The organism is Nocardioides agri, from assembly GCF_013778305.1.
GTDB classification, from domain to species: domain Bacteria; phylum Actinomycetota; class Actinomycetes; order Propionibacteriales; family Nocardioidaceae; genus Nocardioides; species Nocardioides agri.
Map to the genome: position 1 here is coordinate 55,879 of NZ_JACEIC010000002.1, position 55,679 is coordinate 111,557.

The following is a 55,679-nucleotide window of genomic DNA, read 5'->3' on the forward strand; positions in this document are numbered from 1 at the left end:
GCTGCACCTCCGGGCCCTCCTTGTTGGAGGTGAGCGCGAGCACGAAGACACCCGCGTCGTGGCGCCGCGCGGTGTCGACGATCGGGTCGAGCGACCCGAACCCGAGGAACGGGCTGACCGTGATCGCGTCGGACGCCAGCGGGGAGGCCGGGTCGAGGTAGGCGTCGGCGTAGGCCTGGCTCGTGGAGCCGATGTCGCCGCGCTTCACGTCGAGCAGCACCAGGGCGCCGGCCGCGCGGGAGTCCGCGATCACCCGCTCCAGCACCGCGATGCCCCGACTGCCGAACCGCTCGTAGAACGCCGACTGCGGCTTGACGACCGACACGTGCGGGGCGACCGCCTCGACGGTCGTCAGCGCGAAGCGCTCCAGGCCGGCGACGTCGTCCGCGAGGCCCCAGTCCTGGAGCAGCGCCGCGTGCGGGTCGATGCCGACGCAGAACGACCCGCGCTCGGCGATCGCGGCGTGGAGGCGGGCTCCGAAGGTCATGCGGGTGCTCCTGTCCTGGCCCGGGCGGAGGTCACGACGACACTCCCCGGACGATCCGTCGCGGCCACAGCGGGCCCTCGTAGATGAACGCGGTGTAGCCCTGGAGCAGGGTGGCGCCCGCGTCGAGCCGCGCCCGGGCGTCCTCGACGGTGGTGATGCCACCGACGCCGATGAGCGTCAGGTCGGGCCCGACCCGGCCTCGGAGCAGCCGCATGACCTCGAGCGAGCGGTCCGTCAGCGGACGTCCGGAGAGGCCGCCGGCGCCGATCTCCTCCACCTCGGCGGCGGGGCTCCGCAGGCCGGCGCGCGAGATCGTGGTGTTGGTGGCGATGATCCCGTCGAGCCCGGTCGCGAGCGCCAGGTCGGCGACGCCGAGCACGTCGTCGTCGGCGAGGTCGGGTGCGATCTTGACCAGCAGCGGCACGCCGTCCGCGATCCTCTGCACGCTGGTGAGGATCGGCTCCAGCTTCTCGACCGCCTGCAGGTTGCGCAGGCCGGGCGTGTTCGGCGAGCTCACGTTGACCACCAGGTAGTCGGCGTACGGCGCGAGCAGCCGCGCGGACTTCTCGTAGTCGCGGACGGCCTCGTCCTCGGGGACGACCTTCGACTTCCCGATGTTGACGCCGAGCACCGGTCCGGGCCGGCGTCCCCGCGAGGCGAGCCGCGCGGCGACGACCTCGGCGCCGTCGTTGTTGAAGCCCATCCGGTTGACGACCGCGCGGTCGTCGGGCAGCCGGAAGAGGCGCGGCTGCGGGTTGCCGGGCTGCGCCTCGCCGGTCACCGTGCCGATCTCGACGTGCCCGAACCCGAGCGCGCCGAGGCCGTCGATGCCGACCGCGTTCTTGTCGAACCCGGCGGCCAGGCCCAGCACGTTGGGGAAGGTCAGCCCGAGCGCCCGCACCGGCTCCCCCGGCGTACGCCGGAGCCCGGTGACCGGCCGCGCCGCCCGGATCGCCCGGAACGCCGCGTGGTGGGCCCGCTCGGGGTCGGTCCGGGTCAGGACCTTGTCGAAGAACGCGTGGTACATCAGGTGCGGGCCGCCCAGTCCTGGAGCGACCGCACGCCGATGTCACCGCGCCGGATCGCCTCGATGCCCTGCACCGCGGCACCGAGGCCCTGCACGGTCGTGATGCACGGGATGTTGGCGACGACGGAGGCGGTGCGGATCTCGTAGCCGTCCGCGCGGGCCGAGGAGCCGCTGGCCGAGCCGTTGGGCGTGTTGATCACCAGGTCGATGTCGCCGGCCAGGATCATCTGCACGGTCGTCGGCTCGCCGTCCGGGCCGGCGCCCTCGGAGTGCTTGCGCACGACGGTGGCCGCGACGCCGTTGCGGCGCAGCACCTCCGCGGTGCCCTGGGTGGCGAGGATCTCGAAGCCGTGCTCGGCGAGCACCTTGATCGGGAAGATCATGTGCCGCTTGTCGCGGTTGGCCATGCTCACGAACACCCGACCGCTGGTGGGCAGCGGCCCGAAGGCCCCCGCCTGCGCCTTGGCGAACGCCGTGCCGAAGTCGGCGTCGAAGCCCATCACCTCGCCGGTCGACTTCATCTCCGGCCCGAGGACCGTGTCGACCTGCTTGCCGTCGGGGGTGCGGAACCGGTTGAACGGCATCACGGCCTCCTTGACCGCGATCGGCTGGTCGGCCGGCAGGTCGCCGCCGTCGCCCGTCGCCGGCAGCAGCCCGCTCTCGCGCAGCGAGGCGATCGACTCGCCGAGCATGACCCGGGCCGCCGCCTTCGCCAGCGGGGTCGCGGTCGCCTTCGAGACGAAGGGCACCGTCCGCGAAGCGCGCGGGTTGGCCTCGAGGACGTAGAGGACGTCGGAGCCCAGCGCGAACTGGATGTTGAGCAGCCCGCGCACCCCGACACCGCGCGCGATCGCCTCGGTGGCCGCCCGGATCCGGTCGATCTCCGCCCGGCCGAGCGTGATCGGCGGCAGCGCGCAGGAGGAGTCGCCGGAGTGGATGCCGGCCTCCTCGATGTGCTCCATCACGCCGCCGAGGAAGAGGTCCTCGCCGTCGTAGAGCGCATCGACGTCGATCTCGACCGCGTCGTCGATGAAGCGGTCGACCAGCACCGGGTGGGAGGGCCCGATCTCCGTCGAGCGGGCGATGTAGTCCTGCAGCGCGCCGTCGTCGTAGACGATCTGCATGCCGCGACCGCCCAGCACGTACGACGGGCGCACCATCACCGGGTAGCCGATCTGCGCCGCGATCCGCTGCGCGTCCGGGTAGCTGGTCGCCATGCCGTACTTCGGTGCCGGCAGCCCGGCGTCGGCGAGCACGGCTCCGAAGGCGCCGCGCTCCTCCGCCAGGTGGATCGCCTCCGGCGACGTGCCGACCACGGTGACGCCGTTGTCCTTGAGCCCCTGCGCGAGGCCGAGCGGGGTCTGCCCGCCGAGCTGGCAGATCACGCCGGCGACCGGCCCGGCCTGCTCCTCGGCGTGCACGATCTCGAGCACGTCCTCGAGCGTCAGCGGCTCGAAGTAGAGGCGGTCGGAGGTGTCGTAGTCGGTCGACACGGTCTCCGGGTTGCAGTTGACCATGATCGTCTCGTAGCCGGCCTCGGACAGCGTCAGCGACGCGTGCACGCACGAGTAGTCGAACTCGATGCCCTGGCCGATCCGGTTGGGCCCGGACCCGAGGATGATCACCGCGGTCTTCTCGCGCGGCGCGACCTCCGTCTCCTCGTCGTAGGACGAGTAGTGGTACGGCGTGGCCGCGGCGAACTCGGCGGCGCAGGTGTCGACGGTCTTGAAGACCGGCCGGATGCCGAGCGCGTGCCGGACGCCGCGGACGACGTCGGCCGTCATGCCGCGGATCTTGCCGATCTGGACGTCGGAGAAGCCGTGCCGCTTGGCCTTGCGCAGCAGCTCCGGGGTCAGCTCGGGGGCGGCCGTGACCTCGGCGGCGATCTCGTTGATCAGCATCAGCTGGTCGACGAACCACGGGTCGATGCCGGTCGCGTCGAAGATCTCCTCCGGCGTCGCACCCGCCCGGATCGCGTCCATCACCTTCTTGAGCCGCCCGTCGTGGGGCGTGCGGATCGCCTCGAGCAGCGCGGGCTTGTCGAGGTCGACCCACTCCTGGTGCCAGTCGAAGAGCGCGTCCTTGGACTCCAGCGAGCGCAGCGCCTTCTGCAGCGCCTCGGTGAAGTTGCGCCCGATGGCCATCGCCTCGCCGACCGACTTCATGTGCGTGGTCAGCGTCGGGTCGGCGCCGGGGAACTTCTCGAACGCGAACCGCGGGACCTTCACCACGACGTAGTCGAGCGTCGGCTCGAAGGCCGCCGGGGTGCTCGACCCGTCCTCGCGGACGGTGATGTCGTTGGGGATCTCGTCGAGCGTGTAGCCCACCGCGACCTTGGCGGCGATCTTCGCGATCGGGAAGCCGGTGGCCTTCGAGGCGAGCGCGCTCGACCGGGACACCCGGGGGTTCATCTCGATGACGATGACCCGGCCGTCGGCGGGGTTGACGGCGTACTGGATGTTGCAGCCGCCGGTGTCGACGCCGACCTCACGGATGATGCCGATGGCCAGGTCGCGGAGGTGCTGGTACTCGCGGTCGGTCAGCGTCATCGCCGGCGCGACGGTGATCGAGTCACCGGTGTGCACGCCCATCGGGTCGAGGTTCTCGATCGAGCAGACGATCACGACGTTGTCGGCCTTGTCGCGCATCACCTCCAGCTCGTACTCCTTCCACCCGATGATCGACTCCTCGATCAGCACCTCGGTGGTCGGGCTGGCGGCCAGGCCGGCGCCGGCGATCCGGGCCAGGTCGCCCTCGTCGTAGGCGATGCCGGAGCCGGTGCCCCCCATCGTGAACGACGGGCGCACGACGACCGGGTAGCCGAGCTCGACCACGGCCTTCTCGCAGTCCTCGAGCGTGTGGCACACGAAGCTGCGCGCGACCTCACCGCCGACCTTGGCGACGATCGCGTTGAAGAGCTCGCGGTTCTCGCCGCGGTGGATCGCCTCGAAGCTGGCGCCGATCATCTCGACGTCGTACTTCTCGAGGATGCCGCGCTCGTGCAGCCCGATCGCGGCGTTGAGCGCGGTCTGGCCGCCCAGCGTCGGCAGCAGCGCGTCGGGGCGCTCCTTGGCGATCACCTTCTCGAGGAAGTCGGGGGTGATCGGCTCGACGTAGGTCGCGTCCGCGAACTCCGGGTCGGTCATGATCGTGGCCGGGTTGGAGTTGACCAGGATGACCCGGATGCCCTCCTCCTTCAGGACCCGGCAGGCCTGGGTGCCCGAGTAGTCGAACTCGCAGGCCTGGCCGATGATGATCGGCCCGGAGCCGATCACCAGGACGGACTGGATGTCCTCGCGGCGGGGCATCAGGCGGTTCCTTCCATGACGTCGATGAACCGGTCGAAGAGGTACGCCGCGTCGTGGGGGCCGGCGGCGGCCTCGGGGTGGTACTGGACGGAGAAGCCCTTCAGCCTTCCCGCGGCGTCGCGCAGCTCGAGGCCCTCGACGACGTCGTCGTTGAGGCACACGTGGCTGACGCTCGCCTCGCCGTACGGCGTGGTCGTGGTGGCGTCGAGCGGCGCGTCGACGGCGAACCCGTGGTTGTGGGCGGTGACCTCGACCTTGCCGGTCGTGCGGTCCATCACGGGCTGGTTGATGCCGCGGTGGCCGTACTTGAGCTTGTAGGTGCCGAACCCGAGCGCGCGTCCGAAGAGCTGGTTGCCGAAGCAGATGCCGAAGTAGGGCACTCCCTCGGCGAGCGCGCCCTGGAGCACCTCGACCTGGTGGGTGGTCGCGGCCGGGTCGCCCGGGCCGTTGGAGTAGAAGAGCCCGTCAGGTGCGACGGCCCGGACGTCCGCGAGCGTCGCCGTCGCCGGCAGCACGTGCACCTCGACGCCGCGCTCGGCCATCCGGTGCGGGGTCATCGTCTTGATGCCGAGGTCGAGCGCGGCGACGGTGAAGCGCTTCTCGCCGATCGCGGGGACGACGTAGGCCTCCCCCGTCGACACCTCCGAGGCGAGCTCGGCGCCGGCCATCTCGCCGGAGACCCGCACCCGCTCCAGGAGCGCCGCCGGGTCGGTCTCGGTCGTGGAGATGCCGACCCGCATCGCGCCGCGGTCGCGCAGGTGACGGGTGAGCGCGCGGGTGTCGATGCCGGAGATGCCGACCACCCCCTGCTCGCGCAGCTCGTCGTCGAGTGAGCGCTGCGAGCGCCAGCTCGACGCCCGCCGGGCGGGGTCGCGCACGACGTACCCGGCCACCCAGATCCGCCGGCTCTCGGGGTCCTCGTCGTTGATGCCGGTGTTGCCGACGTGCGGCGCGGTCATCACGACGACCTGGCGGTGGTAGGACGGGTCGGTCAGCGTCTCCTGGTAGCCGGTCATGCCGGTGTTGAAGACCGCCTCGCCGAAGGTCTCCCCCTCGGCGCCGTAGGCCTCGCCGTGGAACGTGCGGCCGTCCTCGAGGACGAGGATGGCCGGGCTCGCGGCGCTCACTGGAGCTTCCCGTCGAGCACGGTCGCCCTGCCCCGGAGGAACGTGGCGACCACCCGCCCCGGCAGCTCCATGCCGCGGTACGGCGTGTTGCGGCTCAGGCTCGCCGACTCGGCCGGGTCGACGGTCCGGGTCGCGCCGGGGTCGTAGAGCACCACGTTGGCGGGCTCACCCACCTCGACCGGCCGGCCGTGCTGGTCGGAGACCCGGCCGATGCGCGCCGGGGCGTAGGACATCCGCTCGGCGACGCCGGCCCAGTCGAGCAGGCCGGTGTCGACCATCGTCTGCTGCACGATCGACAGCGCGGTCTCGAGGCCGAGCATGCCGAAGGCGGCGGCCGCCCACTCGCAGTCCTTGTCCTCGTGCGGGTGCGGCGCGTGGTCGGTGGCGACGATGTCAATGGTCCCGTCGGCCAGGCCCGCCTTGACCGCCTCGACGTCCGCGGCTGAGCGCAGCGGCGGGTTGACCTTGTAGATCGGGTCGTACGTCGCCGCCAGCTCGTCGGTGAGCAGCAGGTGGTGCGGGCAGGCCTCGGCGGTGACGTCGACCCCCTTGGCCTTCGCCCACCGCACGATGTCGACCGAGCCGGCGGTGGAGAGGTGGCAGACGTGCAGGCGGGAGCCGACGTGCTGGGCCAGCAGGACGTCGCGGGCGATGATCGCCTCCTCGGCGACCGCCGGCCAGCCGGCCAGCCCCAGGCGGCCGGAGAGCTCGCCCTCGTTCATCTGGGCGCCCTCGGTGAGCCGCGGCTCCTGGGCGTGCTGGGCGACGACGCCGTCGAACGCCTTGACGTACTCCAGCGCCCGGCGCATCAGCACCGCGTCGCTCACGCACTTGCCGTCGTCGGAGAAGACCCGCACCCGGGCGGCCGAGTCGGCCATCGCGCCGAGCTCGGCGAGCCGCTCGCCCTCGAGCCCGACGGTGACCGCACCGACCGGGTAGACGTCGCAGTAGCCCGCCTCGCGGCCGAGCCGCCAGACCTGCTCGACGACGCCGGCGGTGTCGGCGACCGGCTCGGTGTTGGCCATCGCGTGCACGGCGGTGAAGCCGCCCAGCGCCGCGGCCCGGGTGCCGGTCTCGACGGTCTCGGCGTCCTCGCGGCCCGGTTCGCGCAGGTGGGTGTGCAGGTCGACCAGGCCGGGCAGCGCGATCAGCCCGGTGGCGTCGATCGTCTCGGCGTCGGCCGGAGCGTCCGCGGCGTCGGCGACCACGCCGTCGCGGAGCAGCAGGTCGGTCGGCTCGCCGCCGAGGACCGAGACGTTCTTGATCAGGTAGGTGGTGCTCACTCTTCTCCTCCGACGGCCGGCTCGGACCCACCGAGCAGCAGGTACAGAACGGCCATCCGGACGGCGACGCCGTTGGTGACCTGCTCGACGATGACGGACCGCTCGCTGTCGGCGACGTCCGCGGTGATCTCCATGCCGCGGACCATCGGGCCCGGGTGCATGACGATGGTGTGGTCCTGGAGCGTCGCCATCCGCCGGCCGTCGAGGCCGTAGCGGCGCGAGTACTCGCGCGCGGTCGGGAAGAACCCGCCGTGCATCCGCTCGCGCTGGACCCGCAGCATCATCACGGCGTCGGCCTTCGGGATGACCGCGTCGAGGTCGTAGGACGTCTCGACGGGCCAGCTGTCCACGCCGACCGGCAGCAGCGTCGGCGGCGCGACGAGGGTGACCTCGGCGCCCAGCGTGTGGAGCAGCAGCGCGTTGGAGCGGGCCACCCGGCTGTGCAGCACGTCGCCGACGATCGCGATGCGACGCCCCTCCAGGGTCGGCTTGCCGCCGCTGAGATGGCGGGTCATCGTGAACGCGTCGAGCAGCGCCTGGGTGGGGTGCTCGTGGGTGCCGTCGCCGGCGTTGACCACGCTCGAGCGGACCCAGCCCGAGTTCGCGAGCCGGTGCGGCGCGCCGCTCGCGCCGTGGCGGACGACGACCGCGTCGGCGCCCATCGCCTCGAGCGTGAGCGCGGTGTCCTTGAGGCTCTCGCCCTTGGAGAGGCTCGATCCCTTGGCCGCGAAGTTGATGACATCGGCGGAGAGCCGCTTCGCGGCGGCCTCGAACGAGATCCGGGTGCGGGTGGAGTCCTCGAAGAAGAGGTTGACCACCGTGCGTCCGCGCAGCGCGGGCAGCTTCTTGATGGGCCGGTCGGCGAGCTCGCGGAGCTCGGCGGCGGTGGTGAGGATCAGCTCGGCGTCGTCGCGGCTGAGGTCGCCCGCGCTGAGGAGATGGCGCTTCATGCCGGAACCCCCTGGATCGTGACGGCGTCCAGGTCGTCGATGCCGTCGAGCGTCACCTTCACCCGCTCGACGAGCGAGGTCGGCAGGTTCTTGCCGACGAAGTCGGCGCGGATCGGCAGCTCGCGGTGGCCGCGGTCGACCAGCACCGCGAGCCGCACCGCCTGGGGGCGGCCGATGTCGTTGAGCGCGTCGAGCGCGGCGCGGATCGTGCGTCCGGAGAACAGCACGTCGTCGACCAGGACGACCACCTTGCCGTCGACGCCGCCGGGCGGGATCTCGGTGGGCAGCAGCGCCCGGGCCGGCTTGAGGCGCAGGTCGTCGCGGTACATCGTGACGTCGAGCGAGCCGACCGGCACGGCGTACCCCTCGACGGAGGCGATGCGCTCGGCGATCCGGTGCGCGAGCGGGACGCCGCGGCTCGGGATGCCGAGCAGGACGAGGTCGTCGGCGCCCTTGTTGCGCTCGAGGATCTCGTGCGAGATGCGGGTCAACGCCCGCTGGATGTCACCGGCGTCGAGGACGACGCGGGCGTCTGTGTCAGGGTGCGCAGGCAAGAGCCTCGGACCTCCTTCTCCGCCTCACGGGACGGCTCGTTAAAGGATGTCGATCGGGTGTCACCCTACCCCGGCTCCACCTCGTCGGCCCACGCGGCGTGCTCCCTGTTCGCCCAGTGGACGGCGACCCGCCCCGACCACATGCCGCGCAGCGCCTCGCCGTCGCGCAACGCGTAGGCGAGGTGGCCGAGCACCAGCAGCCCGAGCGCGAGCGCGGTCCAGTCGTGCACCAGGGTGGCGCCCGTGCGCCAGGAGAGCCGGACCAGCCCGGTGAACCACATGACGGTCCCGGTGCCGAGCAGCACCAGGGTCGCGCCGGCCGACAGGGAGGCGTTGAGCTTCTGTCCTGCGTTGAACTTCCCGACCCGGATCCGGCCGGAGCGGCGGTCCTTGCTGCGCAGCCACGCCCAGTCCGCGTCCGTGAAGCGGTTGAGCCGGCGCACGTCGAGCCGGTACGCCGCCGAGAGCGCGCCGAGCAGCATCGGCACCGGCAGCGCGAAGCCGCTCCAGACGTGGACGAGGGCGACGGTGTGCCGGTGGCCGACCAGCATCGCCAGCGAGCCGTTGTAGAGCACCAGTGCGGTGAGGATGCAGGCGGTCATCAGCAGGGCGACCGCCCAGTGGACGGCCCGCTCGGCGGCGCTGAAGCGCGCGACGCGGACGGTCATTCGCCGATGATCCCGTCGAGCGGGTAGCCCCGGTCCTCCCAGTAGCCCGGGATGGTGCGGTCGGTCAGCTCGATCTCGGAGAGCCACTTGGTGCTCTTGTAGCCGTACATCGGCGCCGCATAGATCCGCACCGGCCCACCGTGGTAGTGCGTGACGGGCTCGCCGTACATCGTCAGCGCGACCAGGACGTCGTCGCGCGCCTGCTCCAGCGTCATGTTCTCGGTGTAGACGCCGTCGAAGGACCGGAACCTGATCGCGACCGCCTCGGGCGACGGCGACGCCAGGTCCAGCAGGTGCGCGAGCCGCACGCCCGTCCACGGCACGTCCTCGACCCGCCAGCCGGTGACGCAGTGGAAGTCCTCGGTGATCGCGGCCTGCGGCAGCGACCGGAGGTCGGCGAGCGTGTACGTCGTGGGGGTGGCGACGAGCCCGGACACGGCGAGCGAGTACGACGCGGCGTCCACGCTGTCGATCGCGCCCGCGACGGAGTAGTAGCGGAACGTGTTGCCGATCGGGATGTACTGCGAGAGGCCCGTCGGGTCGCGCATCTGCACCGGCGCGAGGGCGCGGCTCAGCCCCTGCTGGACCGTGCTCCCGGTCACGACGCCGACGGCGCCGAGGCCGAGCAGACCCAGCACGACACGGCGCCCGACCGGGGTGCCGTCGAGCTCGGCACTCCGGGGACGCTCGGGCCGTCCGGGCACCGCCTCACGGCCTCCGGCCGCGGACGCCGACCACCGCCAGCGCGAGGCCGACGAGCACGGTGATCGGGCCGATGATCGACCAGGTGGTCGTGCCGCTCATCGAGCTGCCCTCGAGGACGTCGAAGCCCTGGAGCGTCCAGACGACCCCGGCCGCCACGAGCACCACCCCGACCACGACCCACAACGGCTTCGCCATGGCTCCACTCAACCACCTCGGTGGTCAGCGGCCCCGGACATCCGCCGGGCCGACTACTCCAGGTCGATCAGCACCTTGCCGACCGCGCCCTGCTCGACCGCGTCGTGGGCGGCCGCCGTCTGGTCGAGGGGGTAGTGGTGCAGCGGCAGCCCCGCGTCCTCGCCCACCCGGAGCGCGCCCGCGGCGACGGCGGCGGTCACGTCTTCGACGGCGGCCCGGACCAGCGCGTCGTCGAGCGTGTAGAGGATGAGGAACTGGAAGCGGAGGTTCTTCCCGAACGCCGCGCGCAGCGGCATCGTCATCTCGTCGCCACCGTTGTTGGCGTAGATGCTGACCAGCCCGTGCACCTTCACGACCTCGAGGTCGATGCCGATGTTCTGGGCCGGCGCGACCTCGACGGCGATGTCCACGCCCTCGGGGGCGATCGAGCGCACCGCCTCGACGACGTCCGCCGCTCGGTAGTCGACCGTGTGGTGCGCGCCGGCCGCGGTCGCGAGCGCCGCCTTCTCCTCGCTGCTGACGGTCGCGACCACCGTCGCGCCCGCCCACCGGGCGAGCTGGATGGCGGCGTTGCCCACCGCCCCCGCCCCGCCGGCGACCAGCACGGTGCGACCGTCGAGAGCGCCGGGCCCGAGGCGGTCCGGACCGGCCTCGCTCGCGGTCAGCGCGCGGTGCGCCGTGACCGCAGGGACACCGAGGCTCGCGCCGAGGTCGAAGTCGGCGTTGTCGGGCAGCGGGACGACGTGGCTCGCGGGCTGCACGGTGTGCTCGGCGGCGGTGCCGTGGGCCACGCCGTGCTGGCCGAGCACGAGCCAGACGCGGTCACCGACCCGCAGGCCGTCGACGCCCGGACCGACAGCGTCGACGTAGCCCGCGCCGTCGTGGCCGGGCGTCACCTCCTCGAAGCCGCGCATCATGCCGGCCCGGAACTTCCAGTCCGTGGGGTTCACGCCCGCGCGGACCAGCCGCACCCGCACCTCGCCGGGCCCGGGTTCGGGCAGGTCACGGTCGACGACCTGCAGGACGGACGACGGACCGGGCTCGCGGTAGACGACGGCGCGCATGTCGACCAGAAGTCCTACAGGCCCTCCGCCATTCCCGCGCACGCCCGGAGCCACTGCATCCGGGTGTGCTGGGACAGCTGGTTGTAGGGCACGACCGACCCCGCGACGAGCGCCGGGTCGTAGGGGACGCGGTAGACCCCGCGGGTGCGCTGCTCGTAGACGTCGACCAGGTCGGCGGCGAGCTTGGTGTCGACGGTGGCGGAGGGGTCGGAGAGCACGGTGACCGTCTTGTGCTTGAGGTCCTGGTAGCCGGCGTCCTGCAGCGCGTCGAGCATCCAGAGGCCGCTGTAGCCGGTGTCCTCGCGGATCGTGGAGGTGACGACCAGCAGGTCGGCGGCGCCCGCAGCGGCGAGCCAGTTCTCGGCCCGCATGTTGTTGCCGGTGTCGATGAGGATGATCCGGTAGAAGCGCTCGAGCAGCTTGTGGATCGCGTCGAAGTCCGACGCGCGGATGGTGCCGGTGACGTCCGGGCGCTCGTCGGAGGCGAGCACGTCGAAGTGGGCGTCGCCCTGGGAGCGCACGAACGCGCCGAGGTCGCCGATGCGGGACTGGTAGACGTCGGTGAAGCGCTCGAGGTCCTCGAGCAGCTCGCGGGTGGTGTTGCGGTGGCTGCCGCGGGTGCCGCGGATGCCGAGCGTGCCGCGGGTCTCGTTGTTGTCCCAGGCCACCACGCCGCCGCCCCGGACCGTGCCGAAGGTGTAGCCGGCGGCGAGCACGCCGGTCGTCTTGGCCGCGCCGCCCTTGGGGTTGATGAACGCGATCGTGCGGGGGCCGTCGAAGTCTCGCTGGATCGCGCGCCGGTCGTCCTCGTAGGCGCGCTCGTCGGGACCCATCTGCGGGGAGATCAGGCCACCGCTCCACCGGCGGACCTTGCCGCGCCAGCCCCAGGTCGCGGGTCCGTGCTGCTGGTCGGCGTCGCGCCGGTCGAGGAAGTCGGTGGCGCTCATGAAGCGCTTGAGGTCGGCCGGGTCGGCCGCGGGCTCGGCCGCCTGAGGAGGGGCGGCAGGCGGACCCGCCGGAGCCGCCGCCGGAGCCGCCGTCGGGGGCGCGGCGGGCGGCGCTGCCGGGGGCGGCGTGCTCGGGGTGAACGACGGGGGTGGCGAGGTGGGCATCGGCGCCGCGGGCGCGGGCGAGTCGGCGGCGACGGGCGCCGGCGGGTCGAACGGGCCGGTCAGCGGGCCGCTCAACGGGCCAGTCAACGGGCCAGTCAGCGGGTCGTTCAGGGGGTCGCCCAGGGGGTCGCCGTAGCTCGCCTGATCGCGGCCGCCTGCGGTGCCCGTGCGGGCCTCGCGACGCGCGGCGTACGCCGCGAAGTCCTCAGGCGTGTAGAGCCGGTCGCTGGTGTCCTCGTCAGGACGCGCGCCCCCGGAACCCCGAGCTTCCTGCGACATCGTGTGTCCCCCTTCGACAGCAGGACCGTCCTGCTAGGGAGGTACTTCCCCGATTCGGTCCTGTCACACACGCCCCAGACGCTGTTTTCGGCTGCCATCATGAGCCATGCCGCTCTCGACTCGCCGAGCGCTCCTCGGCGCCGGTCTCGCCGGTGGCGCCGCGCTCGTCGTCGGCTGCGACGACGACGCCGAGCCCCCGGGTCCGGCGGTCGCGACCGCTGCGCCGTCCGCCCCGCCGGCCGAGCTCACGGTCCCCGACTTCGACCCGGGCGACTGGGCGTCCGTGCGCGCCCAGTTCCCGCTCGACCCGGACGCGGCGCAGTTCGCGGCGTTCGTGCTCTCCCCGCACACCGCGCAGGTCGACGCCGCCGTCTCCTTCCACCGCGCGCAGCTGGGCTGGGACACCGAGCAGGCGCTGCTCGACGGCATCGAGCTCGAGGACGCCGTCCGCGCGGCCGCGGCGGCGTACGCCGGAGGCGCGGCGGGCGAGTACGCGCTCACCGACAGCACCACCATGGGGCTCGGCATCGTCTACGGCGGCCTCGCCCTGACCGCGCGCGACGAGGTGCTCTCGACCACCCACGACTTCTTCTCGACCGAGGACGCGCTGCGGCTGCTGACGCTGCGCACCGGCGCGCGGGTGCGTCGGGTCAGCCTCTACGACGACCCGGCCGCCGCCACCGTCGACGAGATGGTCGACCGGCTGGTGCGCGGGCTGACGCCGCGCACCCGGGTCGTCGCGATCACCTGGGTGCACTCCAGCACCGGCGTGCGCACCCCGGTGCGCGAGATCGCCGACGCGCTCCCGGACGGCGTGCTGCTGTGCGTCGACGGCGTGCACGGGTTCGCGGCCGTCGACGTCGACCTCCCGGACCTGGGCTGCGACTTCCTCTCCGCCGGCACCCACAAGTGGCTCTTCGGCCCGCGGGGCACCGGCATCGTCTGGGGCCGCAACTGGGGGCCGCTGACCGAGATCATCCCGTCGTTCACGCCGCAGGGCCCGGCCGGCCGGCTGACACCGGGTGGCTACCACTCCTTCGAGCACCGCTGGGCGCTGGCCGAGGGCTTCGCGTTCCAGCAGCGGATCGGCCGGGCGGCCGTGGTGGAGCGCACGGTCGAGCAGGCCACGCGGCTCAAGGAGGGGCTGGCCGGCAGCGGCGTCACCGTCGTCACTCCCCTGGACCCCGCGGTCTCGGCCGGGATCGTGTGCCTCGACGTCCCCGGCACGCCGCCCGGCAACGCGGTGCTGGAGCTGCGCGAGCACGGCGTCGTGGCGAGCGCGACGCCGTACGCCACGTCCTACCTGCGGCTCGGCCCGAGCATCGTGACCAGCCCCGACGAGGTCGACGCGGCGGTGGCGGCGGTCTCAGGACTCGTCTGACAGGTCCGCGAGGGCGGTCTCGATCGCGCGGTGGAAGGTCGGGTACGCGTAGATCATCGTGCGCAGGGTGGCGACCGGCACCGCGGCATGGACCGCGACGGCCAGGAAGCCGAGGATCTCGCCGCCCGCCGGACCCACCGCGGTGGCACCAACGAGGACACCGCGGTCGGCGTCCTCGACCACCTTGATCAGGCCGTGGGCGCCGGCCCCGTGGGTGAAGCCCCGCGAGGACTGCGCGAGGTCGGCCTGCCCGGTGCGCACGGTCAGCCCGGCGTCCCTGGCCTGCCGCTCGGTGAGGCCGACGCCGCCGACCTCGGGGTCGGTGAACGTCACGTGCGGGACGGCGTGGTAGGTCGCCGACTCGCCGCCCTGGTCGAGGATGTCGCGCAGCGCGACCGCCTGCTGGTACATCGAGACGTGCGTGAACGCGCCGTGCCCCGTCACGTCGCCGATCGCCCAGAGGCCGTCGCCGGCGCGCAGCCACTCGTCGACCTGGAGCGAGCGCGCCGTGGGGTCGAGGCCGACGGTCTCGAGGCCGAGGTCGTCCAAGTTGGGCGTCCGACCGGCGGCCACCAGCACCTTGTCGGCGCGCAGCTGCTCGCCGGAGTCGAGGTCGAGGGCGAACGCGCCGTCGGCGTACGCCGCACGCTCGAGCTCGACGCCGGTCAGGACGCGGATGCCCTCCTCGGCGAAGACCCGCGCGAGCAGCTCACCGGCCTCCGGCTCGTTGGCCGGAAGCAGTCGCGGACCGTGCTGCACGACGGTCACCCGCACCCCGAACCGCGCGAAGACCTGCGCCAGCTCGCAGCCGATCGGCCCGCCGCCGACCACGACCAGCGCCCCGGGCAGCTCGGTGAGCCGGACCGCGTCGCGGTTGGTCCAGTACGGCGTGTCCGCGAGGCCCTCCACCGGCGGCAGCGCGGGCCGGGTGCCGGGGTTGACCACGACGCCGCGGCGGGCGGCGTAGGTGACGACCTCGCCGTCGGCGGTCTCGACCGCCACCTGCCTGGGGCCGGAGAGCCGGCCGGTGCCGTGGTGCACGGTCGCCCCGGCATCGGTCAGCCGGTCGACGGCGATGGTGTCGTCCCAGTGGGTCGTGGCGTCCTCGTCGAGGCGGCGCGCGACCGTCGACCACGCGGGGCTGATCGTCGCCTCGCCAGCGACGGCCGCTGCGCGGCGCACCTCGGCCACCAGGTCGCTGCCGCGCACCATCATCTTGGTGGGGATGCAGCCGTAGTAGGGGCACTCGCCACCCACCAGGTGCTTGTCGACCGCGACGACCTCGAGCCCGGCCTTGGCCGCGCCCGTCGCGAGCGCCTCACCGCCCGGGCCGGTGCCGATGACGACCAGGTCCACCTCGTGCTGAGTCATGGACCCAGCCTAGGAGTCAGACCAGCGTCGCCTTGTTGCGCAGCACCGCGCCGAGCACGCCGTTGACGAACTGGGGCGACTCGTCGGTCGACAGCTCGGTCACGAGCGCCATGGCCTCGCTGATCGCGACGGCGTCGGGGACGTCGTCGGTCCAGAGCAGCTCCCAGACGCCGAGCCGCAGCACGTTGCGGTCAACGGCGGGCATCCGCTGCAGGGTCCAGCCCTCGGCGTACGACGACAGCACCTCGTCGATGCGGGCACGGTGCTCCTCGACCCCCCGCACCAGCGTGACGGTGTAGTCGTTGGTCGGCGCCTCGCCCTCGGCGATCGCCCGGTCCAGCGCCTCGGTCGCCGTCTCGCCCCGCAGCTCCGCTGCGAAGAGGACGTCCAGCGCGCGCTTGCGCGCCTTGGTGCGAGCCGACATCAGTTCTTGACGCGACCCATGTAGGAGGAATCGCGGGTGTCGACCTTGACCTTCTCGCCCTGGTTGATGAAGAGCGGCACCTGGATCTCGTGGCCGGTCTCCAGGGTGGCCGGCTTGGTGCGCCCGGTCGCGGAGTCGCCGGCCAGGCCGGGCTCGGTGAAGGTGATCTCGAGCTCGACCGACGCAGGGAGCTCGATGAAGAGCACGCGGCCCTCGTTGGTGGCGACGACAGCCTCCTGGTTCTCCAGGAGGAAGTTCGCGGCGTTGCCGACGATCTCGGGGCTGATCTCGATCTGCTCGTAGTCCGTCACGTCCATGAAGACGTAGGAGCTGCCGTCGTTGTAGAGGTACTGCATCGAGCGGCGGTCGACCGTCGCGGTCTCGACCTTGGTGCCGGCGTTGAAGGTCTTGTCGACGGTCTTGTTGGACTCGACGTTCTTGAGCTTGGTGCGCACGAAGGCGGGGCCCTTGCCCGGCTTCACGTGCTGGAACTCCACGACGGCCCAGAGCTGACCGTCGATGTTGAGGACCATGCCGTTCTTGAGGTCGTTCGTCGTTGCCATGCGCGCGTGTCAGCCTTCGTACGTCGGGAGCGTCTGGGGGTGCCGCCAGCGGCAGGCACCAACGCGCGAGTCTATCGGCTGGGCGCACGCGGCACAGAATCCGCTACCCGAGCGCCCACACGATCCGCACCGTGACCTTTCCCTCCTCGCGGCCGGCCCGGATCGGGACGTCCGAGGCTCTCCGGTAGGCCAGGGCGGCGTCGGGCACGACCGGCGTCGGCACGGGCACGGCGCGCACCTCGCGCAGCGTGAGCACGTCGCCGAGGTCCTGGCCCGACGCTGCGGCGTACTCCTCCGCCTTGGCGCGGGCCTCGTCGACCGCCGCCGTCCGGGCCCGCGCCATCACCGCGTCGGCGTCGCTCACCAGCAGCCGCAGCGAGTCCACGCGGACGTCGTTGCCGCCGGCCTCGACCGCTGCGCCGACGGCGGCACCGCCCTCGCTGAGCGGCTGCACCAGCACCCGGGCGCGCTGGGAGACCCGGTAGCCGACGATCGTCGGCGGGTCGTACGGGTGGTACGCGTAGACCGGGTCCATCGACAGCCCCGTGGTCTGCAGGTCCCGCTCGTCGACGCCGTGCTCCACGAGCGCCGCCTGCACCCGCGCCATCGTCGCGTTGGCGGCGGCGAGCGCGTCGTCGAGGTCGGGTCGCGTCACGTGCACGTGCGCGGTGAAGCCCAGCCGGTCGGGCACCGCGCTCGCCTCCCCCGTGCCCGTCATCGTCAGCTCCCGAGGCGCCTGCGCGGGCGCCCGCTGGTCGTCGGCCGCGGCGGGTGCGGCCGGACCTCGGCCGCCGAGCAGGTACGCCGCCACCAGCGCGACGGCCACGAGCACGACGAGGAGCAGCGCACGGGTGCTGAGCGTGTTCGAGCGGTCCATGGGAGGTGGGACGCGACGACCTGCCGACCGGTTCCGCCCCCAGCCGGCGCCATGACCCGAAGGTGTCATGCCCCGACCCTGGGACGATCCCTACCGTCGGGGCATGAACACCCTCAAGCAGCAGTGGGTGGGCGCCTCCATCGGGCTCCTCGCCCTCTTCGTCGCCCTCGGCGGTCCGGCAGCGGCAACGCACGCGGCCGAGAAGGTCTCGCGGGTCGTCATCACCGGCAAGCAGATCAAGGACGGGTCGATCGCGACCAAGGACCTCAGCAAGAAGGCCCGGGCGGCACTCCGTGGCCAGACCGGACCAGCAGGCCAGCAGGGACCCGCAGGCCCGCAGGGCGAGCGGGGCGTCGCCGGGCCGCCCGGGCCGGTCGACGGCGTCCCGGCCGGTGGCGACCTCACGGGCACCTTCCCGAACCCGCAGCTGGCGGCCGGCGCCGTGGGGATCGCGGAGACCGGCGTGGTCCCGGCCGTCCGGATCACCGCCTCGGGGACCGCCGTCCCGAACGACACGATCACGACCGTGAACTGGGCGAGCGGGCAGCAGTACGAGACGGTGGCATCGATGTACGACCCCGCCGAGGGCACCCGGCTCGTGGCGCCCGTGAGCGGGCTCTACCTCGCTCACGTCTCGATCGGCTTCAACCCCAACGACGTCGGCGTGCGCGCCGCGGCCATCGCGACCAACGGCAGCAACAGCAACCCGGCCTGCTTCGACCGGCGGTCGGCCGCGTCGCCCGCGCTCTCGACGTTCGTCAACGCCACGTGCGTGGTGCGGCTGAACGCCGGCGAGTTCGTCACCGCCACGGTCACCCAGACCTCGGGCGGCACGCTCGGGTTCAGCGGCTTCGAGTCGATGTCGCTGACCTGGATCGGCCGGCTGGCGTGACGCTCAGGCCCGCGCGAGGACCTCGAGCGCCATCCGGTAGCCGTCGATGCCGTGCCCGGCGATGACCTCGACGGCGTACGGCGTGACCACGGACGTGTGCCGGAACTCCTCGGGCCGCTGGTGCGGGTCGGAGATGTGCACCTCGACGAGCGGCGCGGTGAGCTGAGCGCAGGCATCGAAGATCGCGTACGAGTAGTGCGTCCAGGCCGCGGCGTTGAGGACGACGGGAAGGCCGTCGTCCGCGGCAGCGTTGAGCCAGTCGAGCATCTGGCCCTCGTGGTTGGTCTGCCGCACCTCGACCTCGAGCCCGAGGTCGGCGCCCCAGCCGGTGCACAGCTCCGCGAGCTCGGCATGGGTGGTGTGGCCGTAGATCTCGGGCTGCCGCTTGCCGAGCCGCCCGAGGTTCGGGCCGTTGAGGACGAGCACCTTCGTCACGCGTGACCTCCGATCGCGGCGTAGGCCGCACGCAGCACGCCCTCGTCGGGTCCGGCGAGCACCGCCGGCGTCGCGAGGTCGTGGAGCACCACGAAGCGGAGCAGGTTGCCCCGCGCCTTCTTGTCGATCCGCATCGCCGCGAGCAGCGTGTCGAACGGAGCACCGGCGTACGTCGTGGGCAGCCCGACCCGCCCGAAGGCGGTCCGGTGCCGCTCCACCACGTCGGGGACGAGCAGCCCGGAGCGGCCGGCCACCTCAGCGGCGTAGACGCAGCCGATGGCGACCGCCTCGCCGTGCCGGATGCGGTAGTCCTCGGTGCGCTCGATCGCGTGCCCGAGCGTGTGCCCGTAGTTGAGCACCTCGCGCCCGGGGTGGCCGCCGACGCCGCCGGCCTCCTTGAGGTCGGCCGCGACGACGCCGGCCTTGACCCGGACCGCCCGCTCGACCAGCTCGCGCAGCGCTGCCGACCCGGAGGTGAGCTCGGCGGGGTCGGTGCCCTCGACGATCTCCAGGATCGCGGGGTCCGCGATGAAGCCGCACTTCACCACCTCCCCGAGCCCGGCGACCAGCTCCGCACGGGGCAACGTCTCGAGCGTGGCGAGGTCGCACAGGACGCCGGCGGGCTCGTGGAAGGAGCCGACGAGGTTCTTGCCGGCACCGGTGTTGATCCCGGTCTTGCCGCCGACCGCGGCGTCGACCATCGCGAGCAGCGTCGTCGGCACGTGCACGACCCGCACGCCGCGCAGCCAGGTGGCCGCGACGAAGCCGCCGAGGTCGGTCGTCGCGCCGCCGCCGTAGGTCACGACCGCGTCGGAGCGCGTGAAGCCCGCCGCGCCGAGCGCCTCCCAGCACGCCGCGGCGGTCGCGGCGGTCTTGGCGGACTCGCCGTCCGGGATCGGGAGGTCGAGCACGTCGTAGTCGCCGAGGAACGCGAGGACCGGAGCGGCCGCCAGGCCCGCCGGGTGCACGACCGCGACCCGGGACACGCCGTCGCCGAGGAGACCGGGCAGGCGGTCGAGGTCGCCGTCGCCGACGACCACGTCGTACGGCGCGGGTCCGGCCACCGTGATCGTCGTGCTCATGCGGTGGCCGCCAGGGCGGTCAGGATCTCCGTGGCGACGTCCTCCGCCGTCCGCCCGTCGGTCTCGACGCTGAGCGTGGCGACCGACTCGTAGATCGGGGTGCGCTCGTCGAGGAGCGCCTTGATCCGGCCGCGCACGTTGCCGAGCAGCAGCGGGCGCGAGCTGCCGAGCCCGACCCGCTTGACCGCGTCGGAGAGGCCCACGCGCAGGAACACCACGTCGTGGCCCGCGAGCAGGTCGCGGGTGCCCGGGTCGAGAACCGCTCCCCCGCCCAGCGACAGCACGCCGTCGTGGGTCGCCAGCGCCTCCGCCACCGCCGCGCGCTCGAGCGCCCGGAACGCCGCCTCGCCGTCGTCGACGAAGATCTCGGAGATGGTGCGGCCGGTGAGCGCCTCGACGTCCTGGTCGGTGTCGCGCAGGCGCCGGCCCAGCGCGTCGGCGACCAGGCCGCCGACCGTCGTCTTGCCGGCGCCCATGGCGCCGATGAGGACGATCATCGGTAGCGCAGGGTGTCGAGGTAGGACACGGCGTTGCGCCGGGTCTCCTGCACCGAGTCGCCGCCGAACTTCTCGAGCACCGCCTCGGCCAGCACCAGCGCGACCATCGCCTCCGCGACGATGCCGGCCGCGGGCACGGCGCACACGTCGGAGCGCTGGTGGTGGGCGACGGTGCCCTCGCCGGTGGCGACGTCGACGGTGCGCAGGGCGCGCGGGACCGTGGCGATCGGCTTCATCGCCGCCCGGACCCGCAGCACCTCCCCCGTGGACATGCCGCCCTCGGTGCCACCGGAGCGGCCCGACGTACGCCGGATGCCCTCGGGCGTCGCCACGATCTCGTCGTGCGCCAGCGAGCCCGGGGTGGCGGCGAGCTCGAAGCCGTCGCCGACCTCGACGCCCTTGATCGCCTGGATGCCCATCAGCGCGCCGGCCAGCCGGGCGTCGAGGCGGCGGTCCCAGTGGACGTGCGAGCCGAGGCCCGGCGGCAGGCCGTGCACGACGACCTCGACGACGCCGCCGAGGGTGTCGCCGTCCTTGTGCGCCTGATCGATGCGCTCGACCATCAGCTTGCTGGTGTCGGGGTCGAGGCAGCGCACCTCGTCCTCGTCGAGGCGCGTCACGTCGTCGGCCGCGGGCCAGGAGCCGGAGGGCGCCCGCACGCCGCCGAGCTCGATGACGTGGGAGACGATCCGGGCGCCCACCGCCTGCTCGAGGAAGTTGCTGGCGACCCGGCCGAGCGCGACCCGGGCCGCGGTCTCCCGGGCGGAGGCGCGCTCGAGGATCGGCCGGGCGTCGTCGAAGTCGTACTTCTGCATGCCCACCAGGTCGGCGTGCCCCGGCCGCGGCCGGGTCAGCGGTGCGTTGCGGGCCAGCGCCTCGAGCTCGACGGGGTCGACCGGGTCGGCCGACATCACCTTCTCCCACTTGGGCCACTCGGTGTTGCCGACCTGGATCGCGACCGGTCCGCCCTGGGTCTCGCCGTGCCGGACGCCACCGACCAGCGTGACCTCGTCCTGCTCGAACTTCATCCGGGCACCGCGGCCGTAGCCGAGGCGGCGGCGTGCCAGGGAGTCGGCGATGTCGTCGGAGGTGACCCGGACATGGGCGGGCAGCCCCTCCAGGATCGCGACCAGGGAGGGGCCGTGGGACTCGCCCGCGGTCAACCAGCGCAGCATGCGTGCAGTGTTTCACGGCCGGTACGGCGCGGTGGACGCCTCACCCGAGGGCGAGATGGGGCGCCAGCGCGATGCCGCCCAGCGCGCCGACCAGGAGGAACGGGCCGAACGGCAGCGCGTCCCGCAGCGCCGCACGCTGCCGACGGCGTACGGCGCGGCCGATGCCGACCAGCGCGAACAGCACGAACGACGCGTAGAAGCCCACCAGCCACTCCGCCGTCCCGAGGACTCCGAGCTCAAAGCCGACCAGCGTCGCGAGCCGGACGTCGCCGTAGCCCATCCCGGCGGGGTGGAGCCACCAGAGCGCATGGAAGGCGACCAGAGACGCCGCTCCGGCGACGGCGGCGCCGATGATCGTCGCCGCGTCGCCGTCCGCCAGGGCCGCCACGCACGCCAGGACGGCGGCGACCGCGAGGCTCGGCCAGATCAGCCGCGTGGGCAGCAGGTGCGTGTGCCAGTCGATCAGCCCGAGCGCCACCTGGACGGGGACGAGCGGGAGCAGCACCAGCAGCGCCCAGTCCCACCCGAGGCACCCGCCGACGACCGCACCGGCGGACGCGCTGAGCGCCGCGCCGCGCCACCACAGACCGGGCTCCGCCCCGACCTCGCCGGCCGGGCCCGGAAGGCGGCGCACGAGCGCCGGGACGCCGAGCCCGGCCACCCCGCACCCGAGGGCGGCCGCCCCGGCGACCGCCGGGTCGAAGGTCACCGGGACGCCTGCCGGGCGGTCAGCTCCGCGACGCCCGCGTCGCGCATCGCCTCGAGCGGGCCGGGGGCGCCGGTGAACATCTCGAACTGCAGCACGGCCTGGTGGACCAGCAGGTCCAGCCCGGAGACCAGTGGGCGCTCCCCCGCGGCGGCCGCGAGCGGGGTCGGCCACGGGTCGTAGAGGGCCTCGAAGACGACGGGTACGTCGGCGCACCGTGCCACGAGGGCGGCGTCCTGCGCGGTCGCCGGGATGGTGGAGACCACGACCTCTCCGTCCACCTCGCCGTCCGCGAGCGTCCCCACCTCGACCGCGGGACCGGAGGGGTGCGCCGCGATCGCCGAGGCGGCTCCGGTCGCCCGGTCGGCGCGGCGGGCGAGCAGCCGCACCCGGCGGGCGCCGAGGTCGCAGAGGGCGAGACCGGTGGACGCGGCGGTCGCGCCCCCGCCCAGGACCGTGCCCGCGGTGACCGGGCCGTCGTAGCGCTCCCGGATCGCGGCGACCGCGCCCGGCAGGTCGGTGTTGTCGGCGAGCACGGGGCGGCCCTGCTCCAGCAGCAGCGTGTTGGCGCCGCCCGCGAGCCGGGCCCGCGGGCTGACGGTCGGCGCCAGCCCGAGCGCCAGCCGCTTGAGCGGCATCGTCAGCGACAGCCCGCGCCAGTCCGCCTCGAGCCCGTCGAGGAAGTCCGCGAGCTCCTCCGCACCGACCCGCACCGCGTCGTAGGCGACGTCGGTGAGGCCGAGCGCGGCGTACCCCGCCCGGTGCAGGACCGGGGAGAGCGAGTGGGCGATCGGGTCACCCAGGACGGCGCAGCGCATGCGTCCGCTCAGCAGCGGTCGGACTGCGTCGCGCAGTACTCGTCCAGCTCCTGCTTGAACTGGAGGAACTCGTCGTAGGAGTCGGTGAACTTGGTCTCGCCGGTCTTCAGGTCGGTGGTGACGTAGAAGAACCACGGGCCGTCGGCGGGAGCGGCCGCGGCCGCGATCGCGTCGTCGCCGGGGGCCTCGATGGGCGTGGGCGGGAGACCCTTCTGCTTGTAGGTGTTGTACGGCGAGTCGGCGACCGACTCGATGTCGTCGGTGGTCAGCCGGGCGACCGTCGGCCGGTCGAGGGCGTAGTTGACCGAGGCGTCCACCTGCAGGAAGCCCGCCGTGGGGTTCGGCTCGATCTCGAGCCGGTTGTAGATGACGCGAGCGATCTTCGGCATGTCGTCGCCGCGGCCCTCGGCCTGCACCAGGCTGGCGACCGTCATCAGCTCCTGCGGCGTGTAGCCGAGCTCGGCGGCCTTCGCCTCCAGGTCCGCGTCCTGCGCCGCCTGCTTCCAGCGGTCGACCATGTCGGTCAGCATCGACTTCGGCGTCGCCTCGGGGCCGAAGTCGTAGGTCGCGGGGAAGAGGTAGCCCTCGGGGTTGCCGCCGGCGTAGTCGGGCAGGCCGAGCTGCTCGGGGTTCGCCAGCACCTTCTCGAAGTCCTTCTTCGAGAAGTCGGTCTGCTTCGCGAGGACCTTCACGATGTCCTCGACCCGCAGGCCCTCGGGGATCGTGACCGTCGCCTTGACCATGTTGCTCGGGTCGACGAGCACCTCGACGACGTCGGACGCCTTCATCTTCTCCTGCAGCGGGTAGTAGCCCGCCTGGATGCTCTGGGAGTCCGGGTTCGCGGACGCCGCGTCGATGAACGCGTCCACCGACGCCACCACGCCCTGCTCCTTCAGGTTGCGACCCATCGCCGCGACCGTGTCACCCGAGGCGACCTCGAAGGTCACCTCCCCACTGCCGGGGCCGGGGTAGTCCTCCGCCCCGGAGAACTGGTCGCCGAGCTTGTCGACGCCCCAGGTCACGGCGAAGTACAGGCCGCCGACGACGACCGCCAGGGCGACGAGCACGGCCAGGCAGCCGGGGATGCTGCGGCGCCTCTCGCCCCGCCGGCGACCACCCTCGTACGTCGTCCGCTCGTCCGGTCCGGCCTCCTCGTCGAGGAACTCGGTGGACTCGTGGTCCGTGTCGTACTCGTCGGTCATCAGCTGCTCTCCTCGAGGATCTCCCCCGGCGCGTTCCCCGTCGTGCGCTCGGTGTCCAGTGCGTGCTGCAGGATGAAGACGGCAGCGGCCTGGTCGACCACAGCTCGCCGCTTGCCCCCCTTGCGGCCCTGGTCGCGCAGCATAGCCTCCGCCGACACGGTGGTCATCCGCTCGTCGACCAGCCGCACCGGCACCGGCGCGACCCGGCGGGCCAGGCCCGCCGCGAACTCGCGGACCTTCGCGGCCGCGGGTCCCTCGCCACCCGAGAGCGACCTGGGCAGGCCGACGACGACCTCGAGGACCGTCGACTCCTCCGCCTCGGCGGCCAGGATCGCGGCGATCCGGGCGAGGTCGCCCTTGCCCCGCCGGACGGTCTCGACCGGGCTGGCCAGGAAGCCCGAGGGGTCGCTGCGCGCGACCCCGATCCGGGCGTCACCGGGGTCGATGCCGAGTCGTACGCCGTGGCGCACGCCTCAGGCCCCCACCTTGCCGACCTCGGTCGTCACGACCGCGAGCGCCTCGTCGATGCGGGAGGCATCGGTGCCGCCACCCTGCGCGACGTCGGCCTTCCCGCCGCCCTTGCCGCCGACGAGCGGGCCGACGGCGCGGACCAGGTCGTTGGCGCTCAGGCCGCGGGCCTGGGCCTCGTCGTTGAGCGCGGCGACCACGGCGACCTTGCCGTCGGCGGCACCGATGATCACGACGACACCGGGCTCATCCTGCGGCAGGCGACCGCGGACGTCGAGCGCCAGCGTGCGCACGTCGCCGCCGCCCGCGCCGTCGGCACGGTGCGCGACCACGTTGACCGGCCCGACCTTCGCAGCGCCGGCCGCGAGCTCGCCACCGGCGGCCAGGAGCTGGCCGACGCGCACCTTCTCGATCTCCTTCTCCGCGGCCCGGAGCTTCTCGACGATGTCGTGAACGCGCTCCGGCAGCTGCTCGGGGCGCACCTTGAGCGTCTCGGAGAGCTGGTTGACCAGCACGTGCTCGCGAGCGAGGAAGCGGTAGGCGTCGCTGCCCACGAGGGCCTCGACCCGGCGCACGCCGGAGCCGATGGACGACTCGCCGAGCAGCTTGATGACGCCGAGCTTGCCGGAGCTGCCGGCGTGGGTGCCACCACAGAGCTCGCGGGCCCAGTCGCCCACGGAGACGACGCGCACCTGGTCGCCGTACTTCTCCCCGAAGAGGGCCATCGCGCCGGAGGCGACCGCCTCCTTCTGGGTCATGATCTCGGCCTGCACGGCGAGGTCGTCGAGCACGACGTCGTTGACCCGCGCCTCGACGTCGGCCATCACCGACGCCGGGACCGCGCCGGTGGCGGAGAAGTCGAAGCGGAAGCGGCCCGGGGCGTTCTCCGAGCCAGCCTGCGTCGCGGTCTCCCCCAGCGCCTCGCGGAACGCCTTGTGCACCATGTGGGTCGCGGTGTGGGCGCGCGAGATCGAGCGTCGCCGCTCGAGGTCGACGGCCGCGTGCGCGGCGAGGCCCGCCGCGACCTCGCCGTCGAGGACCCGGGCCTTGTGCACGATCAGGCCGGTGACCGGCGACTGCACGTCGTAGACCTCGAGCCGGGCGCCGTTGGCGAGCTCGATGACGCCCTGGTCGGCGAGCTGGCCGCCGCCCTCGGCGTAGAACGGGGTGCGGTCGAGCACGATCTCGACCTCGTCACCAGGACCCGCGGAGGCCACGACGCCGCCGCCGGCGACGATGCCGCGCACGCTGCCCTCGTCGGTCGTCGTCTCGTATCCGGTGAACTCCACGGGACGGCCCATCGAGTCCGCGACCTCGCGGTAGGCGGACGCGTCGCGGTGCTGGCCCTTCTTGGCGCGGGCGTCGTCCTTGGCGCGCTGCCGCTGCTCGTTCATGAGCCGGCGGAAGCCCTCCTCGTCGACGGAGAGGCCCTGCTCCGCGGCCATCTCGAGGGTGATGTCGATCGGGAAGCCGTAGGTGTCGTGCAGGGCGAACGCCTTGTCGCCGGAGAGCTGGCTGCCCCCCGCCTGCTTCACCTCGGTGGTCGCCAGGTCGAAGATCGAGGTGCCCGCGCGCAGCGTCTGCCGGAACGCGTGCTCCTCGGCGTAGGCGACGGTCGAGATCCGCTCCCAGTCCTGGTGCAGCTGGGTGTAGGTCTCCCCCATCTTGTCGCGGCTGATCGGCATCAGCTCGGGCAGCGCGGGGTCCTCGTAGCCCAGCAGCCGCATCGACCGGACCGCGCGGCGCAGCAGGCGGCGGAGCACGTAGCCGCGCGCCTCGTTGCCGGGCGTGACCCCGTCGGCGATCAGCATCATCGAGCTGCGCACGTGGTCGGCGACCACGCGGAACCGGACGTCGTCGTCGTGGTTCGCGCCGTAGCGCCGGCCCGACAGCTGCTCGGCCATCTGGATGACCGGGAACATCACGTCGATCTCGTACATGTTGTCGACGCCCTGCGTCAGGAACGCGACCCGCTCCAGGCCCATGCCGGTGTCGATGTTCTTCTTCGGCAGCGAGCCGGCGATGTCGAAGTCCTCCTTGGACCGCACCGCGCTGAGCTCGTCCTGCATGAAGACGAGGTTCCAGAACTCCAGGTACCGGTCCTCGGCGGAGAAGTCACCGTCGGCGCCGTACGCCGGACCACGGTCGATCAGGATCTCCGAGCATGGGCCGCCAGGTCCCGGCACGCCCATCGACCAGTAGTTCTCCTTCTTGCCCAGCCGCGCGATCCGGTCGTCGGGCAGACCGGTGATCTTGCGCCACAGCGCGACCGCCTCGGCGTCGTCGACGTAGACGCTCGGGTAGAGCTTGGCCTCGTCGAAGCCCCACCCGCCGTCGGCCTGCGACTTGGTGACCAGGTCCCACGCGAGCTCGATCGCGTGCTCCTTGAAGTAGTCGCCGAAGGAGAAGTTGCCGCACATCTCGAAGAACGTGCCGTGCCGGCTGGTCTTGCCGACGTCCTCGATGTCGGGCGTGCGCACGCACTTCTGGACGCTGGCCGCGCGGGTGTACGGCGGCGTCTCCTGGCCGAGGAAGTAGGGCTTGAACGGCACCATGCCGGCGTTGACGAACAGCAGGTTCGGGTCGTCGAGCAGCAGCGATGCGGACGGCACCGGGGTGTGGCCATCGCGCTCGAAGTGAGCGACGAACCTCCGGCGAATCTCCGCGGTGTCCATCAGTTGCTGCCTTCCTGCTTCGTGTGATCGGGGGTGTGATCCGGGGTCTGGTCGGTGGTGATCGCCTTGTGGCGACCGCCGGTGAGCTCGGGAGCTCCATGAGGCACGAGCCCGAGCTTCTCGCGCAACTCCGATTCCTTCTCGGCCCGGCCCTGGGCCACCTCGTCGCGGACCAGCCGCGCGCCCAGCTCGAGGGCGCCGACCCGGTCCTTGAGACCGTCGACCGTCAGCACCTCGGCCGCGCGCCGGCCCCGCACCATCACGTAGACGGCGGTGCCGGCCCCGGCGACGAACCAGAGCCCGCGTCTCATGCGGCCGAGCCCTCCCCGTCGAGGCCGGCCCGTTGCCGGGCCTGCCACTCGCGGCGCGCCTCGCGGGTGTCGGCCTTGCGCTGCTTGCGGGAGCGCCGGACCTCCCGCTTCATCTCGAACCAGACCCGGTTGCGGGTCTCCGCGTCCAGCGCGCGGCGGACGCCGTACGCGAGCGAGGCGGCCTTGACCACGGTCTCCCGCAGCACCAGGTCGGCGAAGAGCGCCGACCCGACCGGCGGCGAGGGTGTGCCGGGGTCGGTGGTCGGGCTGCCGAGGTCGGTGATCACGAACTCGGTCGGCTGCCGGGGCGGCTCCGCGCGGGTCAGCCGGCGCTCCAGGTCGGCCAGCCGGTCGCGCAGCTCGTCGGTCTCCGTGCGGGCCCGTGCCAGCTCACGCTCGGTGCGCTTCCTGGCCCGCACCTGGGCGAGCGCGAGCACCAGCGCGACCAGCGCCAGCCCTCCCGCCACCGCGGGCACGATCCAGTCCTGCATGATCACCGACCCTATCGCGGGGTGTCAGGAGCCGCGGATGAGGCGGCGGACGCGGTCCCAGCGCTCCTTGATCGCGGCCTCCGCCCCGAGGGAGGTGGGCTGGTAGTAGGCGCGGTCGAGGACGGTGTCGGGTGCGTACTGCTGCTCGGCGATGCCGAACGGCGCGTCGTGGCTGTACTGGTAGGTCGCGCCGTGGCCGAGCTTCTTCGCCCCCGAGTAGTGGGCGTCGCGCAGGTGCGGCGGCACCTGCCCGATCCGCCCGGCCCGGACGTCGGCGATCGCCGCCCCGATCGCGGTGGTGACCGCGTTCGACTTCGGGGCGACGGCGAGCGCGATCGTGGCGTGCGCCAGCGTCAGCTGGGCCTCCGGCATGCCGATCAGCTGGACCGTCTGCGCGGCGGCGACGGCGGTCGTGAGCGCGGTCGGGTCGGCGAGGCCGATGTCCTCCGAGGCCAGGATCATCAGCCGGCGGGCGATGAAGCGCGGGTCCTCCCCCGCCTCGATCATCCGCGCGAGGTAGTGCAGCGCGGCGTCCGCGTCCGAGCCCCGCACGGACTTGATGAAGGCGCTGACGACGTCGTAGTGCTGGTCGCCCTGGCGGTCGTAGCGGACCGCGGCCTGGTCGACCGCGGTCTCCGCCGTCGCCAGGTCGACGACGTCCAGGCCCTGGGCCGCCGCGGCGCCGGCCGCGGCCTCGAGGTAGGTCAGCGAGCGCCGGGCGTCGCCACCCGCGAGCCGCACCAGGTGCTCCAGCGCGTCGTCGTCGACCGCCGTCGCGCCGCCGAGACCGCGCTCGTCGGCGATCGCCTGGTCGAGCACCGCGCGGACGTCGTCGTCGGTGAGCGGCTGCAGCCGCAGCAGCAGGCTGCGCGACATCAGCGGCGAGATCACGCTGAAGAACGGGTTCTCGGTGGTCGCGGCGACCAGGGTCACCCAGCGGTTCTCGACGCCCGGCAGGAGGGCGTCCTGCTGCGCCTTGCTGAACCGGTGCACCTCGTCGACGAACAGCACGGTCTCCCGGCCCGTGGCGACGAGCTCCGCGCGGGCGCCGTCGATCGCCGCCCGCACCTCCTTGACCCCCGCCGACACCGCGGACACCTCCACGAAGCGCCGGTCGGTCTGCTGGCTGACGATCGACGCGATCGTGGTCTTGCCGGTGCCGGGCGGCCCCCACAGCAGCAGCGACATCGACTGGTCACCCTCGACCAGCCGCCGCAGCGGCGAGCCGGGGGCGCGCAGCTGCTCCTGCCCCACGAGCTCCTCGAGCGTGCGCGGCCGCATCCGTACCGCCAGCGGCGCTGACGCGTGCGTGTTGGCGTTCAACGAGCCGCCCCCGGTCCGCGGTGCGGAACCGGGGGCGTCGAAGAGTCCTTCGTCCACGCGCTCAGGCTAGGCGGTCGGTGGCGACGGCTCAGGCAGAGGCCATGGTCTTGCGCTCGAGGTCGAACCAGGTGTCGGCGAACCCGGGCTCGTTGGTCAGGTTGGCGGCCGGGCTCGCGCCGGCGTCCGGCGCCCCGGTGTCGTCGACCCCGAGCAGCGACGCGGTGACCGGACGGTCCGGGTGGTTGCCCAGCTCGCCGGCGAAGTGGCAGGCCACCTTGTGCCGCTTGCCGACCTGCAGCAACGGCGGCTCGACCCGGGCGCAGATCTCCTGCGCCAGCGGGCAGCGCGTCCGGAACCGGCAGCCCGACGGCGGGTTGATGGGGCTCGGGACGTCGCCCTGGAGGCGGATCCGCTCACGTCGACCGCCGATCGCAGCCTGCTTGACGTCCGGGACGGCCGAGAGCAGCGCCTGCGTGTACGGGTGGTTGGGACGGTTGTAGAGCGTCTCCCGGTCGGCGATCTCGACGATCTTGCCGAGGTACATGACCGCGACCTCGGGGCAGAAGTGCCGGACGACCGCGAGGTCGTGCGCGACGAACAGGAAGGAGATGTCGAACTCCTTCTGCAGGTCCTGGAGCAGGTTGATCACCTGCGCCTGGATCGACACGTCCAGCGCCGAGACCGGCTCGTCGGCGACCAGCAGCTTCGGCTGGAGCGTCAGGGCGCGCGCGATGCCGATGCGCTGGCGCTGACCACCGGAGAACTCGTGCGGGTAGCGGTTGTAGTGCTCGGGGTTGAGACCCACGATCTCGAGCAGCTCCTGCACCCGCGGCAGGATCTGCTTCTTCGGCACCACGTTGTGGATCGCCAGCGGGGTGCCGACGATCGTGCCGACCGTGTGCCGCGGGTTCAGCGAGGTGTACGGGTCCTGGAAGATCATCTGGATCTCCCGGCGCAGCGGCTTCAGCCGGCGCGCCGAGGTCTTGGCGATCTCGGTGCCGTCGAAGTTGATCGAGCCGCCGGTCGGCTCGTAGAGCCGGGTGACCATGCGACCGGTCGTCGACTTGCCGCAGCCGGACTCGCCCACGAGGCCGAGCGAACCGCCCTTGGGCACCTGGAAGGAGATGCCGTCGACGGCCTGCACGTTGCCGATCGTACGCCGGATCAGGCCCGAGGACTTGACCGGGAAGTACATCCTGAGGTCGCGGACCTCGAGGATCGGCTTCGCGTTCGGGTCCAGGACCGAGGCCGCGTGGCCCTCCACCTTGAACTGAGGGAGCTCGTGCGAGCTGGAGTCGCCCTGGACGGTGTGGTCCGCGTGCTCCTCACCTCGCTCGAGCTCACCCTCGGTGTACCGGATGCCGGAGTGCTCCGGCGGCAGGTCGGTCATCGTTCCTCCACCAGGTCCGGAGCGATCTCCGGCAGTACTTCACGCTCGTAGACAGCGTCGGGGTCGGGGATGTGGCACCGCTTGAGGTGTCCCTCGCTGCGCTGGCCCGGCACCAGCTCGGGCAGCGTCGTCACGCACAGGTTCCCCGGGACCTTGTCGCGGTGCGTGCACCGCGGGTGGAATGCGCACCCGGTGGGCGGCTGCAGCAGGCTGGGCGGGTTGCCCGGGATCGGGATCAGCCGCGCCGAGGTGTCACCGGCGACGTCCGGGATGCTGGAGATCAGGCCCCAGGTGTAGGGCATCTCGGGGTGCGTCAGGATCTCCTTGGTCGTGCCGTACTCGACGGCGCGACCGGCGTACATCACCAGCACGTCGTCGGCCATCTCGGCCACGACGCCCAGGTCGTGGGTGATGATGATGATGCCGGCGTCGAAGTCGCGCTGCAGGTCCTGGAGCAGGTCCAGGATCTGCGCCTGCACGGTCACGTCGAGTGCGGTCGTCGGCTCGTCGGCGATCAGGAGCGCCGGGTTGTTGATCAGGCCCATCGCGATCATCGCGCGCTGCCGCATGCCGCCGGAGAACTGGTGCGGGTAGTCGTCGACGCGGCGGTCGGGCTGCGGGATGCCGACCCGCTCCAGCATCTCGATCGTGCGGGCACGCGCAGCCTTCTTGCTGACGTCGTGGTGCACGCGGTAGGCCTCGCCGATCTGGTTGCCGACCGTGTAGTACGGGTGCATCGCGGACAGCGGGTCCTGGAAGATCATCGCGACCTCCTTCCCGCGGTGCTTGCGCATGTCCTCGTTGGACAGCTGCAGCAGGTCGACCCCGTCGAGCAGGATCTGGCCGCTGACGTGCGCGTTGGTGCCGCGGTGCAGGCCCATGATCGCCGAGCTCGACACCGACTTGCCGGAGCCGGACTCGCCCACGATGCCCAGCGTCTTGCCGCGCTCGAGGGTGTAGGACAGGCCGTCGGTCGCCTTGACGATGCCGTCGTTGGTCGGGAAGTGGACCTTGAGGTCCACCACCGACAGGAGTGGGTTGCTCATGTGTCTCTCTCTACCCCCGTGCCTAGCCCAGCCGGACGCGCGGGTCGATGACGGCGTACAGGATGTCGACGATGATGTTGGCCACGATCACGAACGTGCCCACGAGGATGACCAGGCCGACCATGGTCGGCAGGTCGTCGGCCGCGAACGCCTGCAGTGCGATGACGCCGAGGCCGTTGTAGGCGAACACGTTCTCGGTGATCAGCGCGCCACCGAGGAGGGTCGCGAAGTCCAGGCCGATCAGTGTGACGAGCGGGGTCAGCGCCGCGCGGAGCGCGTGCTTCGACACCAGCACACGCTGGGTGACGCCCTTGGACTTGGCGGTGCGGATGTAGTCCTCGCCCAGCGACTCGAGCACGTAGGACCGGGTGATCCGCACGTAGCCGGCCATGTACAGCAGCGCGAGCGTCAGCGCGGGCAGGAACAGGGCCGACAGCCAGCCGAAGAAGCCGCCGTCGGCGATCGTCTGGTACGCCGGGTAGTCGACGAGCCCCCATTTGATGCTCACGTACGTGATGAGGAACTTGCCGATGAAGAAGGAGGGGAACGCGTAGGCGATCAGCGTGAGACCGACCAGGCCGCGATCGAGGAAGGAGCCCTTGGTCATGGCCGCGAGGATGCCGAACAGCACGCCTCCGGTGACCCAGATGACCAGGGCGACGATCGCGATGGACGCGGAGATCGGCAGCGCCCCGGAGAGGATCTTGTTGACCGTCTGCTGGTTGACGAAGGAGAAGCCCAGGCAGGGCGCCTCGCAGTCGGTGACCAGCTTGGGGTTGTTGGCTCGCAGCTCCTCGTCAGCGGGGTACTGGCGCCCCTGGACGATGCCCTTGAGGAATTCGGTCCACTGGGTGATCCAGGGCTGGTCGTAACCGAGCGCGATCCGCGTCTGCTCGATCTGCTCCTCGTTGCAGTTCTTGCCGCAGGCCTGCTTCGCGGGGTCCGAGGGGACCGCGAAGAACAGGACGTAGGTCACGAACGTCAGGGCGAGGATCAGCAGCGCCCCGATCAGCAGGCGCCGGATGGCGTAGGCGATCACCGCATGCTCTCGATTCAGGTGGGGACTTCGGCCGGTCCGGCCGGGTGGAAACGGGCCTGGCGCCGTGGTGCGGCGCCGGTCCAGGGGTCTCGCAGGGTTGAGGTCGGGTGGACGACGACGATACGCCGTCCACCCGACCTCGGGAACTACAGGGTGGTGCTGTCAGTCAGGTTGCGCTGGGCGCGACCACTCAGTGCTCGACGCCGATGGCACCCAGGTCGGGGTACATCGAGGTCGACGGGGTGACCACGTAGCCGGTGACCTTCGAACCACGGATGTAGTAGTTCTTCAGCACGTACAGCGGGATGTAGGCGGTGTCCTCACCCAGCTTCTCGTCAGCCTGCTGCAGGTAGCCGTTCTGCTCGTCGATGTCGGTCGAGTTGGCGGCCTGGTCGACGATCTTCTCGAAGTCGGCGTCCTGGTAGCAGCCGTAGTCCTGACCACACGTGGTGGACGAGAAGTTCGGGCGGCTGTCGAACAGCGGCGGGATGACGGTCATCGCGGACGGCCAGTCGGCACCCCAGCCGGCCATCATGACGTCGGACTCCTTCTCCGGCTTGGAGATGACGTCGTAGTAGGTGTCGGTCAGCGGGTCGAGCTTGGTCTCGAAGCCGGCCGCGTCCCAGTTCTCCTTGAGGACAGCAGCGATCTTGTCGTTGGTGTCGGTCTTGGAGTAGGTGAAGGTGATCGGGTACGGCATCTTCTCGCCGGAGCCCTCGAGGAGAGCCTTGGCGGCCTCGACGTCACCGGTGTTCGGGCCCGCGAAGGCCGGGTTGTCCTGGTAGCCACCCACACCGAAGTTCACGATCGACTCGGCGGTCGTCGCGGCGTACTCGCCACCACGGGCCTTGACGACACCCTCGATGTCGACCGCAGCGGCGAGCGCCTTGCGGACGTCGGGGTTGGTCATGCTCTTGAAGTTCGGGAGCAGGTAGAAGTTGTACGGCGAGTCCGTCAGCACCGCGCGGTCCTTGGCCGGACCCTGGATCTGGCTGTAGCGGGTCGGCGGGATCGTCGGGGCGGCCACGGCGTACTGGTCGTTGCCGGCGTCAGCGATGACGCGGTCGATGATCAGCTCGACGGAGGTGTCCGACGGGTTGATCTGGTACTCGATGGTGTCCGGCAGCGCCTCGCGCAGCGACGGGTCGTCGGTGGCTGCGTCGTACTGGTCGTTGCGGACCAGGGTCGCACCCTTGTTCTTGTCCCAGACGCCACCCTCGACCTTGTAGGGGCCGTTGGCGAGGACCTTCCACGTGGACTTGGCGCCCTCGTCGAAGTCCTTCTTGTACGGGTCCATCATCGACAGCGACGCGGCAGCGAGCGGGAAGTCCGCCCACGGCTTGTTGAAGTGGTAGGTGATGGTCTTGCCGTCACACGTGATGGCCTTGTCGAAGGCCGCCTGCTGGGCCTCGGTCGCCTTGTAGGGACCCGGGTAGTCCTTGACGTCCAGGTAGCTCAGGATGTAGTTCGGGCCACCGGTGATGAGGTCGTTGGCGAACACACGCGAGGCGCCGTAGGCGAAGTCCTCACACGTGATGTCCGAGCCGTCCTCCCACTTGATGCCGTCCTTGAGCGTGAAGGACCACTCGCTGGCGTCCTCATTGGGCGTACCCGTGTCGGTCGCGAGGTCGGCGACGGGCTTCGCAGCCTCGACCGGGTCCTCGGTCACCGGGAACGCGACCAGGCCGCGGTAGATGGTCCGGCGGAAGTTCGCGAGCTCGAGACCGTAGTAGATGCGCTGCGGGTCGGCGCTCTCGAAGGGGTAGTGCTGCAGGTAGTACAGCGTGCCTCCGGCGGTCGCCTCGGCGCTGTCGCTGGACTCCCCCGAGGACGGGTTGTCCGAGTCCCCATCGCCACCACAGGCGGCGAGGCTCAGCGCCAGTGCTCCTGCGGCTCCAACGGCGAACATCCGCTTCAGATAGTTCGGCATTGCTTCTCCTTCAGTGTGTGACTCGCCAGGCAAGTGGCGGCACGTTCGACGACGCGGTGCCGTCGACAATCGGGGTGGTGGTGCTGCTGACCGGACGCGCGTGCGCTAACGATCAGCCTTCGGATCGAGCGCGTCGCGCAGGCCGTCGCCGACCAGGTTGAAGGTCACGACGATGATCGCGATCAGCGCGGCGGGCGCGAAGAAGTAGATGAAGTCGGCCTGCGCGTAGTCGAGCGAGTCGGCCAGCACGTTGCCGAGGGTCGGCGTGGGCGGGTCGATGCCGACGCCCAGGAAGCTCAGCGCCGCCTCGGCCGAGACGAAGACCGGCATGTAGAGCGTGAACGTGATCAGGATCGGCGCCCACAGGTTCGGGAGGATCTCGCGGAAGTAGATGCGGAACCGCGAGGCACCGATCATCTTCGCGGCCTCGACGAACTCGCGCTCCCGGATCGAGAGCACCTGACCACGGATCAGGCGACTGACACCTGTCCACCCGAACAGGCCCAGCACCGCGGTCACGTAGATCGCATTGGCCAGCGCCCCGTCGGGGAGGTTCAGGGTCTCGGTGATGAACTTCAGGCCCAGGCTGTAGAGCGCCAGCACCATCAGGGTCTGCGGGAAGGCCAGCGTCAGGTCGGTCACCCGGCCGAGCACGGCATCGGTCCAGCCGCCGGCGGCACCGGAGATCACGCCGACGATCACGCCGAGCCCGATCGAGATGATCGTCGCGATCAGCGCGATGCTGAGCGAGAACGTCATGCCGTACCAGATCCGCGAGAGCGCGTCACGGCCGATGCCGGGCTCGACGCCGAGCGGGTGGTCGGCGGAGATGCCGCCCCACTTGCCGATCGGGATCGTGTCCGGGCCGATCAGGTCCTGGTGCACGGTGTAGGGATCGAGGATGCCGGCCTTCACCAGGAACGGCGCCGCGATGGCCGCGAGCACGTAGGTCACGACGATACCGAGGGAGACCAGTGTCAGCTTGTCGCGCCGAAGGCGCCCCATCGCCAACTGGAACGGGGACTTCCCCTCGATGGCTCCCGGGGGCGCTCCTTCCGCCGTCACGGTGCCGGCGTCAACCGCACCGTGCGTCTCGAGGTCGCTCATTCACAGCCTTTCACGCATCGTGCACCGCCGGCAGGGATGCCCACGGCGCCTTGAACTGTATGTCACATGTAGTTGCCGAACGGTCACCCGGACGTAACGATCTGGTCTCGACCCGTGGACAGGGTCCGTTCGGCCGATCAGCCCTCGCTACGCAGATCCTCCGCCGGTGCCGCGTCCACACCGGCCTCCTTGCGCTGCTCGGGGGTGATCGGCGCCGGAGCGGCGGTGAGCGGGTCGAACCCACCACCGGACTTCGGGAACGCGATCACGTCACGGATCGAGTCGGCGCCGGCGAGGATCGCGCAGATTCGGTCCATGCCGACCGCGATGCCGCCGTGCGGCGGCGCGCCGTACTTGAAGGCGTCGAGGAGGAATCCGAACTTCTCCTGCGCCTCGTCCTCGCCGATGCCCATGACGGAGAAGACGCGCTTCTGGACGTCCTCGCGGTGGATCCGGACGGATCCGCCGCCGAGCTCGCTGCCGTTGCAGACGATGTCGTAGGCGTAGGCGAGCGCCTCCCCCGGGTTCTCCTCGAGGGTGTCGAGGAACTCGGGCTTCGGGCTGGTGAAGGCGTGGTGGACGGCCGTCCACGCGCCGGCGCCGACGGCCACGTCACCGCTGGCCACCGCCTCGCTCGCGGGCTCGAACAGCGGGGCGTCGACGACCCAGGTGAAGGCGAACGCCGACTCGTCGATCAGCCCGCAGCGGCGGCCGATCTCCAGGCGGGCGGCACCGAGGAGCGCGCGGCTCGACTTCGTCGCGCCGGCGGCGAAGAAGATGCAGTCGCCCGGCTGGGCGCCCACGTGCGCCGCCAGGCCCGCCTTCTCCTCGTCGGTGATGTTCTTCGACACCGGGCCGGTGAGCTCGCCGTCCTCCTGCACCAGGACGTAGGCGAGGCCCTTGGCGCCACGCTGCTTGGCCCACTCCTGCCAGGCGTCGAGCTGCTTGCGGGGCTGGCTGGCGCCACCGGGCATGACCACGGCGCCGACGTACTCGGCCTGGAAGACGCGGAACGGCGTGTCCTTGAAGTACTCGGTGCACTCGACGAGCTCGTTGCCCATCCGCAGGTCGGGCTTGTCGGACCCGTACTTGGCCATCGCCTCGGCGTAGGTCATCCGCGGGATCGGACGCGGGATCTCGACGTCGATCAGCGCCCACATCGCGGCGAGCACGTCCTCCATCAGCGCGATGACGTCCTCCTGCTCGACGAAGGACATCTCGATGTCGAGCTGGGTGAACTCCGGCTGCCGGTCGGCGCGGAAGTCCTCGTCGCGGTAGCAGCGCGCGATCTGGTAGTAGCGCTCCATCCCGCCGACCATCAGCAGCTGCTTGAACAGCTGCGGGCTCTGCGGCAGGGCGTACCAGCTGCCCGGGTGCAGGCGAGCCGGGACGAGGAAGTCCCGAGCGCCCTCGGGGGTGCTGCGGGTCAGGGTCGGGGTCTCGATCTCGACGAAGCCGTGCTGGTCGAGCACGTCCCGCGCGGCCTTGTTGACCTTGCTGCGCAGCCGGATGGCCGCGGCCGGGCCGGAGCGGCGCAGATCGAGGTAGCGGTGCTTGAGCCGCACCTCCTCCCCCACCTCGACGTGGTCGCTGATCGGGAAGGGGAGCGGAGCAGCGGCGCTGAGCACCTCGACGTCGGCGGCGACGACCTCGACCTCGCCGGTCGCGAGGTTGGGGTTCTCGTTGCCCTCCTTGCGCCGGGTGACCTCGCCGGTGACCTTGAGGCAGTACTCGGCACGCAGGTGGTGGGCGACCGACTCGTCGCGGATGACGACCTGGACGACGCCGCTCGCCTCGCGGAGGTCGATGAACGCGACACCGCCGTGGTCTCGCCGGTTGGCCACCCACCCCGCGAGGGTGACGGTCTGACCGGCGTGCTCGGCGCGGAGCGCGCCGGCGTCATGGGTGCGGATCACTGCTTCTTCTCCTCGGTGCTACTGCTGCTGCGAACGACCTGCGGTCGCAGGTCCTCGTCAGGTGGGATCCAGGATGCCGGGTCCGCGGCCTCCTGGTCGCCCGACCGGATGTCCTTGACCTCGTGGCCGGCCGCCCCGGGAAACCACACGTACGGGATCCCGCGGCGCTCGGCGTAGCGGATCTGCTTGCCGAACTTCTGGGCGGAGGCCGCGACCTCGCAGGGGATGCCGCGGGCTCGCAGGGCACCGGCGACGGCCGTGCTCACGGACCGGCTCTCCTCGTCGACGACCGCGACCAGCACCGCGCTCGGCACGGCCCGGCTGCCGGCCAGCACCCCGTCGGCGAGGAGTGGGATCAGGCTGCGGGAGACGCCGAACGAGACGCCGACGCCGGGGTACGTCGTGCGCCCATCGGACGCGAGCGCGTCGTAGCGACCGCCACCACCGACCGACTTCAGCCGCTCGTAGCCCGCCATGAAGATCTCGACGACGGTGCCGGTGTAGTAGTCGAGCCCGCGCGCGATGCGCAGGTTGGCCTCGACCGTGACGTTGGCGTGGCCGCCCGCGGCACAGCCCTCGACGACCGCGGCGAGCTCGGCGAGGCCCTCGTCGAGCAGCTCGTCCTCGACCCCCAGGGCACGCACCTGCTCGACGAACGAGGTGTCGGCGACGCGGATCGTCGCGAGCTCGAGGCAGCGCCGTGCCTGCTCGGCGGTGGCGCCCGCGTCGCTGACGAGCAGCTCGGCGACCCGCTCGGCGGGCAGCTTGTCGAGCTTGTCGATCGTGCGGATCGCGGTCGTGACGTCGGGCATCCCGAGGCCGCGGTAGAAGCCCTGGATGAGTTTGCGGTTGTTGAACTGGAAGCTCACCGGGGGGATCGGCAGCGCGTCGAGCGCGTCGACCATCACCCGCATCACCTCGACGTCGTGGTGGAAGGGCAGCTCGTCCTTGCCCACGATGTCGACGTCGGCCTGGGTGAACTGGCGGTAGCGCCCCTCCTGCGGCCGCTCGCCGCGCCACGCCGGCTGGATCTGGAACCGCCGGAACGGGAACTCCAGGTGCCCGGCGTGCTCGAGCACGTAGCGAGCGAAGGGGACGGTGAGGTCGAAGTGCAGGGCAAGGCCCGCGTCGCCCTCCTCGTCACCGGCCTGGAGCCGCCGCAGGACGTAGATCTCCTTGTCGATCTCGCCGCCCTTGGCGAGCCGGTCGAGCGGCTCGACCACGCGGGTCTCGATGTTGGCGAAGCCGTGCAGCTCGAAGGTGCGCGACAGGCTCGCGATCACCTCGCGCTCGACCACGCGCGCGGCAGGAAGCAGCTCGGGGAACCCGCTGAGCGGGGTGGGCTTGCTCATCAGTGTCAGAGACCTCGGGTGACTCGACCGGCGTCGCCCTCGCGCAGGAGGTCGAGCAGGAAGGGGTTGGTGGCGCGCTCGCGGCCGATGGACGTCTGCTCGCCGTGACCGGGGAGCACGACGACGTCGTCGGCCAGCGGCAGCACCTTGGTGGTGAGGCTGCGCAGCATCGTCGGGTGGTCGCCGCCCGGCAGGTCGGTGCGTCCGATCGACCCCGCGAAGAGCAGGTCGCCGGAGAAGAGCACCTCGGAGACGTCCTCGCGGTCGTACGGCGTCCGGAACGTCACCGAGCCCTCGGTGTGGCCCGGGGTGTGGTCGACGACGAAGCGCAGGCCGGCGAGCTCGAGCTCCTGCAGGTCCGTCAGCTCGCGGACGTCGTCGGGCTCGGCGAACTCGTAGCTGCCGCCGAGCAGCATCTGGGTCGTCTCGCGGGACATGCCCGCCATCGGGTTCGCGAGCAGGTGCCGGTCGGCGGGGTGGATCCACGCGGTGGCGTCGTAGGTGCCGGCGACCGGCGCGACGCACCACATGTGGTCGACGTGCCCGTGCGTCACCAGCACCGCGACGGGCTTGAGCCGGTGCTCCCGGACCACCTCGGCCACGCCGTCGGCGGCGTCCTTGCCCGGGTCGATGACGACGCACTCGGTGCCCGGACCGGTGGCGGCCACGTAGCAGTTGGTGCCCCACGGACCTGCGGGGAAGCCGGCGATCAACACCCACGAAGACTATCGAGACCGGGCAGTCGGCGCCCCATCGGCTCCTGTTCGACAGGCGGACGCCGGAGACGTGGTGACTAGCATGGGAGCGGGCGTCCCCTCCGGGGACGGTGCCGTGGCAGCGCTGCCAGACCAACGGCAGTGCGTTAATCGAGCGGAGTGCACCGTGACGAGTGAGCAGTGGGGTCGAGTCGGAGAGGACGGCACGGTCTACGTGCGGACCGCCGAGGGCGAGCGGTCGGTGGGTCAGTACCCCGCAGGCTCGCCCGACGAGGCGCTCAGGTTCTTCACCGAGCGGTACGCCGCGCTCGCGTTCGAGGTCGAGCTGCTCGAGAAGCGGGTGGCCAGCGGCGTGATGACGCCCGAGGAGGCCGCCACCTCGGTGCGGACCGTGCAGGAGCAGGTGGCCAACGCGAACGCCGTCGGCGACCTGGCCGCGCTCGCCCAGCGGCTGGAGGCGCTCGGCCCGGTGCTCGAGGAGCAGCGCGAGGCCCGCAAGGCGGAGCGCGCGAAGCGGTCCGCGGAGGCCCGCGAGGGCAAGGAGCGGATCGTCACCGAGGCCGAGCAGCTCGCGGTCGGCAACGACTGGCGCCACGGTGCCAACCGGATGCGCGAGCTCCTCGACGAGTGGAAGGCGCTCCCCCGCATCGACCGGGCCGCCGACGACGCCCTGTGGCGGCGCTTCTCGACCGCGCGCACGTCGTACACCCGACGCCGCAAGGCGCACTTCGCCGAGCAGCACGAGATGCGCGACGCCGCCCGGTCGGTCAAGGAGCAGCTCGCTGCCGAGGCCGAGCAGCTCGCCACGTCGACCGACTGGGGCGCGACCGCCGGCCGCTACCGCGACCTGATGCGCCAGTGGAAGGCCGCCGGTCCCGCACCGCGGGACGTCGACGAGGCCCTGTGGAAGCGCTTCCGGGGCGCGCAGGACACGTTCTTCGGCGCCCGTGACGCCGCGGCCGCCGAGCAGGACGCCGAGTTCGCCGCCAACGCGGAGGTCAAGGAGGCCCTGCTCGTCGAGGCCGAGGCGCTGCTGCCGATCACCGATCTCGAGGCCGCCAAGCGCAGCTTCCGCGACATCGCCGAGCGGTGGGACGCCGCCGGCAAGGTGCCGCGCGACCGGATCAAGGAGCTCGAGGCGCGGATCCGTCGGGTCGAGAACGAGCTGCGGGGCATCGAGGACGAGCAGTGGCGCCGGTCCGACCCGGAGAAGTCGGCGCGCGCCGACGACATGGTCTCCAAGCTCGAGGCCGCCATCGCGCAGGTCGAGGCAGACCTCGAGAAGGCCCGCGCGTCCGGCAACGAGCGGAAGATCAAGGAGCTCGAGGAGAACCTCGCCTCGCGGCAGTCGTTCCTCGAGACGGCCAAGCGGGCCAGCGCCGACTTCGCCTCGTAGCGGGGGCCATCCGTCCGGAGGATGTCCTCGCCGGTGGATGCCCGCGCCGGCGCTACTGCGTCACGCGGTAGGCGTCGAAGACGCCGGGCACCGAGCGCACCGCCTTGAGCACGGTGTCGAGGTGCTTGGCCTCGGCCATCTCGAACGTGAACCTGCTCTTCGCGACCCGGTCGCGGGTGGTCGAGAGGTTGGCGCTGAGGATGTCGACGTGCGCGTCGCTCAGCGCCATCGTGATGTCGGAGAGCAGCCGGGCGCGGTCGAGCGCCTCGACCTGGATGTTGACCAGGAAGCTGGACTGGCCGGTCGGTGCCCACTCGACGTCGACGAGCCGCTCGCTCTGCGACTGGAGGCTCGCCGCGTTGGTGCAGCTCTGGCGGTGCACCGACACTCCCCCGCCCTTGGTGACGAACCCGAGGATGGGGTCCGGCGGCACCGGGGTGCAGCACTTCGCGAGCTTGACCCACACGTCCGGGGCGCCCTTCACGATCACCCCGGAGTCGCCGCCCGGCTGGACCTTCGAGCGGGACCTGCGGGAGGTGATCGTGACGCCCTCGGCGAGGTCCTCGGCGGCACCGTCGTCGCCCCCGTGCAGGTCGATGACCCGGCGTACGACGGCCTGCGCGGACAGGTTGCCCTCGCCGACCGCGGCGTAGAGGGCGGAGACGTCGGCGAGCTTGAAGTGGACCGCAGCGAGCGTCAGCGCCTCGTGGGACATCAGCCGCTTCAGCGGCAGCCCCTCCTTGCGCATCAGCTTGGCGATCTGCTCCTTGCCCTGGTCGATCGCCTCCTCGCGCCGCTCCTTGGTGAACCACTGGCGGATCTTCGAGCGCGCGCGCGGCGACTTCACGAACGCCAGCCAGTCGCGGGACGGCCCGGCGGTCGGCGACTTCGACGTGAAGACCTCGACCACGTCGCCGTTCTCCAGCCCCGACTCGAGCGGCACCAGGCGCCCGTTGACCCGGGCGCCGATCGTGCGGTGGCCGACCTCGGTGTGCACGGCGTAGGCGAAGTCGACCGGGGTCGCACCGGTCGGCAGGGCGATCACGTCGCCGCGCGGGGTGAAGACGTAGACCTCGGCGCGGTTGATCTCGAAGCGCAGGGACTCCAGGAACTCCCCCGGGTCCTCCATCTCGTTCTGCCAGTCGAGCAGCTGACGGACCCAGGTCATGTCGTCCTGGTCGGCGGGACGATCGGTGTCGACGCCGTTGCGCCCGTCCTCCTTGTACTTCCAGTGCGCGGCGACGCCGTACTCGGCGCGACGGTGCATGGCGTAGCTGCGGATCTGCAGCTCGACCGGCTTGCCCTGCGGACCGATGACGGTCGTGTGCAGCGACTGGTACATGTTGAACTTCGGCATCGCGACGTAGTCCTTGAACCGGCCCAGCACCGGGTTCCAGCGCGCGTGCAGGATGCCGAGGACGGTGTAGCAGTCGCGGTCGTTCTCGACCAGGACGCGGATGCCGACGAGGTCGTAGATGTCGGAGAAGTCGCGACCCCCGACGATCATCTTCTGGTAGATCGAGTAGTAGTGCTTCGGCCGGCCCGTGACGGTCGCCTTGAGCTTCGCGTCCCGGAGGTCGCCCTCGACCTGGTCGATCACCTCGGCGAGGAACTGGTCGCGCGAGGGCGCCCGCTCGGCGACCAGGCGCACGATCTCGTCGTAGATCTTGGGGTGCAGCGTGGCGAACGCGAGGTCCTCGAGCTCCCACTTGATCGTGTTCATGCCCAGTCGGTGGGCCAGCGGGGCGTAGATGTCGAGCGTCTCGCGGGCGACCCGCTCCTGGGTCTCCTGGCGCACGTAGCGCAGCGTGCGCATGTTGTGCAGCCGGTCGGCGAGCTTGATGACGAGCACCCGGATGTCGCGCGACATCGCGACGATCATCTTCCGGATGGTCTCGGCCTGCGCGGAGTCGCCGTACTTGACCTTGTCGAGCTTGGTGACGCCGTCGACGAGCTGGGCGACCTCGTCACCGAAGTCCTGGCGCACCTGCTCGAGTGTGTACGGCGTGTCCTCGACCGTGTCGTGGAGCAGCGCCGCGGCCAGGGTCGGCTCGGTCATGCCGATGTCCGCGAGGATGGTCGTGACCGCGAGCGGGTGCGTGATGTAGGGGTCGCCGGACTTGCGGGTCTGGGTCCCGTGCATCTTCTCGGCGGTGAGGTAGGCGCGCTCGAGCAGCGCCAGGTCGGCCTTCGGGTGGTTGGTGCGGACGGCGCGGAACAGCGGCTCCAGCACCGGGTTCGCCGACTGGTTGCGGGTGCCCATCCGGGCCAGCCGGGCGCGCATGCTGCGCGTGGAGGGCCCAGGCTCGGAGGCGCGCCGGGGTCCGGCTGGGGCCGGCTTCTCCGTGCGCTCCTCGGTCACGTCGTCAGTCTACGAGCCGTCACACCGTCAGCAGCGCGGTCACCGGCACCGCGCCGACGGTCTCGCGCCCCGGCAGGAAGCCGAGCTCCATCAGCACGGCGACTCCGTGGACCTCCGCGCCGCACTTCTCGGCGAGCTCGACGGTCGCCTTGACGGTGCCGCCGGTCGCGAGCACGTCGTCGACCAGCAGCACCCGGTCACCGGGCCGCAGCGCGTCCTGGTGCACCTCCAGCGTGGCCTCGCCGTACTCGAGCGCGTAGGACACGGCGTACGTCGCGCGCGGCAGCTTGCCGGCCTTGCGGACCGGCACGAACCCGACGCCGAGCGCGAGCGCCGCGGGCGCCCCGAGGATGAAGCCGCGGGACTCCATGCCGAGCACCTTGTCGACGACCGGCCGACCGTCGGCGCCGCGACCGGCCGCCGCGATGGCCGCGACGACCGCCTGGAGCGCGCTGTGGTCGGCGAGCAACGGGGTGATGTCCTTGAAGAGGATCCCGGGCTCGGGGAAGTCGGGCACGTCCGCGATCAGCGCGAGCGCGGCCTCCAGGCCCGGCCCGGGGTCGGTCACTTCTTCTCCCGCTTGGACTTCGACTGACGGCTCGGCTGCTGCCGTCCCGCCGACCGGCTCTCCTTCACCGGCCCGCGCGCCTGCGGCGCGATCCGGCCGCGGTTGGCCGCATCCGCGCTGCGCTGCTGGGCGGGCGCCGGCGGCTGCGAGACCGGGGCGCCCTCCTCGAGGTCGCCCTCGGCCTCGGCGTCGTCCTCACGCACCGGCATGTCGTCGGTGAAGACCGGGACCGTGGCGTAGGGGTCGGCGGCGAGGGCCTTGAGCCGGGCGCGGTCACGCTTCTCGGCCTGCTGCACATAGGTCTCGTTCGCCTTCAGCTGCACCACGAGCGGCGTCGCGATGAAGATCGACGAGTACGCACCGACGGCCATGCCGACGAACAGCGCCAGCGCGAGGTCCTTGAGCGTGCTCGCACCGAGCTGCACCGCACCGACGTACAGGATCGCGCCGACCGGGATGAGCGCCACGATCGAGGTGTTGATCGAGCGGACCAGGGTCTGGTTGACGGCGAGGTTCGCGGCCTTGGCGTAGGTCGTGCGGCTCTCGGCGAGGTTCCGGGTGTTCTCCCGGACCTTGTCGAAGACCACGACGGTGTCGTAGAGCGAGAAGCCGAGGATCGTGAGCAGGCCGGTCACCGTCGCCGGCGTGACCTCGAAGCCCGACAGCGCGTAGACGCCGATCGTGATGAGGATGTCGTGCAGCAGGGCCACGATCGCGGCCACCGACATCTTCCACTCGCGGAAGTAGGCCCAGATGAACAGGACGACCAGCACGAGGAAGACGGCGAGACCGATCGCCGAGCGCTTCGCGATCTCCTGGCCCCAGCTCGGTCCGATCTCCTGGACGCTGATCTCTCCGGGGTCCACGCCCGTCGTCTCGACGATCGTGTCCTTGATCCGCTTGGACTCGCCGGTCGTGACCGGCTTGACCTGCACGATGAGGCCGGAGTCGCCGCTGGTCGTGACGACCGGCTGCTGGGCGGCGTCGATGCCGGTGGCGGCCACGGCGTCGCGGACCTCGTCGGCCGTCTCCTGCGTGGCCTCGTCGGCCGGCAGCGACACCTTGTACTCGGCACCACCGACGAACTCGATGCCCATGTCGAGGCCCTTGACCCCCAGCCCGAGGAGGGAGACGAGGAGCAGGACGCCGGAGACGGCGTACCAGGTCCAGCGACGGCCGATGAAGTCGATCGACCTCTTGCCGTTGTAGAGGTCATTGCCCAGACGCGAGAACTTGCCCATCAGGCCGTCCCTCCCACGGTGTTGATCCGGTCGACACCGAGCGTCTCGGCGCTGAGGCCGGACAGCTTGTGGCCCCGGTTGAAGAAGCGGTAGCGGCCGAGCAGCGCGACCGACGGGTGGGTGAACCAGAAGAACACCGCGAGGTCGATCAGCGTCGAGATGCCGAGCGCGAACGCGAAGCCCTTCACGACGCCGGCGGCGAAGATGTAGAGCACGACCGCGGCCAGCAGCGACACCGCGTCAGCGGCGAGGCAGGTGTTCCGCGCGCGCCGCCAGCCGGCCTCGACGGCCACCCGCATCGACTTCCCGTCGCGCATCTCGTCACGGATGCGCTCGAAGTAGACGATGAAGGAGTCGGCCGTGATGCCGACCGCGACGATCAGTCCGGCGATGCCGGGCAGCGTCAGGGTGAAGCCGGCCGTCTCGCCGAGCAGCAGCACCACGGAGTACGTGATGGCGGCGGCGACGATCAGCGAGGCGATCACGACCAGTCCGAGTCCCCGGTAGTAGAGGAGGCAGTAGAGCATCACCAGGAGCAGGCCGATGATGCCGGCAGTGATGCCGGCGCTGAGCTGGTCGCCCGCGAGCGAGGCACCGATCTGGTCGACCGACGTGCCGTCCTTCTCGAACGAGATCGGCAGGGCGCCGAACTTCAGGCTGGTCGCGAGGCTCTTGGCCGAGGACGAGGTGAAGTTGCCCGAGATGCGCGCGTTGCCGTCGGAGATCCGGCCCTCGAAGGTCGGGGCCGAGATCACGAGTCCGTCGAGCACGATCGCGAAGCGCTGCTCCGAGCCGGCCATCGACGTGGACAGGTCGGTGAAGACGTCCTTGCCGTCACCGCCGAGGCTGAGGTTGACGACCCACTGCACCTCGCCCTGCGGGATGCCCGCGTCAGCCGACTTGAGGTCGGTGCCCTCGATCGCCGCCGGCGACAGCAGGTACTTGGTCGCGGCGTCGTCCTGAGCGCCACAGGTGACCAGCCACGTGGTGGGGTCATCGACCGGCGGCGTCTCCGACGGACAGGTGTAGGCGTTGTAGGCGTCGATCGCCTCCTGCGGCGGGTTGCTGATGAAGGCCAGCGCCTCGGCGGCGGGACTCGCCTTCCCGTCGCCGTCGGCCGGCGATCCGCTGGGGCTCTCGCTCGGCGACGCACTCGGGGACGCGCTCGGAGAGTCGCTGGGCGACGCGCTCGGCGACTCCGTCGTCTGGGCGGCCGCGTTCGTCCTCTTCTTCGGCTTCTTCTTGTCGTCGGCGAGAGCGAAGCCGGGACGGTTCTTCGCGCTCGGGGACTCGCTGGGCTCCGCCGTGGGCGAGGGCGGCACGGTCACCCCGACACCCGGCTGGGCGGTGTCGCTGGCCGTGGGGTCGCCCGGGGTCGGCGCCGAGGTCGCGCACGGGCCGGGGTTGCTGCTCGTGCAGGCCACCGTGCGGAACCGGAGCTGCGCCTGGCGCTTGACCGTGTCGATCAGCGAGTTCGAGGTGTCGCCCGGGATCTCGACGATGATGAACCGGTTGCCCTGCGTGGAGACCTCGGCCTCGGTGACGCCGGAGCCGTTGACCCGCTGGTCGATGATGTCCGCGGCTTCCTGGAGGTTCTCGCTGCTGGGGTTGCCCTCCGCGATCAGCGTGATCCGGGTGCCGCCCTTGAGGTCCAGGCCGAGCGCCGGCTTCCAGGTGCCGGCGATCGCGACCAGTCCGTAGGACACCGCGATCAGCAGGAAGAAGATGACCAGGGTGCGCCCCGGACGTGCGGTCTTGCGTGCCATGTTCAGCGCTCCTCCGGGCCGTCGGTGACGGTGCCCGGCTCGTCGTGCTCGTCGGGCTCCCCGTCGGTCTCGTCGGGGCCCTGCTCCTCGTCGTGGCGGATCTTGCTGCCGACGGCGCCCTGCGCGACCTTGATCGCCACGCCCTCGGAGATCTCGACGACGACGTAGTCGTCGGCCACCTCCTGGACGCTGCCGAAGATGCCACTGGTGAGCATCACCTCGTCACCCACGGACAACGAGGACTGCATGGTCCGGAGTTCCTTCTGGCGGCGAGACTGCGGGCGGATGATGAAGAGCCAGAAGAGCAGCACGATGCCGATCAGCGGCAAGAACTCCACGACGAAACGACCTCTCGAGCGACCTGCGGGGGCGCGGCGCAGCCCAGACCGGGCGACCGACGCGCCAGTCTAACCAGCGGGGTGGCGTGACTCACCAATCGCCCCGGGCACCACTCACTCCTCGAACAACGTCGCGTCGGCGTCGGCGCCGAGCACCGGGGCAGCGAGACCCAGGTGCGCCCACGCGGCGCGGGTCGCGACCCGCCCCCGCGGCGTACGGGCGAGGAACCCGTTGCGCACCAGGAACGGCTCAGCGACCTCCTCGACGGTCTCCCGCTCCTCGCCGACGGCGACCGCGAGCGTCGAGATGCCGACCGGGCCGCCGCCGAAGCGCCGGCACAGGACGTCGAGCACCGCCCGGTCCAGGCGGTCGAGGCCGAGCTGGTCGACCTCGTAGAGGTCGAGGGCGGCGCGGGCGACGGGCAGCGTGACGATGCCGTCGGCGCGCACCTGGGCGTAGTCGCGGACCCGGCGCAGCAGCCGGTTGGCGATGCGCGGCGTGCCACGGGACCGGGACGCGATCTCGGCGGTGCCGTCGGCGACGGCGTCGACGTCGAGGAGCCGGGCGGAGCGCTGGACGATCAGGTCGAGCTCGGCGGGCTCGTAGAACTCGAGGTGGGCGGTGAACCCGAAGCGGTCGCGGAGCGGCCCCGGGAGCAGTCCGGCGCGGGTGGTGGCGCCGACGAGCGTGAACGGCGGGATGTCGAGCGGGATCGCGGTGGCGCCCGGGCCCTTGCCGATGACGACGTCGACCCGGAAGTCCTCCATCGCCATGTAGAGCATCTCCTCGGCGGGGCGCGACATCCGGTGGATCTCGTCGACGAAGAGCACGTCGCCCTCGTTCATCCCGGACAGGATCGCGGCGAGGTCGCCCGCGTGGGTGATCGCCGGACCGCTGGTGAGCCGCATCGGCGCGCCCATCTCGCTGGCGATGATCATCGCCAGTGTGGTCTTGCCCAGGCCGGGCGGGCCGGAGAGGAGCACGTGGTCGGGGGCCCGGCCGCGACGACGGGCGGCCTCGAGCACCAGGCCGAGCTGGTCGCGCACCCGGATCTGGCCGACGACCTCGTCGAGCGAGCGCGGGCGCAGTGCCGCCTCGACGACGCGCTCGTCGCCCTCGGCCTCGGCGGCCGTCAGCGAGCGGAAGTGGGTGGACTCCGCCTCGTCGAGGTCGTCCTCGTGGAAGGGCACCGGCTCAGGCCTTGCTCAGCGTGCGGAGGGCGGCGCGCAGCAGGGCCGCGACGTCCGGCGTGCCCCCGGCGTCGGGGGCCACGGCCTCGACCGCCTTCTCGGCGTCCTTGGCCGACCAGCCGAGGCCGACCAGGCCCTGGTGGACCTGGTCGCGCCAGGGCGCCACGGCTGCCGGCGCGGACGACGTACGCCCACCGGTGGGTGCGCCGATGCGGTCCTTGAGCTCGAGGATCACCCGCTGCGCGCCCTTCTGGCCGATGCCCGGCACCTTGGTGAGCGTCTTCGTGTCGTCGCCGGCGATGGCCAGGCGCAGGTCGTCGGGGCTGAGCACGGCGAGCATCGCCTGGGCGAGCTTGGGGCCGACGCCCGAGGCGGTCTGCAGGAGCTCGAAGGTCTGCTTCTCGTCCTCGTCGGCGAAGCCGAAGAGCGTCAGCGAGTCCTCGCGGACCACCATGCTGGTCGGCAGGGTGGCGGCGTGGCCGGTGCGCAGCGTCGCCAGCGTGCCTGGGGTGCACATCAGCTCCAGCCCGACTCCCCCGACCTCCAGCACGGCACTGGAGAGGGTCACCGCGGCGACCCTCCCGGAGACGAACGCGATCACTGCTTCCTCCCTGCTGCGGCGACCGCCGCGTCGATCCGGGCCTGGGCGCCCCCGCGCCAGATGTGCGTGATGGCCAGCGCGAGCGCGTCGGCCGCGTCGGCCGGCTTGGGCATCGCGTCGAGCCGGAGGATCCGGGTGACCATCGCCCCGACCTGCGCCTTGTCGGCGCGGCCGTTGCCGGACACGGCGGCCTTGACCTCGCTCGGGGTGTGCAGCGCGATCGGCAGGCCCCGCCGGGCCGCGCAGACCATCGCGATGCCACTCGCCTGCGCCGTGCCCATCACCGTGCTGACGTCGGACCGCGCGAACACCCGCTCCACGGCCACCGCGTCGGGCCGGTGCTCGTCGAGCCAGGCGTCGATGCCGCGCTCGATCGTGACCAGGCGCTCGGGCACCGGGAGGTGCGACGACGTGCGGAGCACGTTGACGTCGACCAGCGAGAGCGGTCGTCCGACCGTGCCCTCGACCACGCCCATGCCGCAGCGGGTCAGCCCGGGGTCGATCCCCAGCACGCGCATCGGTCAGCCCTTCCGTCCGAACAGGTGTTCGGAGGCAACGCTAACCGGCTGCTCCCCCGGCGCCCGGGAGGACACGCGGTGCTAGGCGTCGATCGACTCCAGCACCTCGTCGGAGATGTCGGCGTTGCTGAAGACGTTCTGCACGTCGTCGAGGTCGTCGACGGCGTCGACGAGGCGGAAGACCTTGCCCGCGACCTCGACCTCGGCGACCGGGATGTCCATGGTGGCCACGAACTGGACCTCGGCGGAGTCGTAGTCGATGCCGGCGGCCTGGAGGGCCGTCCGGACGGCGACGACGTCACCGGGCTCGGACTGGATCTCGAAGGTGTCACCGAGGTCGCTGACGTCCTCGGCGCCGGCGTCGAGGGTCGCCTCGAGGACGTCGTCCTCGGAGATCTCCCACGGCTGGCCGCCGCGCTCCTGGGCCTTGGCGACCTCGACCACGCCCTTGCGGGTGAACAGTCGCGAGACCGAGCCGGGGTCGGCCATCGTGCCGCCGTTGCGGGTCACCGCGGTGCGGACCTCCATCGCGGCCCGGTTGCGGTTGTCGGTGAGGCACTCGACCAGCAGCGCGACGCCCTGCGGTCCGTAGACCTCGTACATGATCGTCTCGTAGTCGACGCCGCCGCCGTCGAGGCCACCGCCCCGCTTGACCGCGGAGTCGATGTTCTTGTTCGGCACCGACTGCTTCTTGGCCTTCTGGATGGCGTCGTAGAGCGTCGGGTTGCCGGCCGGGTCGGGGCCGCCCATCTTCGCGGCGATCTCGATGTTCTTGATCAGCTTGGCGAACAGCTTGCCGCGCTTGGCATCGATGGCGGCCTTCTTGTGCTTCGTGGTCGCCCACTTGGAGTGGCCAGACATGCGTCCCTCTTCTACTCAGCTCGACTCGACCAGGTCCACGAACAGCCGGTGCACCCGGGCGTCACCACCCACCTCGGGGTGGAACGACGTCGCCATGAGCGAACCCTGACGGACCGCGACGATCCTACCCGCGACCGGCCCACCCTCGACACGTGCGAGCACGTCGACGGCCGGCCCGACCTCCTCGACCCACGGCGCCCGGATGAAGACGGCGTGCACCGGCGCGTCGAGGCCGGCGAAGGCGAGGTCGCCCTCGAAGGAGTCGACCTGCCGCCCGAAGGCGTTGCGGCGCACTGTGATGTCGAGGCCGCCGACCGTCTCCTGGCCCACGGCGCCGTCCTCGATGCGGTCGGCGAGCATGATCATGCCCGCGCACGTGCCGAACGCCGGCAGCCCCTCCTTGACCCGCTGCCGCAGCGGCTCGAGCAGGTCGAAGGTGCGGGCCAGCTTGGCCATCGTCGTGGACTCACCACCGGGGATCACCAGGCCGTCGCAGGCGTCGAGCTCGGAGGTACGCCGGACGGTCGTCGTCCGGACCCCGAGGCCCTCGAGCGCGCGCAGGTGCTCGCGGACGTCGCCCTGGACGGCGAGCACACCGATGGTGGGAGCAGACACCCTCAGATCGTAGGGCGGGTCCCGGCTCCGCTCAGCAGGGGCTCCCGAGCAGCTGGTAGGAGACCTCGTTGGACCGGGGCGACGACCAGGTCCCGAACTGCGCCACCACGCTGGCGTACCGCCGGTTCCCCGGCGTCTCCGTGTAGCTCGTCCCGCTCACCTGGATCGGGTCGGCGCCTCGGTCGGCGTAGAAGCTGTACCCGGTCGCGCCAGGGACGGCCGTCCAGGTGAACGTCCTCTGGAAGAGGCCCCAGCTGCAGCTCAACGTCGGGGCGGGCACGCTGGCGGCGGTCAGGTCGGCCCCACTGACCACGACCGAGTCCGTGAAGGTGGCCATGGTGGGGGTGATCTCCCGGGCCGCCGTCGCGCCGGCGACGCCGCCCAGCGCGAGCACGACTCCCAGGCCGCCACCGAGGACCGACCGGCGACGGACCCGACGCCGACGGGCCGCGCGCCGACCACGCGTCGGCGGCACGACCCGGGGCTCGGAGGACAGCGTGATGGCGCCCGAGCCGGGGCCACGTTGCGGCGCTCCCTTGACCAGCACGGACACCAGGAACGCGGCGTACAGGCCCAGCAGGAAGAGGCCGACAGGACTGGACAGCCAGCCGACCGCGTATCCGAGACGCGGGACGTGGAGGAGCACGACATCCGCCTCGCCCACGCGGTACGGCGTCGCGTCGTCGACCTCGTTGGCATCGCCGCGCAGCACCAGGACCGCCTGACCGTGGTCGTGCTCCACCGAGACGACCCGGTGGGTCACGCGGGTGCCGTCACCGGCCGGCACGGACACGATCTGCCCCTCGCGCAACGAGTCGGCCTGCACCTGGTGCGAGATCGCGAGATCGCCGGTGTCGATCGTCGGGGACATCGAGCCGGACTCGAAGACCAGCGGCCGGAGCCCGAAGAGCAGCGCGCCGACGGTGACGAGGGCACAGACGACACCGAGGACCGCCCCCGCGGTCAGCAGCACCTGCCGAGCCCACCAGGTGAGCTCGCCGACCCGGGGGTTCACGAGATGTCCGAGGTGCCGGTCGCGGTGAACGTCGCCGTGGCGGTCTTGCCCTGCAGGTTGGTGGGCGCCGCGAGGTCGAAGGTGACCTGGAAGCACAGGGACTCCGACCCCGTGGTCGACGCCAGCGGCGTCGCCGGCCGGCGCGTCCCGATGATCGTGGTGGTCGTCGTCGCGGTCAGCGGGACGGGACCGGCGATCGTCGTCCCGCCGGTGCAGGTGGCGGCGTTCCCGGTCCCCGACTTCGTCCCGTTGAGGACGATCGTCAGCTTGAGCGCTCCGGCGGCGCCGTACGTCGCGGCGTCGGTGCCGGTCAGGCCGCCGGTCAGCGTGTACTTGAGCGGGACGGTGCCCTTGTTCTGCACGCTCAGCACCTCGGCGGAGGTGTTGCCCGGCACCATGCCCGCCATCCCGAGCGTGGTGGTGGCGTAGGCGTTGCCGTTCTGGACCTGGAGGTCGAGCGTGCCCGACGTGAAGGTCGCGCCCGTGATCGCCGCCGAGTCGGTCCAGTTGGCGAACGTCCCGGTCACGCCGACGGCGGTCACGACGCCGAGGCTCAGCGCGGCCCGGACGCGGGCCGATGTGGCCAGCCGGCGCAGTCTGGTGATGGAGGTGCTCATGTCGTTCTCCGGGTCCTCTCGGTCGGCGTCAGCTCCACGTCGAGGTGGAGGCGCCGCCCACTCGTCTGATCAGCACTCGCTGCGGGCATCGAGGCCCGCAGGGTGATGGCGACCTCCGCGTCGTCGGCGAGGTCCAGCTCGGCATCCAGCGAACCCTCGTCGGGCTGGAGCGTCCGCCATGGTCCGGCGCCGGCCCGCAGCTCGACCCGGAACGTGTCCGCCCACCGTGCACTCCGGTCGGTCGGACGGACCGTGATGTCGACGTGCACCGGCTCGCCACCCCGGTTGCCGAGGAGGAAGCTGCGCTCCTCGCTGTCCCCGGGAACGAGCACGATGTCGTCCCCGAAGGGCGACCCACTGATCTCCGGCGACCAGTGGCGGCCGTCCGGGCTGTAGACCAACGACGACCACCGGTAGGTCGCCGAGGCAGGCTGCATCAGCACCACCGAGACCAGCAGCACGATCGCTGCGAAGCCGAGCCTGCGAGCGTTCACGCCCTCACCCCCACGGCCTCGTCGTCGGGCCGGAGCTCCGGCGCCGCCGCTGCAGGGGCGTCCTCCGCCGGCTTCCGAGCGCGGCCGAGCGCGGCCTGCCCGAACATGACCGCGGCGTACCCGATGAGCCCGACCGCCAGCAGGGTGGTCAGCACACCGCGCTGCTGCTCGGTCACGAACGACGTCGCGTAGCCGAGGTACGGCACGGCGTACCACTCGACGCCCTTGACCTGCACCGGCCGCACCCATTCGGCGTCCGGGGCGTTGTTGGCGTCGCCCTGGGTCCGCCAGCGCGGCTCGCCGGTCATGTCGAAGCCCTGCTCGACCACGCGGTGGGTCACCACCGTCGGATCGCCGGAGCGGAGCTGGTAGGTGACGACGTCACCGACGGCGATGTCGTCCACCGATCCCGGCTTGACGACCACGAGCGTGCCCGCAGGCATGTTCGGGGTCATCGAGCCGGTCTCGATGACGTACGGCGTCGCGCCCGCGAGCCGCGGCACGACGAGCGCCACCAGCAGGGCTGCGCTCATCGTCAGCACCACCAGCCAGGCCAGGACGAGTCCTGCCCAGCGCAGCGGGGCCGGCATGGCGCGACCGCGGCTCACGGCGAATTCCTCGGCGACCGGTGTCTCAGTGGGCCGACGTCGCCGTGACGGTGATGTCGTTCAGGAGGGCCGACAGGCCACCCGCGACGTTCGAGGCGTTCGTCGCGGCCGCCTCGTTGAACGTCACCCTGACGGTCGCCACAATGTTGGTGTTGTCGGCGATCGACACGTTGGTCGGCTTGGTGGGCGCCAGGTAGCTGTTGGTCCCCACCTGGTAGTCGGCAGCGACGGACAGCTCGTTGGTCAGCGAGCCGGCCGAGCTGGCGCCGTTCCAGGTCGGGGTCGTGACGTCGAAGTTGGCCTTGAGGTGCTTGCCCTTGGCGTTGACGGTGAACCTGCACACCTGGGTGAGGACGTCACCCGGGACGATCTTGTCCGTCGCGGGAGCGAACCCGGTCTCGCCGTCGAGCTTCCAACCCTCGCAGGCGGTGGACCCGGTCGGAACGAGCTTGAGGTAGCCGGAGCCGATGGTGGTCCCGGCGACGGTCTCGGTCGAGTTCCAGTAGGCCAGCGAGCCTGCGCCGCCCAGCAGCAGCACGGCAGCGGCCGACGCGGCGAGCGCACCCTTGGTGGTCTTGTTCATCTCTGTCCCCTTACTGGGGACACGGACCGTCCGAGTCCCCCCACGGCAGGGAGCCTGAGGGAGACGGGCGCGCCGCCACGCCGTTGTTACCGTCGCGTGGAGGAACTGTGGGCGAGGCGTCTAGACCGCCCCGCCGGTCTCACCAGCCGCGCTCGGAGAGCCGGTGCGGCTGCGGGATCTCGTCGACGTTGATGCCGACCATCGCCTCGCCGAGGCCGCGGGAGACCTTGGCGACGACGTCGGGGTCGTCGTGGAACGTGGTGGCCTTGACGATCGCCTCGGCCCGCTGGGCGGGGTTGCCGGACTTGAAGATGCCCGAGCCCACGAAGACGCCCTCGGCGCCGAGCTGCATCATCATCGCCGCGTCGGCGGGGGTCGCGATGCCGCCGGCCGTGAAGAGCACGACCGGGAGCTTGCCCTGATCGGCGATCTCCTTGACGAGCTCGTAGGGCGCCTGCAGCTCCTTGGCCGCGACGTACAGCTCGTCCTCCTCGAGCGCACCGAGGCGGCGGATCTCCCGGCGGATCGTGCGCATGTGGGTGACGGCGTTGGAGACGTCGCCGGTGCCGGCCTCGCCCTTGGACCGGATCATCGCCGCGCCCTCGGTGATCCGGCGCAGCGCCTCGCCGAGGTTGGTCGCACCGCAGACGAAGGGCACGGTGAACGCCCACTTGTCGATGTGGTTGGCGTAGTCGGCGGGCGTCAGCACCTCGGACTCGTCGATGTAGTCGACGCCGAGGCTCTGCAGCACCTGCGCCTCCGCGAAGTGGCCGATCCGCGCCTTGGCCATCACCGGGATCGAGACCGCCTCGATGATCCCGTCGATCATGTCGGGGTCGCTCATCCGCGAGACGCCGCCTTGCGCGCGGATGTCCGCCGGCACCCGCTCGAGCGCCATCACCGCCACCGCTCCGGCGTCCTCGGCGATCTTCGCCTGGTCGGGGGTGACGACGTCCATG

Annotated in this window: 55 protein-coding genes (2 of these 55 only partly in view); 3 read left to right on the forward strand and 52 right to left on the reverse strand. The window is 71.7% G+C overall.

Features of this window, described 5'->3' with window-relative positions; all coding sequences use genetic code 11:
* The 12 genes from pyrF to HZF07_RS04830 all read right to left on the reverse strand — a co-directional run.
* Positions 1-487, reverse strand: the 5' portion of a protein-coding gene (gene pyrF / locus HZF07_RS04775; protein WP_157340025.1) for an orotidine-5'-phosphate decarboxylase. 326 nt of this gene lie to the left of the window's left edge; the window shows 487 of its 813 coding nt (coding positions 1-487); it begins with the start codon at positions 485-487; the stop codon falls past the left edge of the window.
* A gap of 31 nt (positions 488-518) precedes the next feature.
* Positions 519-1,514 carry a quinone-dependent dihydroorotate dehydrogenase gene (locus tag HZF07_RS04780; protein ID WP_157340026.1) on the reverse strand — a complete coding sequence of 332 codons (996 nt, stop codon included), beginning with the start codon at positions 1,512-1,514 and terminating at the stop codon, positions 519-521.
* Positions 1,514-4,822 (reverse strand): carbamoyl-phosphate synthase large subunit, encoded by a 3,309-nt coding sequence (carB, locus tag HZF07_RS04785; RefSeq protein WP_157340027.1) that lies wholly within the window; start codon positions 4,820-4,822, stop codon positions 1,514-1,516. Before carB ends, HZF07_RS04780 begins: the two co-directional genes overlap by 1 nt.
* Positions 4,822-5,949 (reverse strand): glutamine-hydrolyzing carbamoyl-phosphate synthase small subunit, encoded by a 1,128-nt coding sequence (gene carA, locus HZF07_RS04790; RefSeq protein ID WP_181644809.1) that lies wholly within the window; start codon positions 5,947-5,949, stop codon positions 4,822-4,824. The genes carB and carA overlap by 1 nt, the downstream gene beginning before the upstream one ends.
* Positions 5,946-7,232 (reverse strand): dihydroorotase, encoded by a 1,287-nt coding sequence (locus tag HZF07_RS04795; protein ID WP_181644810.1) that lies wholly within the window; start codon positions 7,230-7,232, stop codon positions 5,946-5,948. Before HZF07_RS04795 ends, carA begins: the two co-directional genes overlap by 4 nt.
* Positions 7,229-8,182, reverse strand: a complete 954-nt coding sequence (locus HZF07_RS04800; RefSeq protein ID WP_157340028.1) for an aspartate carbamoyltransferase catalytic subunit — start codon at positions 8,180-8,182, stop codon at positions 7,229-7,231. Before HZF07_RS04800 ends, HZF07_RS04795 begins: the two co-directional genes overlap by 4 nt.
* The gene (gene pyrR, locus HZF07_RS04805; protein WP_157340029.1) at positions 8,179-8,736 is read right to left on the reverse strand and encodes a bifunctional pyr operon transcriptional regulator/uracil phosphoribosyltransferase PyrR; all 558 of its coding nucleotides are present in this window, start codon (positions 8,734-8,736) and stop codon (positions 8,179-8,181) included. Before pyrR ends, HZF07_RS04800 begins: the two co-directional genes overlap by 4 nt.
* Positions 8,737-8,801: 65 nt before the next feature.
* Complete coding sequence (locus HZF07_RS04810) at positions 8,802-9,404, reverse strand: cytochrome b/b6 domain-containing protein (RefSeq protein ID WP_157340030.1); 603 nt, start codon at positions 9,402-9,404, stop codon at positions 8,802-8,804.
* Positions 9,401-10,108, reverse strand: coding sequence for a molybdopterin-dependent oxidoreductase (locus HZF07_RS04815; protein WP_181644811.1), 708 nt, complete (start codon positions 10,106-10,108; stop codon positions 9,401-9,403). The genes HZF07_RS04810 and HZF07_RS04815 overlap by 4 nt, the downstream gene beginning before the upstream one ends.
* Positions 10,109-10,112: 4 nt before the next feature.
* Positions 10,113-10,304 carry a hypothetical protein gene (locus HZF07_RS04820; protein ID WP_157340031.1) on the reverse strand — a complete coding sequence of 64 codons (192 nt, stop codon included), beginning with the start codon at positions 10,302-10,304 and terminating at the stop codon, positions 10,113-10,115.
* Between the two features lie 53 nt (positions 10,305-10,357).
* The gene (locus HZF07_RS04825; RefSeq protein WP_157340032.1) at positions 10,358-11,368 is read right to left on the reverse strand and encodes an NADPH:quinone reductase; all 1,011 of its coding nucleotides are present in this window, start codon (positions 11,366-11,368) and stop codon (positions 10,358-10,360) included.
* Between the two features lie 14 nt (positions 11,369-11,382).
* Positions 11,383-12,759, reverse strand: coding sequence for a MinD/ParA family ATP-binding protein (locus tag HZF07_RS04830; RefSeq protein ID WP_157340033.1), 1,377 nt, complete (start codon positions 12,757-12,759; stop codon positions 11,383-11,385).
* A 106-nt stretch (positions 12,760-12,865) separates the two neighbouring features.
* On the opposite strand from HZF07_RS04830, the gene HZF07_RS04835 reads away from it, so the two are divergent.
* Positions 12,866-14,140 carry an aminotransferase class V-fold PLP-dependent enzyme gene (locus HZF07_RS04835; RefSeq protein ID WP_157340034.1) on the forward strand — a complete coding sequence of 425 codons (1,275 nt, stop codon included), beginning with the start codon at positions 12,866-12,868 and terminating at the stop codon, positions 14,138-14,140.
* Here HZF07_RS04835 and HZF07_RS04840 read toward each other — a convergent pair.
* The 4 genes from HZF07_RS04840 to HZF07_RS04855 all read right to left on the reverse strand — a co-directional run bounded on the left by HZF07_RS04840 (position 14,126) and on the right by HZF07_RS04855 (position 17,375).
* The gene (locus tag HZF07_RS04840; RefSeq protein ID WP_157340035.1) at positions 14,126-15,511 is read right to left on the reverse strand and encodes a dihydrolipoyl dehydrogenase family protein; all 1,386 of its coding nucleotides are present in this window, start codon (positions 15,509-15,511) and stop codon (positions 14,126-14,128) included. The genes HZF07_RS04835 and HZF07_RS04840 overlap by 15 nt on opposite strands.
* A 16-nt stretch (positions 15,512-15,527) precedes the next feature.
* Positions 15,528-15,935 (reverse strand): transcription antitermination factor NusB, encoded by a 408-nt coding sequence (gene nusB / locus HZF07_RS04845; RefSeq protein ID WP_157340036.1) that lies wholly within the window; start codon positions 15,933-15,935, stop codon positions 15,528-15,530.
* The gene (gene efp, locus HZF07_RS04850) at positions 15,935-16,498 is read right to left on the reverse strand and encodes an elongation factor P (RefSeq protein ID WP_157340037.1); all 564 of its coding nucleotides are present in this window, start codon (positions 16,496-16,498) and stop codon (positions 15,935-15,937) included. Before efp ends, nusB begins: the two co-directional genes overlap by 1 nt.
* 103 nt (positions 16,499-16,601) lie before the next feature.
* Positions 16,602-17,375 (reverse strand): SIMPL domain-containing protein, encoded by a 774-nt coding sequence (locus tag HZF07_RS04855; RefSeq protein ID WP_157340038.1) that lies wholly within the window; start codon positions 17,373-17,375, stop codon positions 16,602-16,604.
* A gap of 103 nt (positions 17,376-17,478) precedes the next feature.
* On the opposite strand from HZF07_RS04855, the gene HZF07_RS04860 reads away from it, so the two are divergent.
* Positions 17,479-18,267 (forward strand): collagen-like protein, encoded by a 789-nt coding sequence (locus tag HZF07_RS04860; RefSeq protein ID WP_157340039.1) that lies wholly within the window; start codon positions 17,479-17,481, stop codon positions 18,265-18,267.
* 3 nt (positions 18,268-18,270) lie between these two features.
* Here HZF07_RS04860 and HZF07_RS04865 read toward each other — a convergent pair whose 3' ends face one another.
* The 20 genes from HZF07_RS04865 to HZF07_RS04960 form a co-directional block, all read right to left on the reverse strand.
* A complete protein-coding gene (locus HZF07_RS04865) occupies positions 18,271-18,702 on the reverse strand; it encodes a type II 3-dehydroquinate dehydratase (protein ID WP_181644812.1) in 432 nt (143 codons plus the stop codon).
* The gene (gene aroB, locus HZF07_RS04870; RefSeq protein ID WP_157340040.1) at positions 18,699-19,784 is read right to left on the reverse strand and encodes a 3-dehydroquinate synthase; all 1,086 of its coding nucleotides are present in this window, start codon (positions 19,782-19,784) and stop codon (positions 18,699-18,701) included. The genes HZF07_RS04865 and aroB overlap by 4 nt, the downstream gene beginning before the upstream one ends.
* Positions 19,781-20,281, reverse strand: coding sequence for a shikimate kinase (locus tag HZF07_RS04875; protein ID WP_232523013.1), 501 nt, complete (start codon positions 20,279-20,281; stop codon positions 19,781-19,783). Before HZF07_RS04875 ends, aroB begins: the two co-directional genes overlap by 4 nt.
* Positions 20,278-21,456, reverse strand: a complete 1,179-nt coding sequence (gene aroC, locus HZF07_RS04880) for a chorismate synthase (protein WP_198346327.1) — start codon at positions 21,454-21,456, stop codon at positions 20,278-20,280. The genes HZF07_RS04875 and aroC overlap by 4 nt, the downstream gene beginning before the upstream one ends.
* A gap of 40 nt (positions 21,457-21,496) precedes the next feature.
* Positions 21,497-22,165: a prepilin peptidase gene (locus HZF07_RS04885; protein ID WP_157340041.1), complete on the reverse strand. Its 669-nt coding sequence runs from the start codon at positions 22,163-22,165 to the stop codon at positions 21,497-21,499.
* The gene (locus tag HZF07_RS04890) at positions 22,162-22,980 is read right to left on the reverse strand and encodes a shikimate dehydrogenase (RefSeq protein WP_157340042.1); all 819 of its coding nucleotides are present in this window, start codon (positions 22,978-22,980) and stop codon (positions 22,162-22,164) included. Before HZF07_RS04890 ends, HZF07_RS04885 begins: the two co-directional genes overlap by 4 nt.
* 8 nt (positions 22,981-22,988) lie before the next feature.
* Positions 22,989-24,182 carry an endolytic transglycosylase MltG gene (mltG, locus tag HZF07_RS04895; RefSeq protein ID WP_157340043.1) on the reverse strand — a complete coding sequence of 398 codons (1,194 nt, stop codon included), beginning with the start codon at positions 24,180-24,182 and terminating at the stop codon, positions 22,989-22,991.
* Positions 24,182-24,652 (reverse strand): Holliday junction resolvase RuvX, encoded by a 471-nt coding sequence (ruvX, locus tag HZF07_RS04900; protein WP_181644813.1) that lies wholly within the window; start codon positions 24,650-24,652, stop codon positions 24,182-24,184. The genes mltG and ruvX overlap by 1 nt, the downstream gene beginning before the upstream one ends.
* A 3-nt stretch (positions 24,653-24,655) precedes the next feature.
* Positions 24,656-27,325 (reverse strand): alanine--tRNA ligase, encoded by a 2,670-nt coding sequence (gene alaS, locus HZF07_RS04905; RefSeq protein ID WP_157340044.1) that lies wholly within the window; start codon positions 27,323-27,325, stop codon positions 24,656-24,658.
* Positions 27,325-27,636, reverse strand: coding sequence for a DUF6167 family protein (locus HZF07_RS04910; RefSeq protein WP_157340045.1), 312 nt, complete (start codon positions 27,634-27,636; stop codon positions 27,325-27,327). The genes alaS and HZF07_RS04910 overlap by 1 nt, the downstream gene beginning before the upstream one ends.
* A complete protein-coding gene (locus HZF07_RS04915; RefSeq protein WP_157340046.1) occupies positions 27,633-28,127 on the reverse strand; it encodes a hypothetical protein in 495 nt (164 codons plus the stop codon). The genes HZF07_RS04910 and HZF07_RS04915 overlap by 4 nt, the downstream gene beginning before the upstream one ends.
* Positions 28,128-28,151: 24 nt before the next feature.
* Entirely contained in the window at positions 28,152-29,507 is a 1,356-nt protein-coding gene (locus tag HZF07_RS04920) for a replication-associated recombination protein A (protein ID WP_309504503.1), read from the reverse strand.
* 31 nt (positions 29,508-29,538) lie between these two features.
* The gene (locus HZF07_RS04925) at positions 29,539-30,645 is read right to left on the reverse strand and encodes an ABC transporter ATP-binding protein (RefSeq protein ID WP_434063456.1); all 1,107 of its coding nucleotides are present in this window, start codon (positions 30,643-30,645) and stop codon (positions 29,539-29,541) included.
* Positions 30,646-30,836: 191 nt separating this feature from the next.
* Complete coding sequence (locus tag HZF07_RS04930) at positions 30,837-31,886, reverse strand: ABC transporter ATP-binding protein (RefSeq protein ID WP_157340048.1); 1,050 nt, start codon at positions 31,884-31,886, stop codon at positions 30,837-30,839.
* A 22-nt stretch (positions 31,887-31,908) separates the two neighbouring features.
* A complete protein-coding gene (locus tag HZF07_RS04935; protein ID WP_181644814.1) occupies positions 31,909-32,925 on the reverse strand; it encodes an ABC transporter permease in 1,017 nt (338 codons plus the stop codon).
* A gap of 190 nt (positions 32,926-33,115) precedes the next feature.
* Positions 33,116-34,855, reverse strand: a complete 1,740-nt coding sequence (locus HZF07_RS04940) for an ABC transporter substrate-binding protein (protein WP_157340049.1) — start codon at positions 34,853-34,855, stop codon at positions 33,116-33,118.
* A 105-nt stretch (positions 34,856-34,960) separates the two neighbouring features.
* Positions 34,961-35,962, reverse strand: coding sequence for an ABC transporter permease (locus HZF07_RS04945; RefSeq protein ID WP_157340050.1), 1,002 nt, complete (start codon positions 35,960-35,962; stop codon positions 34,961-34,963).
* Positions 35,963-36,099: 137 nt separating this feature from the next.
* The gene (aspS, locus tag HZF07_RS04950) at positions 36,100-37,878 is read right to left on the reverse strand and encodes an aspartate--tRNA ligase (protein ID WP_181644815.1); all 1,779 of its coding nucleotides are present in this window, start codon (positions 37,876-37,878) and stop codon (positions 36,100-36,102) included.
* The gene (hisS, locus tag HZF07_RS04955) at positions 37,875-39,230 is read right to left on the reverse strand and encodes a histidine--tRNA ligase (protein WP_157340051.1); all 1,356 of its coding nucleotides are present in this window, start codon (positions 39,228-39,230) and stop codon (positions 37,875-37,877) included. The genes aspS and hisS overlap by 4 nt, the downstream gene beginning before the upstream one ends.
* 5 nt (positions 39,231-39,235) lie before the next feature.
* Positions 39,236-39,946 carry an MBL fold metallo-hydrolase gene (locus tag HZF07_RS04960; protein WP_181644816.1) on the reverse strand — a complete coding sequence of 237 codons (711 nt, stop codon included), beginning with the start codon at positions 39,944-39,946 and terminating at the stop codon, positions 39,236-39,238.
* Positions 39,947-40,112: 166 nt separating this feature from the next.
* On the opposite strand from HZF07_RS04960, the gene HZF07_RS04965 reads away from it, so the two are divergent.
* Positions 40,113-41,342, forward strand: coding sequence for a DUF349 domain-containing protein (locus tag HZF07_RS04965; RefSeq protein WP_181644817.1), 1,230 nt, complete (start codon positions 40,113-40,115; stop codon positions 41,340-41,342).
* A 52-nt stretch (positions 41,343-41,394) separates the two neighbouring features.
* Here HZF07_RS04965 and HZF07_RS04970 read toward each other — a convergent pair whose 3' ends face one another.
* The 16 genes from HZF07_RS04970 to pdxS all read right to left on the reverse strand — a co-directional run.
* Positions 41,395-43,626 (reverse strand): RelA/SpoT family protein, encoded by a 2,232-nt coding sequence (locus HZF07_RS04970; protein WP_157344538.1) that lies wholly within the window; start codon positions 43,624-43,626, stop codon positions 41,395-41,397.
* Positions 43,627-43,723: 97 nt separating this feature from the next.
* Complete coding sequence (locus HZF07_RS04975; RefSeq protein WP_181644818.1) at positions 43,724-44,272, reverse strand: adenine phosphoribosyltransferase; 549 nt, start codon at positions 44,270-44,272, stop codon at positions 43,724-43,726.
* Positions 44,269-45,513, reverse strand: a complete 1,245-nt coding sequence (gene secF / locus HZF07_RS04980) for a protein translocase subunit SecF (protein WP_157340053.1) — start codon at positions 45,511-45,513, stop codon at positions 44,269-44,271. The genes HZF07_RS04975 and secF overlap by 4 nt, the downstream gene beginning before the upstream one ends.
* Positions 45,513-47,279 (reverse strand): protein translocase subunit SecD, encoded by a 1,767-nt coding sequence (secD, locus tag HZF07_RS04985; RefSeq protein WP_157340054.1) that lies wholly within the window; start codon positions 47,277-47,279, stop codon positions 45,513-45,515. Before secD ends, secF begins: the two co-directional genes overlap by 1 nt.
* A gap of 2 nt (positions 47,280-47,281) precedes the next feature.
* Entirely contained in the window at positions 47,282-47,617 is a 336-nt protein-coding gene (gene yajC / locus HZF07_RS04990; protein WP_309504506.1) for a preprotein translocase subunit YajC, read from the reverse strand.
* Between the two features lie 114 nt (positions 47,618-47,731).
* The gene (gene ruvB / locus HZF07_RS04995; protein WP_181644819.1) at positions 47,732-48,808 is read right to left on the reverse strand and encodes a Holliday junction branch migration DNA helicase RuvB; all 1,077 of its coding nucleotides are present in this window, start codon (positions 48,806-48,808) and stop codon (positions 47,732-47,734) included.
* Between the two features lie 4 nt (positions 48,809-48,812).
* Positions 48,813-49,409 (reverse strand): Holliday junction branch migration protein RuvA, encoded by a 597-nt coding sequence (gene ruvA / locus HZF07_RS05000; RefSeq protein ID WP_181644820.1) that lies wholly within the window; start codon positions 49,407-49,409, stop codon positions 48,813-48,815.
* Positions 49,406-49,927 carry a crossover junction endodeoxyribonuclease RuvC gene (gene ruvC, locus HZF07_RS05005; RefSeq protein ID WP_157340055.1) on the reverse strand — a complete coding sequence of 174 codons (522 nt, stop codon included), beginning with the start codon at positions 49,925-49,927 and terminating at the stop codon, positions 49,406-49,408. Before ruvC ends, ruvA begins: the two co-directional genes overlap by 4 nt.
* An 81-nt stretch (positions 49,928-50,008) precedes the next feature.
* Positions 50,009-50,788 (reverse strand): YebC/PmpR family DNA-binding transcriptional regulator, encoded by a 780-nt coding sequence (locus tag HZF07_RS05010; RefSeq protein ID WP_157340056.1) that lies wholly within the window; start codon positions 50,786-50,788, stop codon positions 50,009-50,011.
* A 15-nt stretch (positions 50,789-50,803) separates the two neighbouring features.
* Complete coding sequence (gene pdxT, locus HZF07_RS05015) at positions 50,804-51,403, reverse strand: pyridoxal 5'-phosphate synthase glutaminase subunit PdxT (RefSeq protein ID WP_309504508.1); 600 nt, start codon at positions 51,401-51,403, stop codon at positions 50,804-50,806.
* 31 nt (positions 51,404-51,434) lie between these two features.
* Positions 51,435-52,418 (reverse strand): signal peptidase I, encoded by a 984-nt coding sequence (locus HZF07_RS05020; protein ID WP_157340057.1) that lies wholly within the window; start codon positions 52,416-52,418, stop codon positions 51,435-51,437.
* Positions 52,415-53,035, reverse strand: coding sequence for a TasA family protein (locus tag HZF07_RS05025; protein ID WP_157340058.1), 621 nt, complete (start codon positions 53,033-53,035; stop codon positions 52,415-52,417). The genes HZF07_RS05020 and HZF07_RS05025 overlap by 4 nt, the downstream gene beginning before the upstream one ends.
* Complete coding sequence (locus tag HZF07_RS05030; RefSeq protein ID WP_157340059.1) at positions 53,032-53,529, reverse strand: hypothetical protein; 498 nt, start codon at positions 53,527-53,529, stop codon at positions 53,032-53,034. The genes HZF07_RS05025 and HZF07_RS05030 overlap by 4 nt, the downstream gene beginning before the upstream one ends.
* The gene (locus tag HZF07_RS05035; RefSeq protein WP_309504511.1) at positions 53,526-54,137 is read right to left on the reverse strand and encodes a signal peptidase I; all 612 of its coding nucleotides are present in this window, start codon (positions 54,135-54,137) and stop codon (positions 53,526-53,528) included. Before HZF07_RS05035 ends, HZF07_RS05030 begins: the two co-directional genes overlap by 4 nt.
* Before the next feature lie 25 nt (positions 54,138-54,162).
* Positions 54,163-54,720 (reverse strand): alternate-type signal peptide domain-containing protein, encoded by a 558-nt coding sequence (locus HZF07_RS05040; protein ID WP_157340060.1) that lies wholly within the window; start codon positions 54,718-54,720, stop codon positions 54,163-54,165.
* Positions 54,721-54,859: 139 nt separating this feature from the next.
* On the reverse strand, positions 54,860-55,679 hold the 3' portion of the coding sequence (gene pdxS, locus HZF07_RS05045; protein ID WP_157340061.1) for a pyridoxal 5'-phosphate synthase lyase subunit PdxS. The gene runs 86 nt beyond the window's last position; 820 of the gene's 906 nt are visible here — the last part of the coding sequence; its start codon lies off the right edge, out of view; it ends in the stop codon at positions 54,860-54,862.

What these genes read in the sequence shown, in the direction of transcription:
- HZF07_RS04830 (WP_157340033.1), bottom strand. Translation starts at nt 12,759, where the DNA reads ATGTCGCAGGAAGCTCGGGGTTCCGGGGGCGCGCGTCCTGACGAGGAC.
- HZF07_RS04860 (WP_157340039.1), top strand. Translation starts at nt 17,479, where the DNA reads ATGAACACCCTCAAGCAGCAGTGGGTGGGCGCCTCCATCGGGCTCCTC.
- HZF07_RS04915 (WP_157340046.1), bottom strand. Translation starts at nt 28,127, where the DNA reads ATGCAGGACTGGATCGTGCCCGCGGTGGCGGGAGGGCTGGCGCTGGTC.
- alaS (WP_157340044.1), bottom strand. Translation starts at nt 27,325, where the DNA reads ATGGACACCGCGGAGATTCGCCGGAGGTTCGTCGCTCACTTCGAGCGC.
- HZF07_RS04945 (WP_157340050.1), bottom strand. Translation starts at nt 35,962, where the DNA reads ATGAGCGACCTCGAGACGCACGGTGCGGTTGACGCCGGCACCGTGACG.
- HZF07_RS04925 (WP_434063456.1), bottom strand. Translation starts at nt 30,645, where the DNA reads ATGTACTTCCCGGTCAAGTCCTCGGGCCTGATCCGGCGTACGATCGGC.
- HZF07_RS05025 (WP_157340058.1), bottom strand. Translation starts at nt 53,035, where the DNA reads ATGAGCACCTCCATCACCAGACTGCGCCGGCTGGCCACATCGGCCCGC.
- HZF07_RS04780 (WP_157340026.1), bottom strand. Translation starts at nt 1,514, where the DNA reads ATGTACCACGCGTTCTTCGACAAGGTCCTGACCCGGACCGACCCCGAG.
- secF (WP_157340053.1), bottom strand. Translation starts at nt 45,513, where the DNA reads ATGGGCAAGTTCTCGCGTCTGGGCAATGACCTCTACAACGGCAAGAGG.
- HZF07_RS04970 (WP_157344538.1), bottom strand. Translation starts at nt 43,626, where the DNA reads ATGCGCGCCCGGCTGGCCCGGATGGGCACCCGCAACCAGTCGGCGAAC.
- hisS (WP_157340051.1), bottom strand. Translation starts at nt 39,230, where the DNA reads ATGAGCAAGCCCACCCCGCTCAGCGGGTTCCCCGAGCTGCTTCCTGCC.
- HZF07_RS04800 (WP_157340028.1), bottom strand. Translation starts at nt 8,182, where the DNA reads ATGAAGCGCCATCTCCTCAGCGCGGGCGACCTCAGCCGCGACGACGCC.
- secD (WP_157340054.1), bottom strand. Translation starts at nt 47,279, where the DNA reads ATGGCACGCAAGACCGCACGTCCGGGGCGCACCCTGGTCATCTTCTTC.
- mltG (WP_157340043.1), bottom strand. Translation starts at nt 24,182, where the DNA reads ATGACCGACGAGTACGACACGGACCACGAGTCCACCGAGTTCCTCGAC.
- HZF07_RS04825 (WP_157340032.1), bottom strand. Translation starts at nt 11,368, where the DNA reads ATGCGCGCCGTCGTCTACCGCGAGCCCGGTCCGTCGTCCGTCCTGCAG.
- HZF07_RS05040 (WP_157340060.1), bottom strand. Translation starts at nt 54,720, where the DNA reads ATGAACAAGACCACCAAGGGTGCGCTCGCCGCGTCGGCCGCTGCCGTG.
- carB (WP_157340027.1), bottom strand. Translation starts at nt 4,822, where the DNA reads ATGCCCCGCCGCGAGGACATCCAGTCCGTCCTGGTGATCGGCTCCGGG.
- aroB (WP_157340040.1), bottom strand. Translation starts at nt 19,784, where the DNA reads ATGAGCACGACGATCACGGTGGCCGGACCCGCGCCGTACGACGTGGTC.
- HZF07_RS04835 (WP_157340034.1), top strand. Translation starts at nt 12,866, where the DNA reads ATGCCGCTCTCGACTCGCCGAGCGCTCCTCGGCGCCGGTCTCGCCGGT.
- HZF07_RS04940 (WP_157340049.1), bottom strand. Translation starts at nt 34,855, where the DNA reads ATGCCGAACTATCTGAAGCGGATGTTCGCCGTTGGAGCCGCAGGAGCA.
- HZF07_RS04810 (WP_157340030.1), bottom strand. Translation starts at nt 9,404, where the DNA reads ATGACCGTCCGCGTCGCGCGCTTCAGCGCCGCCGAGCGGGCCGTCCAC.
- HZF07_RS04930 (WP_157340048.1), bottom strand. Translation starts at nt 31,886, where the DNA reads ATGAGCAACCCACTCCTGTCGGTGGTGGACCTCAAGGTCCACTTCCCG.
- HZF07_RS04855 (WP_157340038.1), bottom strand. Translation starts at nt 17,375, where the DNA reads ATGGACCGCTCGAACACGCTCAGCACCCGTGCGCTGCTCCTCGTCGTG.
- HZF07_RS04875 (WP_232523013.1), bottom strand. Translation starts at nt 20,281, where the DNA reads ATGATCGTCCTCATCGGCGCCATGGGCGCCGGCAAGACGACGGTCGGC.
- HZF07_RS05010 (WP_157340056.1), bottom strand. Translation starts at nt 50,788, where the DNA reads ATGTCTGGCCACTCCAAGTGGGCGACCACGAAGCACAAGAAGGCCGCC.
- HZF07_RS04840 (WP_157340035.1), bottom strand. Translation starts at nt 15,511, where the DNA reads ATGACTCAGCACGAGGTGGACCTGGTCGTCATCGGCACCGGCCCGGGC.
- HZF07_RS04820 (WP_157340031.1), bottom strand. Translation starts at nt 10,304, where the DNA reads ATGGCGAAGCCGTTGTGGGTCGTGGTCGGGGTGGTGCTCGTGGCGGCC.
- efp (WP_157340037.1), bottom strand. Translation starts at nt 16,498, where the DNA reads ATGGCAACGACGAACGACCTCAAGAACGGCATGGTCCTCAACATCGAC.
- aroC (WP_198346327.1), bottom strand. Translation starts at nt 21,456, where the DNA reads ATGCTGCGCTGGTTGACCGCGGGCGAGTCCCACGGCCCCTCCCTGGTC.
- nusB (WP_157340036.1), bottom strand. Translation starts at nt 15,935, where the DNA reads ATGTCGGCTCGCACCAAGGCGCGCAAGCGCGCGCTGGACGTCCTCTTC.
- HZF07_RS04890 (WP_157340042.1), bottom strand. Translation starts at nt 22,980, where the DNA reads ATGCGCTGCGCCGTCCTGGGTGACCCGATCGCCCACTCGCTCTCCCCG.
- ruvC (WP_157340055.1), bottom strand. Translation starts at nt 49,927, where the DNA reads ATGCGCGTGCTGGGGATCGACCCCGGGCTGACCCGCTGCGGCATGGGC.
- HZF07_RS04910 (WP_157340045.1), bottom strand. Translation starts at nt 27,636, where the DNA reads ATGAGACGCGGGCTCTGGTTCGTCGCCGGGGCCGGCACCGCCGTCTAC.